Here is a 57,671-nt window from a genome sequence, read left to right on the forward strand (position 1 = left end):
CTGACCCGATCAATATCCCAATTGGGATGACAATCGAACCTGGCAATCTCAATGATCAGACCCACTTCAAGAAGACCTATCGCCAGTCAAGGAATCGGCTCAGAGAGGGATCTCTGGTGATATTTGATAAAGGAGCGAACAGTGTCGCCAATACCCAGATGATCCGGGCAGATAATCTCCAGTACATCACCGGAAAGAAGCTCAACAAGAGCGATGACAAGATAATCGCTGAGTTTGAAACCTATAACCCTCAGGAAATTGATGAGGAATCAGGGATTAGTGGAATTAAAATCGAGAAGCCGAACAGTACGAACTATCTCTATTTCTCAGAAAAGCTGCAGAAAGAGCAGCTGGAATCCAGAGCAAGAAAAGTCGTTCGAGAGATAAAAGAAGCAAAGGCCATTCAGGAGAGCATTGACAAGAATAAGGCTCTTCCAAAACGATTCCGGATAAACAATCTTCTTGTTGATGTGGATTACTCCATCCAGACAAAGCTGATTGAACTCTCAGAAGATGATGCTGTCAGGCTTCTTGAAGAGAAGTTCATCACCGGAAGAGAGGGATTCTTCTGCCTGAAATCGAGTAAGAATTTGACACTAACTGAAGCCCTTCTGACCTATCGAAAAAAGGACTCGATTGAGAAGATATTCAACTCACTCAAGAACGAGATCGAGATCAAACCATTGCGCGTATGGACTGATAACAGCATTTACGGTGCATTAATCATTGGGTTTATTGCACAATTATTTATCTCGCTGATCCGATTTGAGATCCCTGAACTGAAGCATACGTCAACGAAATTCATCAAAACGGCGCTATTGAATTTGACAGTAACCGTTGATTCGTGGATGAGGAAGACAAAAAGGTTCATTCACTCCAATTTTGATGCCATTAACACGATGGTTTTACGGCATAATTGGGCGATTACATGAATTTTTGATAGGAAAATCATCAACTGTCAAATACTGTTTCCTGATGAAATTCTGGAAAAAATAGATCACGGTAGTGAATGCTGTCACTGGGTGGCTGAACCCAAAGTGGCAAACTTAGGTTGGAGATCTCCTGTACTATCTCAAAGGACTCCACTTCGACAGAACGGGGAAGCGTTATGCACTCACCTTCGGATCCATGGGAGGGCGTGGGGGAGCTCCAGCCTTCGTTGCTGAGGAACTAAAGACTGCCGGATTTACGGTAGCCGGAACATTTGAGGTCCAGTTTGTACCTGATGAAGGTGAACTGGATTCTGCATTTGATGCAGGGCTCACAATGGCGAAGAGGATTTCTTCAGAATAAGGCCAAAGACACCATTTCTTTTTTCCGCCATACCAGCCGTATCATCAAATGGAAAAAACCGGATGAAGATTTCGCCACCTTCAAGTAACCAGAAGACAACCATTCCGCTATGCGTATCCTGCTTGTTACCGGCACCCAGACTGAAGCGATCGTCAAAGAGGCTGCCGAAGAATCCGGTCATGACTGTGATGTCGCCGTCATCGGCGAAGTGGCATCATTTATATCTCCGGAGCGGCTGATCGAACTGATCACTCAAGATCGGTATGACTTTGTAATCGTCTCTGGAATGTGTACGGCTGACTTTTCAACAGTCGAAAAAGAAACCGGAGTCTTCGTCTTCCTTGGTCCCCGGCATGCGTCAGATCTCGCAATGATCCTCCCTGGAGTCGGTCATATCCAGCTCTCCCGCACAATACCAGCAGACGACCTGATAGCTGGTTTGAAACGGGAACGAGCACTTGAAACACTTCAGGATATTGAAGATTCAGCTGAACCCGAATTTTTCATCAGGGGGGTGAAGATCGGCGGGGGGAGCAGGATGAAGGTCGTTGCCGAGATCATGGATGCCCATCGACACCCTGACATCAGATCAGCTGTTCTTCGTTTCTTCGCTTCAGGTGCCGACATTGTCGATCTCGGATTTGGATTCGATGCAACCCCCGATGATGTAACCAAAACCTTCTCTGCATTGAAAGGAGTAGAGGGGCCGCTGGCAGCAGACACCCAGAACCCTGATCTGATCAGAGCAGCACTCATAAGAGCGGATCTCATCCTCTCTCTTCAGGAGGAGAATATTCCCCTTGTGGGATCTGATATCGCAGAGGCAGGAATTGCAGCGGTGGTCGTGCCCGGTGAAGCAGGACTTGCAGCAAATAGTGCTGCTGCCGAGAACTGTGGGATTCAATGTATCATTGCAGATCCGCTCCTCCCGCCAGCCGGATCAGGGCTGGTGAAGTCTCTTGCAGAAATGTCGGGAGCAGAAACACCCTATCCGCTTTTCTTTGGCGCAGGGAACGTGGTTGAACTTTTAGATGCAGACTCTCCCGGTGCAAATGCACTCCTTGCCGCAATGGCAGCAGAAGTAGGAGCATCCCTGATCTTTACCAGTGAACATTCAGACAAAACAATCGGATCGGTCACAGAGATGAGAAAAGCGACGATGATGACGGGGCTCATGAACGATCGGCCCTATCCAAAAGATCTTGGGATAGATCTTTTTGTCATCAAGGAGAAACGGCGGAGGCGTGAGCCACCTGTCCGGTATGATGCCACACTCCAGACAATTCGATCAGAAAAAGCACTCATCTATGATCCATGCGGGAACTTCAGGATCGGAATAGAAGGATCAGAGATCATCGCAGAGAGAAAGGGTGTTGCAGTAAAAGGCGATGAATGGACCACGATTTTCTCACTCATTGAAGAGAAGGGCTGGGTATCTCTTCTCGATCATGCCGCATACCTTGGCAAGGAACTCTACAAAGCAGAACTCGCCATCCGTTTCAACAGGAGCTTTGAGCAGGATGGCGACTTCTGAATTGGCACGTGAGTATCCTAAAAGATCCCAAACCAGACGATAAACGAAGTTATGGCCATGATGACCAGAATGATGATTATAGCCTTATAGAGGCATCTGGTACAGATGCCAACTACGCCGCCTTCATGTCGCCTGAGACAAAGCCTGCATGGGTGGCCGATCTTTATATCCGGGTGGTCTTTTTCATAGAGAGCCCGTATCTTCTTTTCAAGATGTGGTGAATTGTGAATCTGGTGCCATTCCTCTTCAGAGAGGCCAATGAAAAGATCACAGGTACTACACTTGATCCAGATCTCATTATCCGATGGCTGCTCAACATTCAGTGTTTTCTCTCCACACTCAGGACAGTGCAGATGGTTAAAATCCATGGAGACTAGAAGGAAGATTAAGCATATAAAGGTGTTTATCGCTCTGGAATGCAAACATCACCCTATCCCAGGATAACCACACTCAAAATGATCGATCAAAAGGACTCTTTATGTTCTATGAAGGACATCCAGAAGATGAATAGTGATGAATCATGAGACATACATTGGCTGGTCCTCAGTCCCAAGAGGAGCGAATGTTCGACTTGCTGACTTTCATACCGGGTTGGCAAACAATCTGAGAAGTGACAAAAAGGGGAAGAAAGCAGTAAAAAAGTGGGCAATGGAGTCACTGAATGAGAACAGGGAGGCTCTATCAGCAGCACATGATCTCTTCTGGACCGATAAACGCTATTCTCTTCTGATCATCTTACAGGGAATGGATACAGCAGGAAAAGACGGAGCAATAAAACACGTAATGTCGGGCTTAAACCCGCAGGGCTGCCGGGTGGAGAGTTTTGGTATCCCGACAAGAAATGAGCAAAACTACCCATTCCTATGGAGATTCTGGAGATCACTACCCCGAAAAGGGGAGATCGGCATCTTTAACCGCTCATATTATGAAGATGTGCTTGTACCCAAAATACACCCGGAAATACTCAACACGCAACGGCTTCCTCCCGGATATGGCAGTAAATCCTTCTGGAATGCACGGTTTGAGGATATAAATTCATTTGAGAAGCAACTTGTCAATAATGGAGTTATCATTTTAAAATTTTTCCTTCACATCTCATTTGAAGAACAAAAAAAAAGGCTTATATCACGCCTTAAAACCGAAAGTAAACAGTGGAAATTCTCTTCATCAGACCTCTCAGAGCGTGACCACTGGAAACAGTACCAGGCAGCATACGAAGAGATCTTCTCAAGAACCAGCACTGACTATGCACCATGGTATATCATTCCCGCGGACTACAAATGGGTTGCCAGGATGATGATTGCAGATCTTATCGTGTTGAGCATCCGGCAGCTGGATCTCAGATACCCTGAGATTTCCGACATACAAAAAATGGAGATTGAAGCAGCACTTGAAAAGCTTCAGAATACATAGAAACCATCAAAGAATGGTAGACTGATCCCTCGGATCAACAGATCGAAAAAGTACTATTAACAGAGGATGATAAGAGACGTATTTATCATCGAGTAAACGAATCTGAATCATGATACCAGATGATTAAAGAAAAATACCTCGACAGGCTGATAGTCAAGCCTGGAAAAACACTCAGTCTCACAGATTTTAACACGGGATGGGCACAAAGTGAGGCACTTCGGGAAGCAGGGAAGAATGCTGTCAAACAGCGGGCTGCCGAGCTACTTGAAGAGAACCGGGCAGCCCTTGCAGAGGCGCAGGAACTTCTGTGGGCCGATAAACGGTACTCAATCCTGGTGATTCTCCAGGGAATGGATACAGCAGGCAAAGATGGTACAATAAAACATGTTATGTCGGGTGTGAACCCTCAAGGATGCCAGGTGATGAGTTTCGGCATCCCGACAAAATACGAGCTCGATCATACTTTCCTGTGGCGTTTCTGGAAACATATGCCCCGCAGAGGTGAGATCGGGATATTTAACCGCTCATATTACGAGGATGTGCTCGTCCCCAAAGTCCATCCGGTCATCCTGGAAGGCCAGCATTTACCGCCGGGATATGGAAGTGATGCATTCTGGGAGGCGCGATATGAAGACATACGGGCATTTGAGCGGCACCATCATCAAAACGGAACCATAATATTGAAATTCTTCCTCAATATATCAAAAAAAGAACAAAAGGAGCGGCTTTTATCACGGCTTAAGACAGAGAAGAAGCATTGGAAATTCTCCCTCTCGGATCTGACAGAGCGGCAGTACTGGAACCATTACCAGGCAGCATATGAAGAGGCGATGTTCCAGACAAGCCATGGTGATGCACCATGGCATGTGATCCCGGCAGATTACAAATGGGTCGCCAGAACGCTGGTAGCAGACATTATCGTCCGTGCCATCAGCCGCCTTGATCTCAGGTACCCTGAGACCTCAGTTGAACGGATGAAAGAAATTGAAAAAGCACGAATTCAACTTGAGAGTGAGTAGCACCCATTAGATTTCCGGATATGATTTTGGAGTGTGCTGACAGATGAGTCGGAAAGAATTAAAAAAGAAGATATGGGAAATTATCGAGCCTTCAGATACAGAAAGCCGTGAGAGTTACATCTTTGGGATCTTCATTACCGGCGTTATTCTCCTCAATATCACTGCAATGGTCCTATCGAGCATCTGGGAGATTCATACCGATTACCCGATTATATGGACCATTCTTCTCCTGATCTCTGCATCGACTCTCATCATCTTCATACTTGAGTACCTGCTCAGGCTCTGGACATGTACAGCAGACCCGGAATATGCAAAACCAATCATTGGGAGGCTTAAATGGGCAAAAACACCCTTTGCACTCATCGATCTGCTGGTAATACTCCCGTATATTCTCCTGATGTTCACCAGCATCAACCTCACCGGCCTTGTCGTCCTGAGGGTATTTAGGCTCTTTAAACTGGTACGCTATTCAGAATCCATCAATTTGATTATCAGGGTGATCAAAGCAGAGAAGAATACGCTCTTTACCACTTATCTCGTTCTCTTCATCGTCCTCATTGCAGCAGCCACACTTATGTATGAGGTCGAATACCCGGCACAGCCGGAAGCATTCTCAAGTATCCCCGCGGCGATGTGGTGGGGCGTCATCACCCTGACGACAACAGGTTATGGTGATATCGTCCCGATTACACCCCTTGGAAAGATGCTTGGGACTGTGATTGCCCTCATCGGAATTGCAATATTTGCCCTTCCGGCTGGCATCCTTGCTTCAGGATTTTCCAAAGCCCTGGAAACAGAGATTCGCGATGATGAAGTGTACCTCTGCCCCCATTGCAAAGAGGAGATAAAAGGCAGGGATCTCTGGAAAAAGTGATGAACGGGAATGTCAGATCTGACATAATGAGGGAGTCAGGCGGCTTTCTGCCTGCACCGCCGTATCTCCTCCATATACGCACGCTCGGGCTGTATTTCATAGGCTTTTTCAAATGAGTGGAGGGCCTCCTCGAATCGTTCAAGCGCTACAAGAGCCCTTCCCATTGCATACCAGAGCCTGTGACGATCAGGTGCTGCATCAAGTGCATGTTTTAGGGAAGAGAGCGCCTCTTCGTTCCTGCCCAGTCGCAGGAGGGCATTGGCATGTGACTGCCAGGCAGCATGAAATCCTCGATCCACCCGTAAAGCCTCCTCACTGGATTCCATAGCCTCATGATATCTGCCAAGCTGGTGGAGCAGTATGGCACGGGCGTTCCATACTTGTGCAGATACAGGATTGAACGCAATGGATCGATCAAATGAGAAGACGGCATCTTCAAACCTGCCAAGACTACCGAGAATGGTTCCCCGTATATACCATGCACCTCCGTCCTCGGGTATATAATTGAGGGCTTTGTCAATGGATCGCAATGCCTCCTGGTATTTTAATAGACGATGAAGCGCAGTGCCACGGAGCACCCAGGCATCCGCAAAGTTCTCATCAAGGGCAAGTGCCTTATCTGCCGAAGAAAGTGCGGCAGGGAACCTGCCAAGCCGCCCCTGGATAACGCCCCGGAGATACCATGCCTTAGCATGATCTTTCCGCCCGGAGAGAGACCGCTCAATTGAGAATGATGCATCGTCATATCTCCCCATCTTGACAAGCAGACGGGAATGCCCATACCACCCATCTGGATCATCAGGATGCTCCTCAAGCCATAAAGTACAATAGGTAAGCGCATCTGCAAACCTGCCAACATGGTACAATGCCGATGCATATCCACGGGCAAGCTCGAGCGTTTCAGGATGATCCCGGATTGCGTTATCAAAACAGGCTACTGCCTCTTCAAATCTGCCAAGATGAGAGAGCGCTGTTCCGCACATGCTGAGGAGCCGGGGATCATCCGGAGAGTGATGAAGTGCCCGCTTAAATGAGGGTAAGGCTTCATTATACCTGCCAAGACGGCAGAGGAGAAAACCCATCTCTGCCCATCCCCCGGCTCTTTCTGTTGAAACCGCCTTATCATAGGCAGCCAGGGCGTCTTCAAGCCGATCGGCTTGTACCAGAAGATCCGCATAGAGAAGCAAAATTTCAGGATCATGCGGCATTTCATTAATCAGCGGCTGGATAACATCAAGGGCTTCCATCTCCCTTCCAACTGCGATCAGCGAGGTTGAGAGAGTATACAGGGCTTCTGGATCAAGAGGTGAGTCCTCCTGTGCTGAGAGCAGAAGGGAAATGGCTTCGTCATACCGCTCGAGGCGGGAGAGGAGAAGGCCACGAGGAATGACAGTCTCTTCGGGTACCCGCTCATAGGCGAGAAGCGCCTCTTGTGGACGGGAGAGAGACTCGAGCACCAAACCGAGGATCTGCCAGACTGCCGGATCATTTGGGAGTTCAAGAGCAAGGTGTGAGACGACGGTATGTGCCTCTTCAAAACGGGAGAGAGCGATCAGCGCATGGGCACTCCCAAACAGTGAGATGGTATCAGATGAATCCTCCCGGAGTGCAGATTCAAAGGATAGGAGTGCATCCTCATACCGGCCAAGGGCAGAGAGAACCTCACCCCGTTTTCGCAGGAGGGAGGGCACGGGATCATCACCTGTGATGAGCCTGTTATAGAGAGAGAGAGCTTCATCATACCTCTTCAGGAGCAAGAGCGTATCTGCAACCTTGGCAAGAAGGATCTGATCATCCGGATATGCCTGAAGAGCACGCTCGTATACCCCATATGCCTCATCTGGTTTCCAAACCTCCAGAAGAGCGTCTCCATACAGTTCCAGAAGAGAGGGATCGTCGGGTGAGAGACGCAGAGCCTCTTCATATGCGGCTATTGCATCCTCATACCGGCGAGAGCGGAAGCGGCAGTCCCCGATCTTCTTCCAGATATCCAGGTTATCATCAGATTCCTCCATGGAGGCGAGATATAACCCTTCAGCCTCGTCAAATCGGCCTGTTCTGAAGAGGGCTTCGGCATGGAGCCGGTGTTGGAAGGAATCAGGCTCATGCACCTTATCAAACGCTGCCGCTGCTTCTTCATATCTCTCAAGAAGAGAGAGAGCTACGGCACGCTCACCTTTCAGGTTTTCATCATCCTGTTTTAACGCAAGACCCCGTTCAAATACAGCGAGAGCCTCATCATACCTCTTCAGTTGAGAGAAGACTCTCCCGCAGAGGTGAAGGAGATACGGATCATCCGGGAATAACTGAAGCGCATTTTGGGCATTTGACAGCGCCTCATCATGCCTGCCTAATTTGCAGAGAACCACACACATCGCTCCCCAGCCATCCGGATTCTCAGGCGATATCCCCCTCTGGTAAGCAGAGAGGGCATCATCCAGCTTATTCAGGTTCGCCAGTACATCTGCATAACGTAGGTGTATCGCGGGATCATCTGGCACCTGTTCGATCAGTAGTCTGAGAACAGGAAGGGCTTCAGTCTCCCTTCCATCTTCAATCAGGGATTTCGAAAGGGCAGAGAGTATGGCTGGATCGTTGGTTGGATCATTCATCGCAGAGAGCAGCAGGGGAATGGCTTCATCATGCCGACCGAGACGGGAGAGGAGAAGACCTCGCAAAATGACCGTCTCTTCAGGGATCCGCTCATAAGCCGAAAGCCCCTCTTCCAGCCGAAAGAGGTGCTCAAGCACCAAACCAAGCTGCTGCCAGATTGCCGGATCGTCCGGAATTTCAAGAGCAAGGTGCGAGAGAATTGCATGTGCCTCCTCAAACCGGGAGAGGGCGATCAAAGCATGGGCATTTCCTCTCAATGAAGGGATATCGGAAGGGTTCTCCCCAAGAGCAGATGCAAATGATAGCTGCGCATCTGAATAATGGCCGAGTGCTAAGAGTACCTCGCCCCGTTTTCGCAGGAGAGCAGGGTCATGAGTGCCGCCCTCCACCAGCCGATCATAGAAGGGGAGGGCATCCTGCTCTCTGTTCAGGAGCAGAAGCGTATCGGCGACTCTGGAAAGTGCGACCCGATCATCAGGGAAGAGCTCAAGCGCACGCTCATACATACCGCATGCCTCATCTGTTTTTTGAACCGCCAGCAGAGCATCCCCATATTGCACCAGAAGAGACGGATCCTTTGGAGAAAGAGGCATAGCCTCTTTATACGCGTTTATAGCATCCGCATACCTATGGGAACGGAGGCGGCAGTCCCCGATCTTCTTCCAGATATGAAAAGTATCATCATATCCTCCAAGGGAGGCAAGATAGGATGCTTCAGCCTCGTCATACCAGCCGGTTTCGAAGAGCGCTTCGGCATGGAGCAGATGCAGATCGGAATCAAACTCCAAAACGTGTTTAAACGCGGCCACAGCATCTTCATATCTCTTCAGAAGAGAGAGCATTCTGGCTCGCTCTCTCCTGAGGATCACATTATCCGGACTTACTTCAAGACCTTGCTCAATCGCAGAGAGAGCCTCCTCGTTCCGCCCGAGATGAGATAAGATCTCCCCCTGCCTGGAAAAGTGATCGACGTTTTCAGGTTCAAGCCATATCAGATGCTCAACCGAGATAAGAGCCTCTTCATTTTGTCCAAGAAAGAGAAGGGCCCCTGCATGATCTGACCAGACAGATGAATCATCCGGGTATGCAGGAAGTGAATGCCCTAATGATTCCACCGCCTCTTCATAGCGTTCGAGAGCAAGCAGAGCACGCCCGTGATCACGCCAGACTGAAGGATCGGCTGCATCCAGCGAGATCGCATGGGCAAATGATTCCACCGCCTCATCATACCGCTCAAGAGCAAGCAGAGCACGCCCGTTATCGCGCCAGACTGAAGGATCAGTGGCATCCGGAGAGATGGCACGAACAAATGATTCCACCGCCTCTTCATACCGCTCAAGAGCAAGCAGGGCTCTCCCATAATCCTGCCAGATAGAAGGATCATCGGCGTTATAAGAGAGCAGATGCTTAATTGATGAAACGGCATCTTCATATTGCTCAAAGGAGAGGAGGACATAACTTCGTATCTTCCAGTATGAGGGATCATCCGGGGGATCCTCCAGAAGGCGATCTAATGCATGGAGAGATTGTTCATATCTGCCAAGGCGGTGATTGAGAAGAGCTGACTCAAAGAGGGCATCTCTATTATCCGGGTCAAAGGCGAGCAGCTCATCAAGGGATTTCGCAGCTTCCTCATTAAGCAGCAGTTCTTTCTGGGCACGCACACGGTTCAGCCAGACATCAGGATTACTGCTCCCTGACCTGATGATCTCATCATAGGCAGAGAGCGCCTCCCGATATCGTTCAAGCTGAAGGAGGAGCGGAGCAAGCCGCAGAAGAGCAGATTGATCTGTGGGCCGTATGCTGTGGGCATGTTCATATGATTCAAGAGCCTCCGTCTGATGCCCGAGCATCTCCAATGCGGCCCCATAGTCGACCAGAACAGGATAGTTATCCGGATCTTCCTCCAGTATCCGTTTAAACGCATCCTTTGCCTCATCATATCGGCCGGATTCCATCAGGAGCCGACCCATGCCCAGATTTGCCCTTGGATCTGAGGGCCGTAGTGAAACAGTCTTCCGGAGAGATTCAAGCGACCCATCGGCACGTCCAAGCTGTATAAGGGCAAGCGCTCGAAGAGACCAGTAATCCGGGTCGTCATCACGGATTCTTACCGCCTGATCAAGATAGTGAAGGGAATCATGATGCCTTCCAATGGAAAGCGCCGCAGATCCGCTGTTCAGCCAGGCTTCATAATAATCGGGCTTAATGTCGATGACCTTCATATAGGCGGCTATAGCTTCCTCGTGACGTCCCTGTATCTGGAGAAGAGATGCCTTTGAAAACCAGCATTCAGCATCATCCGGATTAATCCCAAGCGAAAGATCAAGGGATCGGACTGCCTCATCGTATCTTCCAAGATTCCAGAGGCAGATACCATGCTTCTTCCAGATGGTTCCCGTTTGTGGATGTACAGTTTCATTTCGATCTCCCGCTTCATCCTGGAAGAGAGAGAGCGCATGCTCATAACATTCAATTGCATCATCATATTGCCAGAGTTTATCAAGAGCAATACCTTTCAGGAACCAGACAGCGGGATCATCAGGATTGATAAAGAGTGATTGCTCATAGGAGAGGAGTGCATCGTCATACCGGGTGAGCCTGCATAGGATGGCACCTTTCATCCCCCATATCTCTGCGAGGCTGAAGGCAGAACCTGATATATCGTCTCCATTCCGTCTGAGCGCTTCATCAAATGATTGAAGAGCCTCTTCAAGCCGGAAGAGCCGATAAAGGCATACGCCTTTTAAAAACCATATTTTCCGGGAGGCACCGTCCAGTGCAAGAGCTAAATCGAAGATGGTGATTGCTTCATCATACTGCCTCGTCGATAAAAGATGCTCTCCCATCGAGATCAGATCATCGAGGTCATCCTGGTGAGAGGACTGCTGTAAAATGCCGATTGCCCGTTTAGTTTGTCCAAGTCCAAGCAGGGCAAAGGCGTACCTGCGCCGGGTATCCCTGTCATCAGGGCGGATCCTGATGGCATGTTCAAAAGAGTTTGCAGCTTCCTGAAATTCCGAAATGTTGAGAGAAGCGGTTCCTTTGCCTTTCCATGCAAGGAAATTCTCCGGCTCGATCAATAGAGCTGTCTGGAACGAGCGGATGGCACCTCGCAGATACCACAAACCTGCATCATCAGATTGAAGCGAATGGATTGCACCCGGATTATACGTATTCCCGGATTCAGACAGATGGATGAGGATCATGCCACGCCGACACCATATTTCGGCATTACCGGAATCAAGTGCAGTCATTTTATCAACAAGATCAAGTGCTTCCTTATACCTCCCCGAGGAAAATAGCTCTTGTACAAGTTTTGTAAGATCCGGGAGAGCCGAAGGGCTGAATGTAAGATGAAGTACCTTCATTGCATCTGATGTTCTTCCAAGGGCAAGGAGCGCAGAGGCGCATGCCTTGCATGTATCCGGATCATGACCCCGGATACGAAGGGCTGCTTCAAAGGATAAGACGGACTGCTCGTACTCATCCAGATGGAAGAATGCCTCCCCTTTTCCTCTCCAGGCCTCATAATATCCAGAATCAAGTGCAAGGGCTTCATCAAACGATTGGATGGCATCCACATACTTCCCCTCCTGAAGCTGTGATACGCCAATACTGACATATCTGTCTGCTTCTTCCTGTTTTACTGACTCAGGTTCCCGTTTCCAGATGTCCATTGCACTTCAATCCATCAGTCCGGAAGATACCATGCTGTTAATTCCTCTATTCCATCTCCTATTGGTGCTGTCAAACGAAAAGATTGCGTTGATGATTTTTCCTTATATAGAGGAGGCAGGAAGAATATAAATAGAAGACGACCCGAATCAGAAAACGAAATAAAATACCATGCCATAAATTCTTTGTGTATTTTTTGAGCAAGTTTTATATAGTAGCATGAATAGGATTACTCATTAGGTGTATCTATGTCAATCAGCACATTTGCATCGGGATCCTTTACATATGCACAGGAGGCTGTGTGGGGGAAATGGAAGCAGTGGATACTGCTTGTGGTAGCGTACCTGATCACATCGTTTACACTGTTTTTGATTCCGGTCTTCAACGGGTATGTTGTTTCTGTCCTCTCAGGTAAAACACCAGCACCTGAAGTTGAGAACTGGGGCAAACTCTTTGTTGACGGGTGGAAACTGAACATTGTAGCACTCATTTACATGATCCCTGTGATCATTATCCTGATTATCTTTGGTGCTGCAACACTCCCGTTTGTGATCGCAGGAGCAGCAATGGGTGATATGACCGGGGTAGTGCCGGATCAGGCAATCATCGGCGCCATTGGCGAGCTGATGGCCGGACTCTTCATCGCATTCATCATAGGAATCATCATATCATTCATTGCTTACACAGGAGTGGTCAGATTCGCAAAAACCGGCAGCATCGGTGAAGCATTCAATTTCGGAGAGATATTTGGACATATCGGAAAGATCGGCTGGCTTAATTATATATTTGCCATCATTGCCCTCTGGGTGATCATCTTCGTCTTTGCATTCATCATCGGAATTCTCGGTGCAATACCGCTCATCGGATGGCTGATTTCCCTCTTCCTCGGACCACCGCTTTCCATCTTCACATGGAGATATGTGGCAATGCTGTACGAAAGTGTTCCGGCATAACCCCAGTCTCATTCTTATTTTTCCCATTGATTCTTTCTGTGAGCAGAGGAGAGATCTTTTCGCTCTTTAGCCCAAATAGACCGGCATGCAATTCTCCTTCTCCAGCAGATACAGAATTACCCCAACATCCTTTCTGGATGAGCTCTTCAGAGTTTCACGCGACCCTTCAATCATCTCATTTGCAGGCGGACTGCCTGATACGGATCTGATCGACCTTGATGGGATCAGGGATGCAACAGCTGCTGTACTTGAAGAAGAGGGGAGAGCCGCACTCCAGTATACAACCACCGACGGGTACCTGCCGCTCAGGGAATGTATTGCCAGGCGCTACCAGGAGCGGCTCGGCATTCCTGCTGTACCGGAGGAGATACAGATTGTGAATGGCTCCCAGCAATGCCTGGATATTATGGGGAAGATCTTCATTTCAAGAGGATCACATATCGGGATGGAAGCACCCGGATACCTTGGGGCAATAGATGCCTTCTCACTCTACGAACCGATTATCCATACAGTCCCCATAATCGAAGGGGGCCCCGATCCCGATCGTTTTGAAAAACTCATCCACAACCACCCCCTCTCCTTCTTCTATGGCATTCCTAACTGCCAGAACCCATCCGGAACAACCTATTCTGACGAGCGGAGGCGGCATCTGGCAGAGATACTGACAGGATCCGGATGCGCTTTCTTTGAGGATGACGCATTCGGCGAACTCTTCTTTGATGGAAAACCCCGCCTTCCGATGAAGCACTATCTATTGGATCAGACGATACTCTCGGGATCGTTCTCAAAGATCATCGCGCCGGGGCTTCGGATAGGCTGGATTTATGCGCCTGTGCCGGTACTTGAACGGTTCAATCATGCAAAACAGGCTGCCGATCTCCATTCGAACCTCCTCTCCCAGATGATATTGGTGCGGTACCTCCAAAGCAACAGCCTTGATCTTCATATCAAAAGGATAACAGCAGTCTATAAGGAGAAATGCAGGCTCATCTGCGACCATCTTGACGCACTTGGCCTAACCCACACAGAGCCTGAAGGCGGCATGTTCCTGATGGCAACACTCCCAGAAGGCACCTCCTCAATGCAGCTCTTTAAGGAGGGCGTGAAGGCCGGGGTTGCCATTCTGCCCGGGATCCCCTTCTACCCACACGGAGGTGGAGAAGACACAATCAGGATCAACTTCTCAAGCCCCTCTACTGAAGAGATCAATCTCGGTATGGAACGGCTTAAGAAGGCATTCAGGGCTCTCTGAAAGAGAACAGATGAGATTATAACTCATGGGAGATGCCGCCTGATCCCTGCAGACTGGAAGAGGATGATTGCCGATACACCAAGTACTACAAGGAAGATTACGGTGAATGCCTCCTCCGGTGCATAGAGCGTGAGGGCTGCCCCGGCAACAATTGGCCCGAGCGCCCCTCCGATGCTCTGGATGGTGTGCAGAAAGGCGCTTGCCGTTGCGGTGCTGCCCGGCGGTGCTGATGCAACAACGATCATGTTATCGATAGTGAGGAGGATCGACATGCCTGCAGAGAAGATCATCCAGATACAGACAACAAGAACCGGGGTCATGGGGAAAAGGAAGTAGATCCCACATCCAAAAAGGAGAAATAACGCACCAAGGATAAACGGGATCACAACACCCTTCCTGGATACCATGAACCCGGCAAGGGGACCCGAGATCATATCCGTCAGTGATCCAGGCATCAGGAGAATCCCTACATAGATGACCGAGAGGGCAAGTCCTGCAGGAGAAGCGATCAGGTACGGCATCACCTGAAGGAGGATGAAGAACGAGAAGACGACCAGAAAGGCATTGATAGTGATCTCCGGAAAAGGAGCTTCATGAATCATTCCGAGATCGAGGAGTGGATCCTCTGTCTGATTCTCATGCCTGAGAAAGAGGAATAAGGAGCAAATCGAGACGCCAATACAGATCCATACGAGGGGATCACTGATTCCTGCAAGACCAATCCAGGTTATCGCAATCATTCCCGATAAGATCGAAATAGCAAAGAGCATCATACCAATGAGATCGATCTTCCCCTTCTTCCGTATCCCATGATCCGGGATTATATGCCATGCGAAGACGATCAGAAGGAGAACTACCGGCACCATCACCAGAAAACAGGCACGCCATCCGATTTGCTCAATGATAAATGCGCCTGACATAATTCCGATAAAACTTCCAGCTCCATACGTTGCTGCGAGGACACCGATCGATGTTGCCACCCATTCAACAGGCGTCTCTTCTGCAACGAGCGCATATGCAAGTGGTGCAATCGCAAGCCCGAGTCCCTGGAGTGTACGGGAGATGAGAAGGGTTGGCATATCGGGTGCATATCCTGCAAGGGCAACACCTGCACCATAGACGATCAAACAGGCAAGCACAATCCGTCGCTTACCGAGGATATCGCCAAGTGATCCTATGGCAAGGAGGAGGACAGCACCGACAAGCATAACAGCAGGGAGTATCCAGGCGATTATAACAGAAGAAACACCAAACTCTTCTTCGATCCCCGGAAACGCAGCGATGATCATCGCTTCTGTTGCCATCACTGTTGCAATGATGAAACCAAGGAGAATTAAAAGATGGTGATACCGTTTCAGCCCGAACATGAGAGTGATCATATCAACCCGGAAAACCATGAATCTATATGGATCAACAGTCTTCCATATCCCTCCAGAATGCCTGGAACGCTGAGTACCGGGAACGTGGAAAACTCTATGGCGGAGCGCCGTTTCCACTCCCGAATATACCAAAGGGAAGCTGTATCCTCGATCTCGGGTGCGGCAATGGCAAACACCTTCACCCAATGGCGGCGAAGGGATGGATTGTTGTCGGAATAGATATCTCAGAAGAGGCAATCGCAATCTGCCGGGGAATAAGTCCCCTTATCATAGGAGATGCCTGTGCACTCCCATTCAAAGATGCATCATTTCATGCGATCATCGGGATCCACATTCTGGGACACCTACCGGAGCAGATGCGTCCACTGCTGATTAATGAAGCCTTTCGGATATTAAAATATGGGGGGGTTTTTCAATTGACAGTCTTTTCCCGCGGTGATATGCGGTGTGGAAAAGGAGAAGAGATACTCCCGTTTACATACCTGAGGCGTGGGATCACAACCCATTATTTCACAGAAGATGAACTCCGGGGAATGAAGGGGCCATTTCAGGAAGAGAAAGTATCACTTGACAGCCACACGGTGCGGTTTTCAGGAGAGCGGCATATAAGGGAGCATGTATTCTGCACCTTCAAAAAAGTATAAAAGAAGTGGAATAAAATTAGAGATTAATTGAATATATTTATCTATGATCCACATTCAGTATCCTTAATAAGGATGGATGAACCGATGGAGAATAGAAGAATATTCCTTGTAGTATTGTTGTTTTTCTGTGTCCTCATAGCTGCCGCAGGATGTACTGAAAGAGAAGGAAGGATGGGGGAGCCCGCTGACTCCGGGCTTCGGATCGTCACTGAAGAAAACCCGCCCTATAATTATCTTGACGCGGATGGTGAGGCGGCAGGGCAGTCAACGGATGTGGTACGTGAGATCCTCGCCAGACTACATGAAAAATCGCCAATTGAGTTGCTACCCTGGAGCGATGCCTACGGGCTTGCACTGGGCACCCGTAATGTCGCCCTCTACTCTGCGGCACGGACACCTGAGCGGGAGAGCCTCTTTTCATGGGTCGGCCCTATAGGAAAACAGGGTTTTGTCTTCTATGCACCAGCCGGTTTTGGGGGTGAAATCCCCGGAGTTGATGAGATCCAGAACCAGTATACTGTCGGGGTAGTACGGGATGACTGGAGGCACCAGTATCTTGTTAAGCAGGGATTTGAGAGACTGGTTCTATATTCTGATGATATCAAAGCAATACAGGGACTCAAAGCAGGTGAAGCCGATCTCTGGTTTGGGAGCAGTGATTCCATCACCCCGCTTTCACGTGCCGCAGGACTTGAACCAACGGCTCTTGTGCCGGTCTATACCCTTCGTGAGATTGAACTCTACATCGCCTTCAATAAAGATACAGATGAGGATGTAATCAGGAGATGGCAGGCGGCACTGGACGGGATGAAGAAGGATGGAACGTATGAGGAGATCACAACACGGGAACAGCTTATCCTCTATACCCAGTCCCAGGGTGTGAGCGGGGCAGGGAAGGAGGCGCTAGCCCTGCTCATATCAAAGGGTGATACAAGGCTCACCGGAACCGCCGATACGCTCCGCCTCCTTGCAGGAACATCTGATCTTATATCCGGCGAGATGGATCGTATCCAGCCGGTGCTTGCAAACCTGAAGTCAAATGATGAGACAACCACGTTTAGTTTCATATCCACAGATGGGAACTGGTATCTATCCAGCGATGCTATTCCAAGGCAGGATGCAGGGGTAAGACCATATCTCGCCACACTCCTGTCAGGAACTCCAGTCACAGGCGTGGTAATCACCGATCCGGTTACTGGTCGTGAGGCGGCTGTTGTTGCAGTTCCGGTCAGAAGCGGGGATACTGTCATTGGAGCAGTGGAAGCATTGATTGATCTAACATCACTATCGAGATCCTTAACCACAGATCTGTCGCTTACCGGGACTGCCTATTTCTCTGCATTGACAGGCGATGGTGTCGTCGCGCTGCATACGCATTCAGAGAAGATTGGAGTTGTCTCTCCTGCCGGTACAGACACCTTTTCAGAAGCGATACGAACAGTTATCTCTGAAGAAGAGGGAGAAGTGGGATTCTATGAGGACGGCATCTATCACCAGGCTGCATTTAAGGCATCTAAGATATCAGGATGGAGATATATCATCGCAGAACAGGGCACACCGCCTGTCCCGCCAAAGACACGGGCAGAAGAAGAACTCGAGAGCCTGCTTGAGTTGCACGACTGATTGTATCTACGGGAACGGGATTTCCTGATCTGATCTCTTTCTTTTGATTGATCAGACCGGGTGGCGGTAGATGACAGCAGTCGCATTATCCTTTGTGATCATCAGCACCCGCTGCATCAGCCGATGCAGAATGTCGGCAGGATCAAGACGGAGAGATTCACAGACGAGCGAATCTTCATCAAGATATTCGTAAAAGCCATCGGTTGCCAGGAGTATGACATCTCCGGGGTGGAGTATGTCAATCGTTGAGGTAACAATAAAATCGCCCCCGATACTACGGGTGATATATGACCTGAGTGGGTGGTGAATGATCTCGCAGGGATCAAGAAGCCCCCGTTCAACCATATCGGCAACAAGGGAGTGATCGCGGGTTACAGAAATAACCTGCCCTGAAAGGTGATATGCACGCGAATCCCCGGTATGTGCAATGATGGCAATTTTGCGTCGGATGAGGGCGGCAACCAGGGTGGTACCCATCCCTTTCGCATCACCGACCGCAGCGGCTTTTACTGCCTGATCAGCAGCCGAAAATCCTTCCCGAAGGATTTTGTGGCACTCCTCGTTGTTCAGTCCGACAGAAAAATGTTCAGAGATATAATCCCTGAGACTCGAGATAGCAAGTGAGGATGCACGATCCCCTGCCCGCTGGCCACCGATACCATCAGCCACTGCAATCAGATACCCCGATGGAAGCGGGAGTATCGTATATGAATCCTCATTTGCGGACCTGCCACCACGGCATGTGATACCGGCAATCTCGCTTCCGACAGTTACCATCTGTCCGATCATATCCCTCTCCCTGCCACCTGAAAAAGCATTGGAATCTTCGGTACAGTTTAATCGAAGGCGAGGTTACTTGAATCTTTCTTATCGGATGTGATTTTGGAGGCTTGAAGTACTGATTTCACAACATCCAGACCCAAATCCAGATAAAGGGCGCCGATCAGTGCCTCATAACATTCTGCCAATACACGCCCGGATCTCCAGATCTCCATCTGTCTCTCACCCTTGCCCCACCGGACATATGCGGTAAGATCAAGAGATTCAGCGGCATTCCTGAGCCTGAGCATATTCACAGAATTGATCTTTTGTTTCGTGATCGCGCCTTTATCGGACTCACCAGTATGAATTATCGCTTCAATTACCACTAGTTCGATGACAGCATCCCCAAGAACAGCCAGAGCATCCATATGGCCGTCTGCCAGGATGCCTGTTTCACTGGCATATGCCGATCTGGTGAGGGCACGGGTAAGAAGTGCTGGATTATGAAACGTGCAGCCGAGGACCTCTTCAAGAGGGGTCATGCAGCACCATAGAGATTGATCAGCCTGATCAGATCTGAGAATCCTGAGAATTCCATCTCAAGCACTCCTGTTCTGGTCATTCCCATGCTCGTCTCGGCATCTGCAGTGAGGCATTCCGGACCCCGGATAACACGCCTGTTTTTCCCGTCTGCCGATAGGATCGATTCGGCCTCGGGGAGATGGACAAATGAGCGTCCCGGTATGATCACGGTAGTTGAAAGTGAACGCAGATCCAGCGGCAGCAGATCGTCTGCTGTGATCAGGCAGGCGATCTCCTTTGTAACAGGTACCACATCGCCACCACCGCAGATCTGGAGAATCTCCCGGATAAAGGGTGCAGCAACACTCCCAGTAATGACGGTTGCAGAACCGGTCACCCTTGGGAGCCTGGCAAGGAGATCCGGCTCATTCCGGATAGCAAACGGGGAGCCAAACTCCGGATCAAAGAGCGGGGTGCCTGAGACCTTCATCGAACACTTCGATGCAACTGAACCGACCATAGCTGCAAACTCTTCAACCGTCTGCACCACCTGATCGGGTATTATAGGGGCATTGCCAAGAATAAGGCCCTGCTCAGTTGCATTTGCAAACCTCATCAGGATATGCCCTTTGACCCCCCGCTCTTCAAGCCATCTGCAGGTATTTTCGAGGATTACCCCATCATTGACCCCCGGAAGGATGACAGACGCCGCATAGACATCGATCTCCTGAGCAAGCCGCTCCAGGATCGCAAGCGATGCCTCCGGTGTCGGATCATGCATATACTTCCTCCTGAGCTCAGGATCAGATGAAAACACAGTGAAGGAGATCTCGGATAATCCCGATTCGATGAGGAGATCGGCAATCCCCGGATCATCAAAGCCCTTCCCGCTTGTGTAGCCGATGTGGAGAGGGGCCTCAAGGCTCGCCAGAAGTTCGATGAGGTCGACAAATTCAGGATAGCAGCTCGGATCCCCCCCACCGCTGATCGTTATGCGGGTTATATCGCCACGAATCGACTGGATATCCGCAAGTACCGCATCTGCCACATCACGGAGCGGTTTGAAGCCAGTATATTCTTCTTTAACGCCACGGCTGCAATAGTCGCATCCCTTGACAAAAGGAAGGCAATAACGGCATCCAAATGGTGGAATATCCCGCTTTGCCGTATGCCGGAAGTAACAGTACGAACAGTAGCCACGGCAGTCCAGTCCCGGCCGCCCACCGATATCAACCGTCAGCTGAACCATTCAATAACGTTTGGCTCAGGAGTTAATAACTACTGCCGCCTGCCGAGGATGATACAGGAAAGACTACCCTGCCTGAGCTGAATCGCAGCCACCTCACATGACTCATGGCAGCAGTAACACCGGATGCAGAGGGAGAGATCGATTACTGCCCGGTACTCCCGGATAGAAGCAGCGTGGACAGGGCAGATACGTACGCATGCGCCGCATCCGATACAGGCAGAGGCCATAACCGCCGGATAGGGGAGGAGAACACGGCTTCCCCTCTGGAATCGTGCTAGTACCTTCCTTGAGATCTTCATCATGAGGCCTGCAGAACGGGCAGTGTCAGGGAGTCGGAACGGGGGAATCGCCAGATGAGCTGGATCATCTCCGATAATACTGATTTCCCCTTCAATGAGCCCCCGATCCTCTGCGACGCTAAGTGTCGGAACGAGCGTCTCCGGAATCCCGGTTATTCTGCAGGCAACACGATCAAGTGCATGAGGATTCCGTGACGCAAGAATAAGCCCTACAGGCACCGGTGTTCCCGAGAGCGGACCGTTTCCCTCCATGCCCACCACCGCATCCATAAGGTGGAGAACCGGAACAATAGCTCCATGGAGATCGAGGAGCATCTCAGAGAAGCCTTCTGCTTCAGGAAACCGTGAATGAAAGGCAGACTTCTCATGGCCAGGAACGACGCCGAAGAGGTTCTTCACCGCACCGGTATACGTCGTCAGAAGATGGGTCTTTGGTTTTGAGAGCGATATGATCACATCCGCTGCAACTGCCGGGGAGATGACAAGAAAACGTTTCACCACCCGTCCTTCCGGTGAGGGGATTGTCGTATGGGAGACATCCTCATTCAAATGAACACCGGGGATCGCCGCCAGAGGAGTATAGCCGGATCGCTCGTATGCCTTTTTCAGGGAGGAGGGTGTATACCGGGTGCCGGCACCAGGGCTGTCTGCGATCACAACCCTGCATCCGGATGCGGTCAGCAGACGGGCAATGGATGCGACGACCATGGGATGGGTGGTGACTGCTTTTTGTGGATCGGCACCTGTGAGAAGATTAGGCTTCAGCAGAACGGTCATCCCCGGAGAGACAAACGAACCGATACCTCCAAGGAGATCAATTGCCTGCAGAACCGCCGCATCCACCTCTGCCTCATGATAATGGTGGCAGGTGGCTGATGAGACGATTGTAACCATAAAAAAAGGGTTTTTAAATATACCGCGGCTTCATCGAAAGGAGGCGCTGGGTATAGAGCGGCCTGAAGGGCATCCCTTTTGTCCCGGAACGGACAGCTTCGATTACGCCATCTACAGTCAGCTGCTCCTTATAGGGCTTTTTCGGATCCGACTTAGACCGGATTGTGACGGTCAGAACTCCCGACTCCTCCTCCTGATCCCCGACCACAACCACGAATGGAACCCAGTCCATGCCTGCCTCACGAATCTTCTTACCGACTGATTCTTCACGATCATCGAGATCGGCACGGATATCCTCAACAGTCAATGACTCAAGAACCTTCGTCGCATAGGGAATATTCCTGCTTGACACGGGGAGGACTCTCACCTGTGTCGGTGCAAGCCATACCGGGAATGACGGCACCTTCATCTTTGCAGTTCCCTCAAGCATAGCGCAGATCACCCGCTCGATGGATCCGGTTGGAGAGCAGTGCAGAATCGGTGGGAAGACAACATTTCCATCACGATCGATATAGGAGATATCGAACCTGTGCGCACTCTCGACATCAATCTGCACAGTCGGATTCTCAATTGGCCGATCCTGGCTGTCAATTGCCGCAAGATCGATCTTTGCCACCCAGTAATGGACACGATCAGAGAGGATCTCAATTAAAAGCGGCTTTCCGGAGAGACGGGCAACCTTCTTTACCCAGTCTGCATGGTCCAGATAGAAGTCACGCGTACACCTAAACGCGCCTTCGAGCGGGGTACCGAGATCCTCGCCGCTCTTCCAGCCCATGAGTAACTGTTCTTCAAAACAGGAAAGGGCATTCTCCATATCCTTTGTAAGGGTGTGCATATCCGGCATCGTAAAAGTCCGGAGGCGCTTTAAGCCTATCACCTCGCCTTTCTGTTCATGCCTGAATGAATAGGTAGAGAGCTCGTACATCTTCATGGGAAGATTGTTCGGGGATATATGCATATCATGCATAATGGAGAACATCCCAAAGCATGCAGCGAACCGAAGCATCATGTTCCGGTTATTTGACCTAAACCGGTACTGCCGCTCACCAAACTTCGCTGCATGCTCGTAGATTGCCGGATCCCCCAGATCATACATCACCGGGGTTTCAACCGGGGAGCCGCCGTACTCAAGGACGGTTCTGAGGCAGTAATCTGCAAGGAGATCACGGATCAGCTTGCCCCGTGGCATCCACCTCAGGTTCCCGACATCCGATCTCGCCTCGTAATCGACCAGCTCCTTTGCCCGCATCAGCTCGACATGAACGGGATCGCCGCCTGTTGGAATAGCTGATCCCGTTTCCTTCTCGATTAACCGGCAGAAGTTTGAACCATCCTTATAATAATCGACCTCCTTTCTCTCACCTTCAGGCGTGAGGACGAACCATTCACGGGTTACTTCCTTCTTTGCAGGAGTATCCTCCCCCCCTCCGGGAACAAGTGTGCGTGAGAGCTCGGAGAGCGGGTGGCCTTTACATGAAAGATTGAAGGATTTATACCATCCAAACGGAGCCCTTTTCACTTCAATGCTGCCGCTGAGTTTCTCCTCAAGGGCTCGCAGTGCCATTACCGCCTGTTTTGGCGAGGCAAGATCATTGGATAGATGGGCATAAGGATAGATCATCACCCTGGCCGATCCGACCTTTTCTGCGGTTTTAAGGATCTCATCTGCCGCCTGTATAACGACATCCATGAGATCCTCCTCGTCAACCGACTCAACTGCACAGAATGCAGCAATTGCTTCATCGAGGGAGTCTTTTTGGATGATATCCTCCTCTGCCATCGCTGTCTTTTTCTGTGCCTCATATTCAATGAAATCCGAATGTATCAGAAGAAGCCGCATTATTAACCTTCCCAAATCCAGTACGTATGCGTATCAATCAGTTATATAACAATTCAGTCAGGCCGCTTGTTCCCTGCGTACCGGGAGAGCGTAGCCTGGCGCTGGTCCATATATTTTGCATCGGGCTTTTTGTCATAGGGGGTTGCCGCGCGTTCTGTTGTGTAGAAGACAAGCTGTCCGACGGGCATTCCGGCGTACACCCTGACTGGCCGGACATTGACATTACACATCTCAAGCGTGATCGTGCCGCGGAACCCGGCATCTATCCATCCACCTGTCTGGTGCAATTCAACCCCGAACCGGGCGATACTGCTCTTACCCTCAATGGAAGCTACGATATTATCAGGAAGCCCTATTACTTCGAGGGTTTCAGCAAGAACAAACATGCCGGGCTGAATATCGAAATAATCTGCAAAGGTCTCTTCAGTCTCCAATTCGATGCTCTTTTTGTCATAGGGATCGATGACAGTATCGCCCGGACGGTACCATACAAAATGATTGCCAAGCCGGATATCAAGAGAGTTTGGTTGAACCAGTGCAGGGTTGTAGGGATCAATCAGTATATGCCCATGATTGATCCGATCGCTGATCTCCCAGTCAACAAGAATCATTACTCTTTTGTGGCACCTGATCAGACTTATCGCTTCCTTCTGGATTGTCCAGGTGCCACTCAGTCCTCCTTAGCAGGCCATGAAGGGTGCTCGCCTCGCGTGCTGTCAGCTGGGTTCTTCCCAGGATTCTCCTGACAAGGAGAAGTGTTGTTGCCCGTTTTTCCGGAGGATGTGAAATACGATCCAGAAAAGAGCTGACATGCGAAAAGAGATAGTCCATCTCCAGGCGTGAGGCAAGCTGGTACTCTCCGCGGGGGAGATGTGCCAGTTCATAACAGATGATCCCGACTGCATGGGAGATATTGATGATCGGATAGATCTCTGAAGTCGGGATCGTGCAGATGAGATCAGCCTGTGCGATCTCCTCGTTATTCAGCCCCCAGTTCTCTCTTCCAAACAATATTGAGACCCGCCCGTCAATTTTTCCAATTATATCACGGAGTTCGGCAGGAGAGTAAAATGGCATCCTCATCGGGTTTGTCACAGATTTACCGAGTGTGCCGGTGGTCGCTATCGTAACAGCACTCCGTCTGAATACCTCATCAAGGGTGATCCTCTCGGCAGACTCCAGAACATCACGGGCATGTGAAGATCGGGCTTTTGCCTCGTCACCAAGTTCACAGGGATTAATGAGGACAAGGTTTGTGAAACCGAAGTTCTTCATCACCCGTGCAGCAAACCCGACATTGCCTTCATAGAGGGGTTCAACAAGGACAATATCAACCTCGGGCATCCTTTACCGGACCGCCCTGACAGTTGCGGTCAATGCCTCGATCCCAGCCTCGTACACTGCATTTCCAACAATGATGGTATCTGCATACCCGCTCATCTCAGCAGCACGCTCGGCACTGTTGATCCCGCCACCATAGAAGAGGCGGGCATCGCTGACTACTTCAGAAACAGCCTGTACAACCGCCGGATCCCCATACGTGCCGGAATACTCGATATAGACAACAGGGAATCTGAAGTATCGCTCTGCAACAGATGCATATGCTGCCACATCGGCAGGCTGGAGCGTGCAGTCCGATCCTGTTACCCTGGCAACTGATGAGGCAGGGTTTAAAACAATATATGCCTCAGGTACGACACGGGACCAGTCAATCGGGTAGTCCCGGATCCAGCGCTGGTGCTGACCAACGATCCAGCGGGGATGGGAAGCATTCAGAACGCTCGGAACAAAGACGAGATCCATGCCATCAAACCGCGCACCACCGGGTTCTGCCGGTTCGACAACGATAGGAAGGTTATAATCACGCACACAATCGTACAGGACAGCCAGCTTCTCAGGAGTGACATCCAGTGTACCGGAGAGCATCAGTGCGTCGGTACCGCTCGTTGCCACCGTCTCGATTGCATCCCGATCCAGCTGACGATCGGGATCTAATTTTGTTATATGAACCCATTTCTTCCAGTTCATGCTTTTGCCGCCTCTTTTTTTAGTGTAGCCAGCACCTCTTCAGAGATACCAGGAACAGCATCTTCTGCCGCCAGAAGGGATTTCCGGTCATAGATACCAGAATCCGCAAGTTTTCTGAGTGTCGCCTCCCCCACGCCTGGCAATTCCAGAAGATCAGATCGTCCTTTCCGGAAAGCGGCATTGGTGATCTTACCAGGGCTTTTCAGAGAATAATAGTCAGTGATCAGTGACACATGTTTGATCACTGTTTCGATAGTAACGCCTGATGCAATGGAGATCCCGGCAGGATGCGTCCTTATAAAGTCCTCGGGGGCAGTAATCCCCGCTGCCAGGTACTTTTTCAGGGATGCTGCTGGAATACCCAGATCGCGCAGAATCCTCGAGTCGCTCTCTTTCTTTGCCTCACTGATGAGCGTCTCTGCCTCTTCACCTACAACACCTGCTTCTTTCAGAAGAGCACTATCAGCCTTTCCAAGAGCGGTGATATCGCCAACTCCCGCTTCAATAAGCGTATTTGCAACCTTCACCGGGCTCCTCCCCCTCCTCGGAGTGATATGGGTGCGGATGAACTTCTTCATCTCTGTCCTTCGCTTCAGGCAGGCAATAACCCCCTCTGCGCTCTGCTGGAGAGATTCTGCTTTCTTCCGGGATATTCCAAGAATCTTTGCGAGATCATCAGCATTTTCCCCAATGATGTCTGTTATCGAATACATGTGATGCGTATGGAGGGTTGAAATCAAATCCTCACTGCACTCAGGGATCATTCCAAGGGCCTCTTTATTTGAGGCGATATGAGAACAGAGAGGGCAACCAAGATCCCAGGGACGGGCACCTTTCCGGACGAGGCTTATATGATGGAGCGAGTGGACAGGGCAGACCTCCTTCGTCCTGACCGCACCACCCCAGGTGCCCGGAGGAAGACTGATATTAAAAGTACAGTCCGGGTAGTGCATACATCCGATGAACTGGGATGACCCCATCCTCCGTATCCGGAGGGAATGTCCGCAGACCGGGCAGGGTCCGACGATCGACTCCTCGACCGTCATCTCCATAATATCTGATCCAATATGCTGCTCGTTTGCCTCAAGCTGGTTGAAGACGCAGTTGAGCATATCCCGTGATTCTGCAAGGACATTCGCGGACTGCTTCTGACCATCCTTGATCTGGTTCATATGGTCTTCAAGCGATCTCGTCATCTCTGGCTTCGTGATCGTATCGGCATAGGTTGAGAGCGTATTTGTGACTGCTCGTCCGACAAGTGTCGGGCGGAGCGGGTTGCCCTCAATGTACTTCCTGCCGATAAGTTTCTGGATCACCTCATGCCGGGTGCTTTTTGTCCCAAGCCCAAGCTCTTCCATCCTCTGAATTAAGCGACTCTGGGTATAGCGGGCAGGTGGTTTTGTCTCTTTCTCATCAAGGTGCACAGCATTGATTGGAAGGATCATGCCAACAGACAACTCCGGGAGGTTGAGCTCTTTTGCATCAGAATACGGGTATATGCTCCTGTATCCTGGAACTATCAGCGTACTGCCTGTTGTAGTATAAGGTTCTGTGCCAGCGCTCAGGTTCACCTTCATCGTCTTCCATTTCGCATCAGGCGAGAGGGTAGCAAAGAACCGCCTGACGATGAATTCATAGAGCTTCCATGCTCCTTCACCAATCTTTTCCGGGCTGCCATAACTTGTGGGGTGGATCGGAGGGTGATCGGTAGTTTCTTTCTTCCCTCTGGTGGGTTTTGCCCTCATATTGCCAAGCACCCATTTCCCGTCTTCGGCAAAGACCCCATGTGAGAGATCCTGGACGATACCTTTCAGGTTGAGGCTCTTTGAATAGACGGTGTTGTCTGTCCTCGGATATGAGATGTATCCGTTCATATAGAGATCTTCAGCAATCCGCATCGCGTTTGCAGCAGAGTATCCAAGCCTGCCGGCTGCAACGATCAGAGTCGTCGTATCAAGGGGTGAAGGTGCACGATCATTCTTCTCCCCTTCAATCACCTCAGTGACGGTGAGGGGTGGGATCGATGCAGCAACAGATGCCTGTGCATCAGCCTTCTCTTTGAACCTTCCATGGGTATGGCGAGCCTCGATCTCACATCCTCCCTTCTCAGTGTCGAGCCTTATCATCCAGTATGGTTCAGGGATAAACGCCTCGATTTCGCGTTCCCGATCAACAATCATCGCCAGTGTCGGGCTCTGCACACGACCGACCGAGAGGATATTGCCGCCACCGCGTTTCGCTGCAATCGAAATAAAACGGGTGAGTGAAGCGCCCCAGACAAGATCCACAATCTGGCGGGTCTCTCCGGCTGCGGCAAGATTAAAATCAAGGGGTTTTGTCTCTGCAAAGGCCCTGTTGATCTCTTCAGGCGTGATCGCCGAGAAGTGGGCGCGATCTATGGGAACGGTTTTGTTTACAGCGCGTACAAGCTCATAGGCTTCTTTTCCAATGAGTTCTCCCTCAGTATCATAGTCAGTGGCAATTGTTACTTTATCTGATCTCCGTGCAGCTTTCTGAAGGAGAGAGACCAGTTTCGCCTCAGTAGCCCTCTTGATGATTCCAGCTTCAATGAGTGAGCGGGGAGGGTGGGTTACACTCCGCCAGTTATCATATCCAGGCTCAAAATCAACCTCAACAACATGGCCCCGCAGTCCCATGACCCTGGTATCCCCAAACTCATAGACAAAGACAGAGCCATCCTTTTTTGTTGAGAGCTTCTCTTTACCCCCGAGTATCTCAGCAATCCGCCTGGCAGCGATATTCTTCTCAGCTATTATCAGATGCACAGAAAACACGCCCTCATTTAATCCTTGAGAAGATCACCGATAATTCTGGCAATCTCCTTTGGATCTGCCCGGCCTCGTGTCGCCTTCATAACCTGACCGACAAGGAAGTTGATTGCACCAGCCTTTCCAGACCGGTGATCGGCAACTGCGGCTTCGTTTTCTTTGAGAACAGAGGCAACAACCTCAACAAATGATTCGCCTTCCTCTTTTGAAAGTCCCAGACGGGCGATGATCACGCCGGGCATCTCTGGAGCCTGACCCTCCATAACCTGGTTCAGTATGAGCCTGAGAACCTCCACTGCAGAAGTATCGGTGACTGAACCCTTTTTCACTTCTTCAAGGAGAGCCCTGTAGTGGAGATTGGGCACCTTTGTCACAGGCATATCACGGTAATTCAACTCTCCGAGAAGAATATCGGCTGTCCATGGGGCTGCGATCTCCGGCATGCCGGAGGTGACCTCCTCAAAGAACTCGGCAAGCTTCAGATCCCCGGTCAGGGTTCGCGCATGATTTTGGGAGATCCCGTACTGCTGCATGAACCGGTCCCGCCGTGCATCGGGCAGTTCAGGAAGTGCTATCTCTTCAACCCATGAGCTGACCTCAAGCGGAGCGAGATCGGGCTCCGGGAAGTACCGGTAATCATGCTCCATCTCCTTTGAACGGGCAGAGGTAGTGACACCGCGTGCCTCCTGGTAATGCCGTGTTTCACGGACGATTTGAGCATTTCTCCGGATCATCCCTTTCTGGCGGGTGATCTCAAAGGTGAGGGCCTTCTCAACACCTTTGTAGCTGGTGATATTCTTCACTTCAACCCGTTCATATCCCTTGATGGAGATGTTAGCGTCAACCCGGAGAGAACCCTCCCGCTCGGAGTCGTAAATACCAAGATATTCGAGTGTTGCCCGAAGCTTATTCAAAAATCTCCGTGCCTCCTTTGGTGAGGAGAGCTGTGGCTCAGTCACAATCTCGATTAAAGGGACTCCGGATCTGTTGTAATCTACCAGTGTGTAGCGGCCGCGATCGCCGCTGCCTTTATGAACGAGTCTGCCGGGATCCTCCTCCATGTGGATCCTGGTGAGCTCGATCCGCTTCTCGCCACCCCCCTCCGCTTCGATCTCGATATAACCGCCGAGTGCAAGAGGCTTATCATACTGGGTGATCTGGAATGCTTTTGGGAGATCGGGATAGAAGTAGTTCTTCCTGGCAAACTCAGAGAATGCAGGAACCTCACAGTGAAGGGCCTTTGCCACCCTGAGTGCATAGATTACCGCCTGCTTGTTTGTCACCGGCAGCGTTCCTGGCAGGCCGAGGCAGACCGGACATACGTGGGTGTTTGGCCCGTCATCCCGGTAATCGGTTGAGCAACCGCAGAAGAGTTTCGTCTTCGTATTGAGCTGGCAGTGGATCTCAAGGCCGATGATGACGGTCATGCAGAGCCCTCCTCAAAGGCAAGAGCGGCTGAAAGAATCTCATCTTCTGCATAGTGCTTTCCAATCAGCTGGAGGCCGACAGGAAGATTATGCGCAGTTCCACAGGGAACCGAGAGTGCTGGGACACCGGCGAGGTTTGCCGGGACTGTCAGAATATCAGCCAGGTACATGGAGAGCGGATCGCTCGTCTCGCCAAGGCGGAAGGCGACACAGGGCATCGTCGGGCCTGCGAGCATATCGACCGTCCGGAAGAGGCGGGCAAAATCATCACGCACCATCCGGCGTGCTGCCTGGGCTTTGGCATAGTACTTCCCCTGATACCCTGCCGAGAGTGCAAAACTACCGAGGAGGATTCTCCTACGTACCTCCTCGCCAAAACCGCTTTTTCGGATCTGTGAATATGCATCATGCCAGGAGCGGAAGGAATCAGGTGCAGTGCCATACCGTACCCCGTCATATCTGCCAAGGTTTGAACTCGCCTCGCTCATTGAGGTGACATAGTACGCAGCGAGTGCATACCGCATGCTCGGCATGGAGCAGGGGATAATTTCAGCTCCCAGGTCTTCCAGCCGGCTAATCCCTGATCGCACGACAGATGCCACATCCAAATCGACACCCTCACCAAAGAATTCCGTAGGAACCCCGATCCGTTTCCCGGCAATCTCCGGTTTCAGTGGGGCTGGCGGAGGCAATTCAAGGCTTGTTCCATCGCGAGGATCATAACCTGCAATCACTGAATAGAGCAGAGCGCAGTCCCTGACATTTTGAGCCAGCGGCCCGATCTGCTCAAGAGAGTTTGCATACGCAATCAGCCCGTACCGGGAGACGCGGCCATAGCTTGGTTTCAGGCCGACGATTCCGCAGAAGGAAGCGGGACAGCGGATCGAGCCGCCGGTATCGGTGCCAAGTGCCATCCGCACAAGCCCGGATGCAACAGCAGCGGCCGATCCCCCGGATGAGCCTCCTGGCGCCCGTGTTGGATCAGCGGGATTTCTTGTTGGTCCATATGCAGAGTTTTCGGTGGTGGTACCCATACCGAACTCATCCATATTGGTTTTCCCAATGATAGCTGCACCTGCAGACCGAAGCAGGGTGATGGCGTGGCCATCATATGGCGGGATATATCCTTTGAGAATCTTTGAGCCGCAGGTAGTCTCTATTCCTGCTGTCGAGATATTGTCCTTGACTGCAACCGGGATGCCGGAGAGGGGGCCGTCGCCATAGTCAGCCTGACGGCATATGGTAATGAAGGCATTATTTGGGTCATCGTGATCGAACGTGAATGTCGATCCCATCTCAGATCACCCGTGGAGCGCGTATAAACCCATCTTCCGGATCTTGTGCATTCATCAGTACTTCATCATTTAAAAGTGAAGGTTTAACCAGATCTTCGCGGAACACATTCGTCCGGCTATGGACTGCATCGGCTCCTCCCTCAACAGAATCGAGTACGCCAAAATATTCAAGTATTGCATTGAACTGGCCGGTAAAAAGTTCCAGTTCTGAATCATCGACGCCGATATCAGCGATTGTGGCGATATGCGCAACATCCTCTTTAGTAACCATGCTCTACCTTACCATCCTGCAGATAATTTATGTACCCTTGTACTGCCCTTTTAAAACCTCTTTCCCGAGCACGATCCCGGATCACCTTCCAGACACCACTGCCGTACTGCATCGCCTTCTTCTCGTACCATGCGATATCCTCAGGCAGATATGCAGAAGCTACCTGACGGAAGGGGAATTTTCTGGTACCTGACCTGATCATCTCCTCAACCGGAATCTTATCGGCGGCGCGCACCACCCTGGTGTCAAGATATGGGAGCGAAAGGTGGACATGAAAAAGCCCGGCTACCGCCTGATCCCGTGCAAGCTGCCTTGGAAGGTCGGCGATATCTGCGGTTCTGTCTGCTTTGAGATCGCAGCTGTCAAGGTACCGCGTATAGCCGCAGAAGAGCTCATCAGCACCCTGCCCGGAGATGATCCGATCATATCCGTGATCGGCTGCTGCCCGGCAGAGGAAGAAGGCTGTTGCGGCGATGGAGACATCAACCGGATGTGCCGATGGGAGCAGAGGGATTATCCGCCGGAGTACTGACTCCACCTCGGAAGGATCGATGACTACTGTTGTCAGTTCACAGCCGATTGCGTCTGCAACCTCCACAGCCCGTTTCAGATCATGTGATCCGGGGATACCAACCACGATACAGGGGAGTTCTGCAATTGCTGCGATGAGGGAGGAGTCGACGCCCCCGGAGAGGGCTACTACACTCCGCCTGCCTTTTCTGAGGAGGACTGCTTTTTGGAGTGCATCTTCAAGCGGTATCTCCGGTGGATCGGGAATGATATGGCAGATTGTCTCTTTGTTTTTCTGCAGCGTACCGGGAGGGATAGTCCCGGATACCACACCGAGGTGATCCCGGAGCCGGTATGCTCCGTACTCGATGGCAAACTCTCCTCCAAAACGGCACGCCCTTTTTGGCTCATCGTCAAGGATAGATTGGATCTCGCCATCTGTCAGGACTACTCCATCCTCTTCCACCCATCCTCGGATCGATAGTGCTGCATTCATCGTGGTCACTCCGGTATCATGCTCCTCATCATCATACCGGAATGATTATAGCTCTTATCCACGGTAGACTGCCGCCTCGATCTCATCCCGGACCGCAGATCTGATCATACGCTCGATTGCCTTTTGATCAAATACTGTATCGCCCTTCAGTCGCAGTTCATGAATGAGTGCATCCATCACCCGGATCCCCTCGCTCAGGGATGAACCATATCTGATTGCACAATCATAGGCATCATCTGCAATCCTGACCACACGTGACATGAATCTTATATTTGGGCTCATAAGAGAAATAAGTTACATATTGTAACAGACAGATTAAAATGTGTTACATTATGTAACAGACTGGCGATTCAAACGTTACATAATGTAACAAAGCCGCTACCGCTTCAGTATCTATTATTAGAAGGATGATCTCAACTACATGAAGGATGAATCAGATCGTTTCAAAAGCAGCAGTGGCATTCTGTGCTATCCTGCTGGCAGGAGGCATCTGGATAGCTGCCTCATCAGGCAACATCGAACTGCTTATTTTTATTCTCCTTACTCTTGCGCTCTTCCTCTTCTGGATATGGAAGCGCCTGAATATCATCATCGATGAGCGCCTGGTGGCAATCTATGAGAAGACCTCTGTCAGGACACTTGAGACATCAGTCCTGATCCTTCTCCTCTTCTCATTATTTATCCTCAGTATCGGGTACTATGCCGGTGCATCGAACCTTCTTGTCTGGGGGTACGCACTCATGCAGAATATAGTACTTATCATGGCGATCTATATTCTATTCTGGCTGTATTATTCCCGGAAATATGGAGTAACCGGAGATGAATAATAGCATCAGGCAGTATCGGATCGCCCATAATCTGACACAGGAAGAGTTAGCCACTGCACTTGGGGTCACCAGGCAGACGATACTCGCTATCGAGAAGGGAAAATATGATCCTTCGCTGGAACTGGCTTTCAAGATCAGCCGATATTTCGGGGTATTGGTCGATGAGATCTTTTTATATGACAAATAGGGCGCAGGCAAGGTAGAGCCACATAATCATATATAACAAAATGTACAATATATTTTACATCACTCAGGCATCCTGCATGAGATCTGGAGAAGATAATGGAGAAATGTATCCGGCTTGAAGATGTCAAACGAATCTACCAAATGGAAGCGGGAGATGTATATGCCCTCAACGGAGTCACCCTCGATATTGGAGTCGGTGATTTCGTAGCTATCATGGGTGCATCCGGATCAGGGAAGACAACCCTCTTAAACCAGATCGGGTGCCTTGACCAGCCGACAAGCGGAAACCTGTTCATTGAAGGAAAAAACACCCGTGAGCTCCCGGATAGTGAGATGACAGACCTGAGGCGGGATGCAATCGGTTTCATCTTCCAGAAATTCAACTTAATCCCGCTTCTGACAGCATTTGAGAATGTCGAGTATCCACTCATCCTTAAGACAGGTGCACGGGATTCAACCGGAAGGCCTGCCGAGCTCCTTCGGCTTGTCGGCCTTGACGGCGGGCATATTCATCACACACCCAATCAGCTTTCGGGGGGGCAGCAGCAACGGGTGGCGATAGCCCGTGCTCTTGCAAACGATCCACGAATCCTCCTCTGTGACGAACCAACCGGCAATCTCGACTCAAAGACCGGTCAGCAGATCATGGATATCCTGACCGATCTAAACGGCCAGGGGAAGACGATTGTAATGGTCACGCACTCTGATGAGATTGCATCCTTTGCAGACCGCATCATAACCATCAGGGACGGGGTGATCCAGTGATCCGCCCGGGAATGACATTTGAGCTGGCAAAAAGAAATGTCAGGCTTCATCTCTTCAGATCAATTCTGGCAGCAATTGGTATTATCATCGGGGTTGTCGCGATCACCTCGATGGGGATGCTTGGCGGTGCTCTTGAACAATCGGTTTCTGATGAGCTTATGAATATGGGCAACTCGATCATCATCACCCCTGCTGGCCCCTCGACAGGAGAGCAGAAAGCCGGGATTGAGGAGAAGGATATCAGGCAGATCAAGTTAATTACAGGGAGACACCCGACAATCGCCTTCTACAACACCTATGACCAGATCAAGGTGGGCGATAACCGCAGGTATGTCTCGATGTACGGTGTTGATCCGGCAGAACTTCCTTCGATAACAACCCTTGTATCCGGAAGGTATGTCTCGGGAACAGAAGGTGTGATGATCGGCCAGAGTCTTGCCCGCCAGTATAATCTTAAAGAAGGGAACTTCATCACCATCGGCATCGGAAGCCGTGAGCAGCGGTTACGGGTTGTCGGCATCCTCGAAAATACCGGATTCTCCGGAGGAATCCAGACTGATAACGCTGTCATAGGGTCAGAACGGTGGTATGAGTCCAAGTATGGGGGAAGAGGGAAATACGATCAGGTTGTCATCACTGTCGAAGACTTAGACGAGATCGACCGCATCAAGGATCAGATAGAGGCGAGGCTGAACCGAAGGGAAGATGTCGTAAATATCATGGACTTCAGAGCTATGATCTCATCCATCCAGGATGCAATCGGACAGATATCCCTCTTTGTAATAGCAATAGGAGGCATCTCCCTCCTTGTCGCAGCAGTCAGCATCCTGAATGTGATGCTCATTTCGGTGAATGAACGTATCAAGGAGATAGGGATTTTACGGAGTATTGGTACCCAGAAAGGCGATATCAGCAAGATGTTCCTCTACGAAGCAACGATCCTTGGCCTGATTGGTTCTATCTGCGGAGGGGTAATGAGCCTGATCGGAGGGGGACTCCTCATCCTGCTCATCATGCAGGATATCAAATATCTGATGACCCTGAATACTGTCTTCACGATCATATATGGGATGTGCATCGGAATCGCCATCTGCATCGCTGCAGGGGTATACCCGGCACACCGTGCAGCCCAGATGAACCCGATTGATGCGCTTTCGAATGATTAGGTGAGAGGGACGGGGTGATCCCAATCCTATTTTTTATTCCACACCAGACCACCATCCTACCTTATCAACCCATCTCACCAATGTTCTTCAATGCTCAGCAGACAGACTGAAGACCAGATACAGGGGTTGCTGGACACCTTTGTCGACATGTACTCACAGAAGGATTGTGAGGGGATCCTCTCCATAACTGCCGTTGATATGATGGGATTTGGAACAGGTGCTGATGAAATTGTCAGAAACAGAGAGGAGATGGAGAGACAGCTTCAACGTGATTTTGAAGAAGTGGAGAGCCTCTTTGTCCGGATAACAGACTACACCATAAAAGCGGAAGGCACAATCGCCTGGGTGATAGGAGATATAACCTTCACAGCAGATGGAAGAGAGATCCCCTCCCGCCTTACGATGGTGCTGAGGGGAACCGGCCATCGTTGGGAGATTGTGCAGATACATATCTCAGAGCCGGCCGCGGGTCAGGCTGCAGGGAAGTCGTTTTCAGCCTGATCACTGAGTCGGATGATGAGGAAATTATGAGGTAAGGGGGGCGAGTTTCTTTATCACCCGTTCCACCTGTTGTACCGAAGTGCCGATATAGCGTTTCGGCAGGAGTGCATCTTCGATCTCAGCAGAGGAGATCAAACCGGTCACCTCAGGGATCTCCGAGAGGATCTCAGCAAGAGACCTCTTCTCTTCAAGCGCCTTCATGCTGTTTGCCCTGATCACCTCGTGTGCTGCCTGCCGATCCATCCCGCGTCTCGTTAGTTCAATCATCACAGACTCGGCAAGGTTGATGCCATGAAGCAGATCAAGGTTCTTTGCCACATTCTCTTCCTTAATGATCAGTCCTTCAAGGGCCTGCGCCATCACCTTCAGGCAGTGATCGCAGAGGATCGTTGCTTCTGGAAAGATTACCCGTTCACACGAAGAATTTGTAAGATCGCGTTCATCCCACAGTGTGTTATTTAAGAGGGCCGGCTCAACAGCTGACCTGATCACTCTGGCAAGACCCCCGACCTGTTCGCTCTTGATAGGGTTTCTCTTATGCGGCATCGTGCTTGATCCAACCTGCTTCTTTGCAAATGCCTCTTCAACCTCGGCAATCTCTGTCCGCTGGAGGGAGCGGATTTCAATACCAATCTTATCGAGGGTGGTTGCGATGTTGGCAAGCAAAAAGAAGTATTCAGCAAACCGATCCCGGGAAACCACCTGGTTCGATACATCGACAGAGCCGATCCCGAGGTGCCGCATCATCGCCGCCTGTACCTCCATCCCGTCCTCGCCAAAGGCAGCCTGTGTCCCGACAGCGCCTGTCATCTGTCCCACAACGACACGTGGGCGGATCTCGCGGAGCCTGATGATATGGCGGCCGATCTCGCTTGCCCATATGGCAAAGCGGAGCCCGTAGGTTGTCGGAACACCGATCTGGCCATGTGTCCTGCCTGCACAGACAAGTGTCTTGGTGGCAGTGCTCCTCTCAATGAGAACCCGGAGTAGTATCTTCAGCTTCTCTTCGATGCAGTCGAGGGCATCTTTGATCTGAAGAGCGGTTGCCGTATCCAGTATATCATTGGAGGTTGCCCCATAATGCACCCAGCGCCCGGCAGGGCCGGAAACCTCAGCCAGCGCTTTGACAACAGCCATCATATCGTGGTTGATCTCAGCTTCAATCTCATTTGCCCGGCGGAGCGATGCCTTCGGTGCCGCGGCGGCGATCGCCTCTGCCGATTCCATCGGGATAAGGCCGATCTCAGCCTCTGCTGCTGCAAGCGCCACTTCGGCCCTGATTATTGCATTAAATCTTGCCTCTTCACTCCAGATGCGGCGCATCTCGGTCGTGCCGTACCTGAAGTCTATCGGGTGGATCGCCATAGATCTATGTTGGATCTTTGGCAGGATTAAACCGATCCATGCCTGTTATTTTAAAGAAGAACAGGAGGAGAAGAAAAGGAGATACGATCAGAAGCCGATCGGCACCTCATCCCCTTTCACAACTCGGCTGCTTTGAACACCCGCCATCAGAACCATTCCAATAAGCAGGAGTACCATGCAGCAGAAGAACGTCACCTGAAAAGCCCCGACAAGCGCAGCAGGCGGGAGTTCCTTTGCCGACACCTCAGCGATCTTCGGTCCTGCAGCCAGTGTGGCAACCAGCATAACCCCGGCAACCCCGAGCGAATTGCCGAGGTTCGTCATCATCTTGATAAGGCCTGAGGAGGCGCTCCTATCCTTATCGGGGACAACACTCATGATGGCGCTATTCAATGGAGCATATGCGGAGCCTGTCCCGATACCGAGGATGAAGAGTGAGATCCAGATATCGGGAAGACCGGTCTCTGCTCCTATTCTGGTAAGGAGGAAGAGAGAAAGGAGTGATACTGCAAATCCACCAATGATTGGCCGCCGTGTTCCAATCGCATCTGCTATCTTCCCGGCAATCGGGGCAGATACTATCATACCCAGAGGAAGAGCAATGATGATCAAACCTGCATTATCTGTTGAAATTCCCCTGACAAGCTCAAGGTAGAATGGCATAATGACAAGGACCCCTGCCATTACCATCTGGAGCAGGAGTATGCAGACATTCTGAAGTGAGAATGATCTGTTCCTGAATATGGAGAGATCGATGAGAGGTTCAGAGGATTTTCTCTCATGAATAATGAATAGGAGCCAACTAAACGCAGATATAAGAAGGAGGAGAAAACCGGCAACACTCCGTGCATCCTGGATAGAGGTAAGTGCGCCGATAAGCGTGGAGAGGGCCAGAAAGATCAGGAGGACACCGAAAAGATCGAGCCGGCCTTCAGGTGAAGGAGGGTGAACCGCAGGAATAATTTTTATTCCAAGAAGCACCGCTACGATTCCGATGGGTATGTTTACAAAGAAGATCGCGTTCCATGAGAAGAGAGAGGTGAGGTATCCACCGGCAACCGGCCCCAATGCAGCTCCCATCATCGTGAACATCGCAACAATACCAAGTGCTGCCCCCCTTGCAGATGCCGGTACAGAGGTAATGACCATCACCGATCCGAGTGCGGCGATGGTCGCACCACCGGCTGCCTGAAGCAGACGGGAGAGGATCAACAGTTCAATAGAAGGAGAAAGGGCACAGCATGCCGATCCGATCGTAAAGATACAGAACCCTGAGATGAAGACCTTCTTATAACCTGCAATGTCCCCAAGACGCGAGGCGGCAAGAAGCAGTGAAACGAGGACGATTAGATAAGCGGTAAGAACCCATGAGGCAGCAACAGCTGAAGCATCGAATGCCCCGGCAATTGAGGGAAGGGCAATATTGACGATCGTGCCATCAAGACCTGCCATGAATGATCCAAGCGCAATAACAAAGACAATCAGGAGATCACGACGACTGAGTCTGGAGGATCTTCGCATAATAAGAGAGATAACCATAGTACCTGATAATTATTCGTATCTGTAATCGGACAATTCAGTACCCGAATCACAGAAAAGTAAAGGAGAGAAAGGAAAGCATTCACTCACACTATTCAGAAAATACAACTGCACAATCATCAGGACTTAATAATCTGCAGACAGACACATTCATACAGAAGAGTCAAACACAATTCCCCCGGAAATAACGTATATGAGCTCCATAAACGACTGGTTCCCCTACACACATTACCGCCCTCACCAGGAGAAGATGCTGAATGCCGCGGCAGATACAGCCAGAAACGGCGGGACACTCCTGATCGATGCACCGACAGGCAGTGGGAAATCAAGTGTCATCTCCGCACTCCTTGCAGAGTCAAAGGGAAGAACCATTCTTGTTGCTGTCAGGACGATCAGCCAGCTGAACACCTTCATCAGGGAACTTGATCTGATCAGGAGAAAGAAGCCGGGTCTGAAGTTCACGTACCTGATCGGCAAGCGGAGCATGTGCCCGCTCGGCGGGGTTGGGGATGTGTACCGGCAATGTGAAGGGGTGAAGAACTTCTCGAGCGCCCTGATGCGTGAACGGGCAATGAAGGGATCGCTTGTGCCTGCAAAGGATCCCGAAATCCTCCGGCAGATCAAGCGGCAGGACCGTGATCACCCGCTCATATGTCCATATTTCGTGAACAGCAGGATCTTTTTGGAAGGAGATGAAGGGTTCAGGCTGGTGCCATCACAGGAGATCCGGAGAAAAGCAGAGAAGGCTTCGCTGAATGTTGTGAACCCCGATAATCTCCATGCATATGCCGGTAGCCTCTGCCCCTATGACCTGATGATGACCTCGGCAAAACATGCAGATGTCGTCATTGTCAACTACCACCACCTCTTTCACGACGATATCAGGGAGCAACTGCTCGTCTCGCTGAATGTCGAACCGCAGGATATCATACTGCTCGTGGACGAAGGACACAATGTGGGAGATGTGGTGCAGGGAATCCAGAGTGTCTCCCTTCAGGAGCGCGATATCCAGCAGGCATCCCATGAACTCTCTTCGCTTAAGTCGAAGGTAAAGGGGGCCGAAGCTGTCAGGCATGTGCTGCCGAGGATTCGTGACTTCATGGACGGCCTCCGCCGATCAAACGAGACTGAAGACTGGTTCGACCCTGCAATCTTCGACCGTATATTAACGAAAGGTTCCCTCTACCCCACAATGGCGGCAATAGTAGAGGATATAATCGCGATCAGTGATACCGAACGTGAAAAGAGTCTCCAGACAGGGGAGTTCAAGGAGACATCCATTGAACGGCTCTGTGAGTTCCTCTACCGGATACACTGCTCGGCAACCGATCCTGCATACCTGACCGTCTTCCGGAAAGAGGAGGACTCGGTGATCCTTGAGGTCAGGAATATAGACCCCGCAGGAAAACTCAGGAATATCGCACAATCTCATCATGCATGCATCTTCATCAGCGGTACGCTCTCCCCTATAAACAGCTTCAGGCAATACTATTTTGAGGATATGGATGTATCCACCCTCTCAATACCAAATGCATTTCCACAAAAGAACCGCCTGCTCCTCACATCAGGGGATATCACGACCGCCTTTCGTATGAGGCAGGATGCAGGCAATATCGAGCGGACAGTAAAAACGATCACTGCATTTGCAGAGGTTGCCGGTAACCTCGCAGTGTACTTCCCTTCGTACCAGATCATGAGTGAGTATGCAGGCCGGTGCAAAATCAGAAAGAAGAAGGTCTTTGTGGAGCCGCGTGATGCGGGTGAGGCGACCGAGCTGCTCACCGAGTTCCTCGGCCTTCCCGCAAAGAAACGGTCAGGCATCCTGTTTGCTGTCTGCGGCGGCAAATGGAGCGAGGGGCTCGATTATCGGGGCGAACTCCTCTCAGGAGCAATGGTTGTCGGCCTCCCGCTTGCCCCGTATACCCAGGTGAGGGCAATGAGCATCCAGTATTTTAAACGGAAGTTTGGGAAAGATGGGGAATTCATCGCCTATACACTCCCCGCCATCAATAAGGCAGCCCAGGCGCTTGGCCGCGTGCTCAGGACACCGGATGATCGCGGGGTGCTCATCCTTGGTGACAGCAGGTTTCTCGAACCAGAGGTGAAAAGCGGCCTCCCGCCCTGGATGCAGGAGGAGATGACAGCCATCACCGCAGATATGATACCCGGGGTGCTCTCAAAATGGCAATAAAGGAAGGAACAGGCAGGTTCGGACTCTGGCCGGTATCAGCTGCCTGGGACGAGCAGTATGTCTATCGGGTCTGGTTTGGACATTCTGATGGAGATGACGGGCTTCATCCGATGATCACCGAATACCTCGCCGGCAGACGATATGATCTCCTGGATCTTTTGTCCCCGGCAGATGAAGGGGAGTCGACATCTGCTGTAATCTACCGGGTTGTGAGAGGTATTCCTTATGGGGAGATGATGACATATGGGGAGGTAGCAGCAGCAGCAGGTACCCACCCGCGGGTTGTCGGCGGGGCGCTCAGGAGGAACCCGACACCGCTTGTGATCCCATGCCATCGTGTCGTTGGTGAGAAGGATATCGGGGGCTTTACACCGGACATCAGGATCAAGGAAGACCTGCTTGGGCTTGAAAGACGGATAAAAAAGAACAGGCTTAAGGCTTAGGGAAGCATATAAAATCAGTTATTCGACATGAATGAGAAGAGAACCGCATTGATCCTTGTTGGTGGAGAGGCACGGCGATCAGGTGGGATGGAGAAATATTTCTTTACATATGGAGGAAAATCATTTCTTTCGCATCTGATCTCAGCTCTCTCACACGTTACCGACGAGATTATTATTATCGCCCGTGACGAGGAGCAATGCAACAGGTTTCAGGATATTCAGGGCATCAAAATCTGTAGCGATAAGATACGCGGAATCGGCCCCCTTGGCGGGATCATTGCAGGTGTCGAAGAGGCTGAAGGTGATCTCATTTTTATTACTGCATGTGACATGCCCTGTATTAAATCCGGTGTTGTAGACTTACTCTTCAACTCAATCAATGATGCAGATGCCGCAGTTCCCTACTGGAATGATGAGATGTACGAACCCCTGCATGCCGTCTATCGAAGGGAAGCACTAAAAAGGTATATTGCCACCCACTCCTCGTACTCTCTCCGGGAGATGATCCGGAGTATCACGACCAGATTTGTTACAATTCAGGAGATTAAAAAGATCGACCCGAATCTCAAATCCTTTACCAATATCAATGATCTCTCAGATTTAAAAGCAATAAACGGATCCAATTGATATCAGACCCGTTTTCTCTGCCCGCTTGCATCTCGTGCATATGATCCGAATTCTGAATTGATGATCTGATCTCCGGTGAAGACCGGACCATCCCGACAGACACATAGTCCATCCGGATCCATTGCACAGGATCCGCATACCCCGACACCGCATTTCATATACCGGTGAAGCGAGAACTGCCCGCGATCTGCAATCCCGGCATCTGAAAGCCGATTCAGAATCCCTTTCATCATCATCTCAGGGCCGCAGACGCAGATGGTATCATAGGAGAGGAGATCGATCTGTTCGTCCAGCACCCCGGTGACAAAGCCATGGTGCCCGGCGGTTCCGTCATCGGTTGCAATCTTCAGATCGGTTAGATCCATAAGCGAATCTGCAAAAATGAGCTCTGCTTCTGTTCTTGCACCCAGAATGAAGGTATCAACTGATCCATTCACAGCAAGCGGATAGAGCGGTGCGACACCGACACCTCCTGCAATCGCAAGAACCCGCCCCTGCGGTGAGAAGCCATTTCCAAGGGGGCCCCGGATGCCAATTTTCGATCCTATTGAAAGCGAAATGAGAGCCTGTGTTGCCTCCCCCACCCTCTGGACAGTGATCATATCCGGCGAAGAGAAGCCCATCGGTACTTCATCAATCCCCGGCACCCAGACCATGCAGAACTGTCCGGGCAGAATCGTAAATTTCCGATCAAATCTGAGCGTTTTCACAGTCGGAGTCTCATCCATGACTTCAACCACCGTCACCACAACCGGCATCCCGTCACTCATGCGCACACCCCACTATCCCGGAGGCAGAAACCCCGTCTGTCGAGTACAGTACATCTGCGATGCTGCCAAAGACTGAGCTGTCATCATAGACGGCAGATCCGATCTGAACAGCCGAGGCACCTGCCATCATCATCTCGATAACATCCGCAGCAGAGGAGACGCCGCCACATCCGATGATCGGGATCGAACACGCCTCATAGAGATCATATACGCATCTAAGCGCAATCGGGAAGATCATCGCCCCGGATAAGCCGCCAAACCGGTTCCCAAGCACCGGACGCCTGAGATCGATTGCGATCCGCATCGCCCGGACGGTATTGATCGCAACAAGCGCTGTTGCACCCCCTTCTTCCGCAGCCCGCCCGATAGTACCGATATCCGTGACATTCGGTGTCAGTTTCACCCACGTCGGCATCCCAAATGCCGCCACCTCCTCGGTGCAGGCACGGACCATTGCGGGATCGGATCCGATGGCAGCGCCATACCCTTCCGCATGCGGACAGGAGAGGTTCAGTTCATACCCGGCTGCAACCCCTTCAAACCAGGAGGCAACAGTCCGGAATTCGTCAGGCTTCCCACCGAAGATACTGACAACAACCGGTTTTCCAGCAAGGGGCTCTAGTTCCTGCAGGAAATTTTTTGAGGGATTTGGGAGACCCATTGCATTCAGCAGCCCCCTTTCAAGAGGAACCAGACAGGGGCCTGCATGACCCTCTTTTGGGTTTGGACCTATTGATTTGGTAACCACACCCCCGGCACCCTGGCGAAGCATCCGAAAGAGCGATGCTCCGGTTGTTCCAAGGACACCGGCTGCAAGGATAAGATGGTTATCGAGTGTTACCCCCCCGACATGAACCAGCTCCTTCTGTAATGTAATCATCCAGAGGGAATTGGTGCTGTTTAATAATGAGCATACCCCATAGTACCAGTATTATGACGAGCCTAGCAGTGCTTGGCGTCGGGCGGATCGGGGGGGAATGTGCCTTTGCAGCCGCCACCCTCGGTATCATCGATGAACTCATTCTGGCAGATATCTACAAGCCACTTCTCCGCGCCCAGGCCCTCGATCTCCTCCATACAAACATAGAGATCCCGATCTCTACAGAAACGGCCAGGATCCGTGATGCAGATATCTGCATCTTTGCAGCAGGATCACCGAGAAATCCCTCTATTAAGACAAGAGCCGATCTCTTTGATGCAAATCTTCCGGTTGCACAGGAATGTATACAGCACCTAAAAAGTTTTGAAGGAAAGCTGATTGTTGTATCAAACCCAATGGATATCTTCTGCTATTATTTCCAGAAGAAGCTCGGGATGCCGCGTGAAGACTGCATCGGTTTCGGCGGACAGCTTGATTCCCGTCGGTTTGAGGTTGCGCTGGAAGGGCGCGGGATTGAGGAGGCTGCCTATGTCCTTGGCGAGCATGGGGAGCACCAGGTTCCTCTCTTCTCACATCTGGGTAGAGATATATTGCCTTCAGAGCGTGAGGAGATCCTCTCAGAACTCCGTGGCTCGAGCATGGAGATCATCTCGGGAAAAGGTGGAACCGCCTTTGGACCCGCATCACATATCATCGATCTCATCAGGATGCTGAAAGGTGAGAAGAGAGAGACGATCACCGCTTCGCTCTCCCTTGATGGTGAGTACGGATTCCAAAACTGTGCAATGGGAGTCCCGGTTTCTGTATCATCAGATGGTGCAAAGATGATTGGTGAGTGGCCGCTTGATGCATGGGAGAGAGAGCATCTGGATGAGGCGGGAGCGTTTCTGCAATCACTGTGCCGGAGGCTTGATGTCTGATCTTGAGATAGCAGTCATACAGGTTGAATATAGCAATGCCCCCGGCGGCCCCCTGATCCATATCTTCGGGAGGAAAAGGGATGGTGAGGCGGTCTCAATCGATGTGACCGGCTTCCGCCCCTATTTCTATGTGCCAGCAGCAGAGGCATCCCGTGAGCATCATCCTGATACCATCGAAGTCTCTTCAATCCACTCGAAGACGATCAAGGGTGAAGAGGTTGTCCGGCTCTATACCAGGCGGCCGGGTGATGTCAGGGATGTTCGTGAACGCTATCACCACTTCGAGGCAGATATCCCCTTTGCCACGCGGTTCATGATCGACTGCGGGGTGACTGGCGGAGTGAGTGTAGGCGGGACTACTGTTGAATATACGAAGGTGCGTCCCGCCGAAGTGGATGCACCTGCCCGTGTCTGTTTCCTCGATATTGAATGTGATGATTCTGATGGTTTTCCTGAGCCGGAAAAGCAGCCGATCTTCTGTATCACCTGCTATGATTCCTTTGAATCCCGGTACACAACGTTCCTCCTGACATCACCGGATGCCAAAACATCACCTGAGGGGGAAGTACAGCATGGCGGGTATGCAAACGGCTGTTTCTCCGAGGATATGCATACGATCTGCTCGTATGATAACGAGAGATCAATGCTTGCGGCCTTTATGGCATATATCAGGGAGACGAACCCGGATATCCTCAGCGGGTGGAATATCCTCGATTTCGATATCCCGTATATCACAAAGAGGATGACAACACTCGGGCTGAACCCGGCTGATCTCTCCCGCCTGCCGGGCCAGACCGACAGGAATGCGATCCGTGGGAGGGTAGTCTTCGATCTTTTGACTGCCTACAAGAAGATGCAGGGATCGCAGAAGGAATCGTACCGGCTTGATGCGATTGCAGAAGATGAGCTCGGTGAGCGGAAGGTCAGGTACACCGGGACTGTCTTTGATCTCTGGAAGATGGACCCGGTCAAGCTGATCGAATATAATTACAAGGATGTAGAGCTCTGTGTCGGGATTGATGCAAAAAATACAATTGTCAGGTTCTACCAGGAGATTGCACGCTATGTCGGATGTCCACTCGATCGAACCCTGAACTCATCAAACGTTATAGATATCTATATCCTGAGAAAAGCCTCAGGCACATTTGTCCTGCCATCGAAGGGCAATGCTACCGGTGATGAGTTCGAAGGGGCAACGGTCTTTGAACCGGCAACCGGAGTCCGGGAGAATGTTGTAGTACTGGATCTGAAATCCCTCTACCCGATGGCGATGATGACCCTGAATGCCTCTCCCGAGACAAAAGATCCAACTGGTGAGATCACAGCTCCAAACGGGATCCGGTTCAGTCGTTCACCAGACGGGCTTACCAGGAGTATCATCTCGGAGCTGCTCACCGAGCGGGATGAGAAGAAACGGATCAGGAATACCTACGAATATGGATCGGATGAGTACATCCTCTATGATCTCCAGCAGAATGTGCTGAAGGTGATCATGAACACCTACTACGGTGTCTCCGGATATGCCCGGTTCCGGCTCTATGACAGGGAGATCGGATCTGCTGTTACCTCGGTCGGGAGGGCGATCATCCAGCATACACGGGATATTATCGACAGAAAAGGATACTTTGTACTATATGGGGATACCGACTCCTGTTTCGTGGAGCTTCCGGTCACAGATCTGGATAAAACTATAGAGGTCGCCCGGCAGATTGAAAAAGAGCTGAATGAGAGTTTTTCTGCCTTTGCTCATGAAGTGTTAAACGCCGATACCCATTACTTCTCGATAAAATTCGAGAAAGTCTATCGCCGGTTTTTTCAGGCAGGCAGGAAGAAACGATATGCAGGCCACCTTGTGTGGAAAGAGGGATCAATTGTTGACCAGATCGATATCGTCGGTTTTGAGATGCGGAGATCGGATTCCCCGCAGATCACTAAGATCGTCCAGAAGACAGTAATGGAGATGATCCTCCAGGGAGCCGGGTTCGATTCTGTGAAAGAATATCTCGGCGAGGTGATCAGGCATTACCGTGCAGGTCGATGCTCGCTTGAGGATGCAGGAATCCCCGGCGGTATCGGCAAGCATCTCGAAGATTATGATACAAAAGATGCCCATATACGGGGTGCAATCTACTCGAATACCTACCTGAAGACCGATTTTAAGAAGGGCAGCAAACCAAAGCGGGTGTATATCAGGAATGTAACAAGGACCTACCCAAAGACCGATGTACTCTGTTTTGAATATCCTGATCAGGTGCCGGCTGAGTTCGTCATCGACTGGGAGACGATGCTTGAGAAGACTGTAAAAGGCCCGATATCAAGAATCATTGAAGGCCTTGGATGGAATTGGTCGGATATCGATCCACAGAACACAACGCTTGCCATGTTTGGGATCTCATAGCCTCCGCCTCCGCAGCGCCCGGTATGAGAGGTAGGCAAAGAAGGCAGAGAAGAGAGAGATAAGGAGTATTGTAATCCCTGTTGCGATATTTCCAATCAAAAATATCCTGAGCGTATCCGCTCCCAGTGCCATCCCACATGATCCGATTGCTGATCCGGCAACCATGATCCAGAAAACTTTCCAGGAATCCATGCCTATCAGCCTGCCGATCACTGAACCCATCAGGGTACCGGCACCCTGTATCGGGAGAGTCACATAGAGGAGAAGGGTGGCTGAAGTAAACCGCCTCATCCAGGGATTCTCTTTGATTAAATACTCCACATCTACAATGAGCTGTCGCATATATGGCCCTATCTTCGGGATGGCAAAGAGATATTCAAAATTCCAGGCCATGAAGAGGGCCCCGGCGAGATCAAGCAGAAAAATGGTGACGCCCGCATACCACCAGGGAAGCCCGGCTACAATTGCAACCGGGATGATCCACCTGCCTATCGGAGTTGCAAGATAGGCAGCAATCACCGAAAGGAGGGCGACAATGAGGATCGGGGGGAGAAATACTGACGAGATTGCAATATAGATTAGAATCAGAAGAAATGGTACTACAATCCCGATCAGGGGATAGTCATCCTGGATATCCACAATCAGAATTGGGAGGGGGTGAAAATAAAGGTGTTTAAGGAATCAGATGGAACGGAAGAAGACCGTTGTCCTGATCTCGTCTGCACCAAAGAATTTTTTACAGAATTCAGCTGTGATCTGTGGCGGGTATTCCTTACAGCTGAAGATATCAAGGTATGCACTGTTTGTGTCGTTGGCAAAATGCCCACTAATACATGAGGTTTCGATCAGCTGGACTAATGAATATCCGGCAACACGCTCATTTGGACCGAAGTTTACGATAACTGGTTCACCAAAGCGCTTCATATCAATGAGATCGCAGACTTCCACAATGAACTGGTGGATTTTCTGCGGGTCACGGATCGTCTCCGGGTTACAATTCTTCAGATCAATTGCCGTACAGAGGCCCCACATGTTCTCCTCCTTGTAACGGTTCATGATCTCTCTGTCGGACAGTTCTTTTGGTATCTGCATAGTCTGGGTCATGGTCTTACAATCTCCCTCTTTGGATACATATAGGTTTCAAAATTCAGTATATAAATGTTTCTCATACTAAAAACGATTATAATCATCCAATTATGGAACCAGAGAGTTTATTTTGGTCAAAATCGATTAATTTGAGTTTTATGATATCTATTCTCAAAATAGGCATTCATAATCGAATAAATTTGAAAAAGCTCAATTTTGCCATCGATAAAAAAAAGAGAAAATTCTAGGTGATGCGCTTTCTGAAAAAGGATGAAGTATATAAAGGAAGGAGGTGACGACCCTCCACTGATAAATGCCAACCGGGCTTTTATTCACTCAAGCTCAGGAATATGACCCTTCGCCGATTCATAGGTTCTGAGTGCAACAGGATTTCCAAGTACTATTCTCTTTAATGTCAGCTGGATTGCAGCAGAAGATGCCTTTCTCAGGAGATTGATAAGTATACCCATCAATGGAATATGAGTTGCAGGATCCATCCGGTCAACATGAGAAAAGGCGATAAGGAGCCCGGTTGTTGTATATTCGTTGACATCCATCAGGCGGAACAGGGCATCTTCAAAAAACGATCTCCCGTCTTCAGTCTCAAGGGATTTTTTCCTGTTTCTTGCAAAACGCCCAAAAAGCGCCCTCTGATCGTTAGCCTGTTCAATCCTGAGATAACCTGAGGATTCAATCTCCCTGAGAAGAGAGACCAGATCCTCTGCATCTGAGCTGGCAGTTGCTGCAAGGAACTGCTCCCAGACAACTGGATCCTTTCTTGCCCAATTCATCATATCCCGGAACAGCTCCAGTCGATCCGAATCAGATGAGGCGATCAGGAGAGAGAATGCATGCATACGATCCGTTGCAATAGACGTATTCAGATACTGGTTTTTGATCATCTCGTGGATGTCCGGGGTGTCGAGCCGGGCAAGAAGGCGGAGACAGAGGTTCTTCACCTGGCGATTTCTGACAAATACGGCAAGCCCCCCGATCGATTCCCAGGTATGATCCGTCTGGTGGTATGCCTTATATAATGCCTGAAGTGTTGGAGCCTGCGATGTAGCGATAGCCAGCTCCATCCTGCGCCGTGCCTCATATGCAGCCCGGTAATGGTGGGCAACGGCAGGGTCCCCTGCATCCTCAAAGAGGGTCAGAACCTGTGCACCAGCCCCTTCCATCAGTTCTGGATCTGAGAGGAGATCAATAAACAGGGTGATGAACGCACCCGAGGGACCAGCATCCGGGTTCTTCATCAACCTGTTAAGCTCCATTGAAGCAATCGAATGAAATGCAAGGTATCTACCTGCAATATCCGGATCGGTTCGTGCCTGAAGATACAGGAGATCTTCACCCGGATGATAATTTAGGAGGCCGTAACATGAGAAGCCACGGTTCAGTGAATAGTAGGCAGGGCAGTCGACATCCTCAAAGATGATCTGCTCCTCTGCCTGTTGCACAAGGTGGCAGCGGGAGGCGATTTCAGTGCCATCTTCTTTCATCAGAGCAAGGTCAAACGGGAATATCCATGGGGGATTGCCCCCGGACTGAAGGAGATGAACGGTGCATAGCCGCTCTTCCGGATTATAATAAGGATTTACAGTAATAGTCGGGAATCCCGGTCGCTTCAGCCAGCCTTCTGCCATTGGGCCAAGATCCACTCCTGCAACCGATCCCATCAGGTGCACCCAGTCATCCCTGCTGGCATTTGAGTGTGCAAATTTCCTGTGATACAGTGAGAGCGCCCAGACAAAAGGCTCTTTTCCGAGAATTTTTTCAACCATCCTGACAAATTCCGGTGCCTTGACATAGGTGACAGACGTGATCAGATCATTTGGATCATTGAAACCATCCGGCTCAATCGGCATTGCGGCTGCCCCGGTATCCCGGGCAAATGTTCCGTCCGCAGGGTCGAGGAGGGAGAGGATCGTCTGGAGGCGGCTGTAGTCCTCGCCAAAGTGAAATGCATGGTACTGCTGTTCAACATGGACGGTAACAGCTTCGTTCAGCCAGATCTCAAAAGGAGTCTCCCCGGTTACTTCTGATCCATTCAGGTTATGGTAGTACTCATGTAACTTGACCCGCATAAGATACTCAAAGCCCGCGTCAGTCATCCCTGCAAACGGCATCAGCCGGTTTGTCGAGATGGTCGTATTTCCGACATTCTCCATCCCGCCGAAATCGGAGTTCTGCATTCCGATCTCACGGTACACCGATCCGGTATAGATGTACCCGCCGACAATCTCCTTGTCTAGAAGCTCCATCTGGCGGGTGATCCGCAGGAGATCGGCTGCATCTGCCCCACGTTTCCTGAGCTTTGCACGCTTGTTATAAAGCCGGTAGATCTCGTGCCTGACTTCAACCTGCTCATAACAATGAGGGCCGGTGAAAAGGTACACCCAGAGGATGCCATCCTCAAGGATATCAAGTGCCTGTTCTGCACGGATAGGATCAGATCCCGGAGGGCAGAGGAGTTCGAGCAGAAAAGTCCTGCCAGAGGGGTATTCAAAGGTCCGCCGGAAGGAGGCATAGGTGCCGACACCAAGGAAGAAGAGGTAGGGTGCCATCGGTGTCGTGATGTTCTCATAGGTGATCAAGTCCCTTTCAAAAGATGCAGGGTGCTGATGCAGGAACCGTGAAGTCTGCGATAATGGATGCCCTTTTGTCAGCCTGTGCCGGGGGGTTGCGATATCGCCGTTTGAGATCATATGGGTATACGCTGAGTCGGCGATGATGGTTGTCCTGTACGTGCATTTGGCAGTCATCTCATCGATACAGGGCACAAGCCGCTCAAATCCCCATTGTTGGCACTGGGTGATCTGGGTGGGCGGTGAACCCTCCGGAGTCTCATCATAATAGAGTCCTTCAAGGAGGGTGTGTGAGGGTCGGCAGATCGTCTCGCTCTGAATAATAAACTCGGTTTGGGGCGGGATGTCATCTCCGAATGAAATACGGAGAGTATCTTCCTCCTGGGTATATTCGCACCAGCGGCCCCTGCATGAGATGGAGTGGATCTCAAGATCCTTTGCATTCAGGTAGAGGGATCGGATGGGAGTGGACTGTGTCCTGAAGAGGGTTTCTGCAAGGACGCGGGTCTCGGTATCAGAGATGGCAAAGGTAAGATCCATATGAATGACATCAACGGGGGAAGGTGAGAAGTCCGAGCGGTAGTACCGGAATCGCGGAGGCATGAGGATGTATTCGATCTGGAAGGGGTAAAAGGTGATGGTGAGGGGGCGGAGAACGATCTATTGGCCTCCTCGCTATTTTATGTGAGTAGTTTGAAGCAGGTGCGGCGCGGGTATCGGGGGGCGGGCTGGCGAGAGATCAGGCGGAAAGAGGTGATATACCCTTGCTTATCAGAGCAACCTGAAAGGCGATTCGTAGAATCGGAGTATATCTCCTCTGGCAGACCAAAGGAGCATTCCCGCCCCCTCCCCGCGCTAGCATCTGCGACCGCCCAGTACAACCTCCCTGCGAAGCATGTGAGGACGGGGACGGGGCGGTGGGGAAACGCCTTAGTGAACAGATCCTGATGATGATACAAACACCTGACAACCAGATGATGACTCGTTCCCTATGTAAAACCCATACGAATCAGCGACGAGCCATCTATTGAGTGTTGTGAAACCCTCCTGGTACATAACGTGCCTCAAACAACCGGCAGACCAAAATACTCCATCATTTCATTATCCTCTTATGAAATATTACCCTGATGCGAGCAGGAGCCTCACCTACCCGGAAGTCAACTCTGCAATTGAAGAAGTCTTTGCAGAACATGGGCGGGGCACTGTCCAGATGCCGCCGAAGATCTATATCACATTCCCTGAGGGTGATTTCAGGACGATGCCTGCGTCAATTCCGGCGATGAATCTTGCCGGTGTGAAGATCGTAAACGTCCACCCCGGTAATCCTGCACATGGCCTTCCAACGGTGATGGCAACCATCATCCTTATCGATCCGGATACAGGGGTGCAGACAGCCTTAATCGATGCAACCGCCCTCACTGATATGAGAACAGGGGCAGCCGGGGCGGTGGCTGCGAAATATCTGGCGGCGAAGAAACCGCTGACAGTAGGGCTTGTCGGGAGCGGGCGGCAGGCAGAGGCACAGCTCAATGCAGTCGCAGCAGAATGCGATGTCGAAGAGGTGATCGTATGGAGCAGGAGGAGAAAGAATGCCGAACGGTTTGCCGTTGCATATCCACAGTTGAATACATCACCTGCCGGATCGATTGAGGAAGCCTGCAACTGCGATCTCCTCATCACCACAACGCCTTCCAGGGAGCCGCTTATCAGATCTGAGTGGATTGCTGCCGGAACACATATCAATGCAATCGGAGCCGATGCCCCCGGCAAACAGGAGCTTGATCCAGCACTGCTTGCCCGTGCCAGGGTTTTTGTGGATGACTATGAGCAGGCGATCCATTCCGGGGAAGTTAATGTGCCGATCAGATCAGGTGTGTATTCAGCAGACAGGATTATTGGCACACTCGGGGAGGTAGTGATTGGAGAGAAGCGGAGAATTTCAGCAGATGCTGTCACGATATTTGATTCGACAGGGCTAGCAGTGCAGGATCTGGCAATTGCACGGCTTGTTGTTGAAAAGATGGAAGGAAAAGAGATCGAACTATAAAGGGTTTTACTCCACCGGCACCTTGATCTCGATCTCATAGGAGTCAATAAGCCTTCTCTCAACGATGAGATAGTAGCTCCGTCCCCCTTCGAGGATTTTTTTACTCCATGGGCGGGGGTCAAATTTTTCATCCTCCCAGAGCCGGTTGTCAATGATTCCTCCTTCTGTCGGGCTGATCGTGGCAACCACCCTGCTTGGATCACTTGCATCCATCACTGTGATAGTAAACCGGGGATACGCCGCCATCCCAATAAGTCTTTCATCAGAACCTGCTATCTTTTCACCGGGGTTTGTCGAAGTCTCAAGGGTATACCAGATCTCCCAGCGAGGGAAAGGTATGGCGAATACCTCGGTTGTCAAAGGTGTTCCGGATGTGAGCCCGTCACCGGTTCCGGCGCTGAATGTTGCATAGGTTGCCAGCCGCGGGGTTGTTGGCCCTTCATCAATTGGAGTACGAGCCTGGAGACGGTCATCTTCCAGCCTGAGACCATATGTTGCAGGATCACCAATCCCAAGCTGGATTGGCGATCCATCCCATACCTGCGAGGGGGCAGCGCCGATCCCTGCCCCTTCAACCGTTGATGGATGGGGGATTCTGATCTGGCCAAGCGGCACCGGAGTTGGAGGCTGTATCTGGTATGTACCCGGCTCACTCCCGATTCCCGGAATTGACGGGATATCCGGGAGACTCAGATCCGGGCTCTCTCCGGTTGCCATCGGCTTGATGACGACTGCCACAACGATGATGAATACAAGCCCGATAAGAAATATTATCCCGTCTTTTTTATCCATTGCTCACCTCCGGAACGGTTGCTTTGTCAAGGAGCACTATATTCTTCTTCTGTTTCTCTACATCTCGTATGGTATGCAGATTCATTGGTACAGGAGATTAACCCGCAGGATATTCGTTTTACTACTGACCTCGCTTGTATTATTATTTCCTGAATATAGTTGGCAATATCTGGCAATAACAATAACTCACCATATGTATGATACATACTTATTTATATCATTGGATACACTAGGGAACTATGAATATTGGTTCGCTCCCATAGGAATGAATCCGGTATTCTGGTAAGGAAAAGAAGGTGATTTTAACATGAGTCTTAAGAGAAAAGAGGACGGCTTCACCGGCCTTGAGGCTGCGATTGTCTTAATCGCATTCATCGTGGTCGCTGCAGTCTTCTCATATGTGATGCTCGGAGCCGGGTTCTTCACAACCCAGAAGAGCCAGGAGACGGTCTACCATGCTGTCGGCCAGTCTGCCACCAACCTTGAGGTATCGGGACCTGTGGTTCTGTTATCGAACTCAGCTGGAACAGCCTATGATTGGGCCAACTTTACTCTCATCATGGCAGCCGGGGGAAGCCCGGTCGACATGTCGAAAGTAGTGTACTCTATTTCGACGAAAGACCAGCTCAAAGAACTTGCGTACAGTGATGTTTCATCTGCAATGCGATGGCATAATGCCAATGGTAACAATCTTCTCGAGCGTGGTGAGATCCTTGAGATAGGCATAAGCAATGCGAATGGAGCAAGCTTTATAAATCCAAATCAGCAGTTTACCATTGAGGTGAAACCAGCAGTTGGCTCAGCACTTCCGATCACACGCACCGCTCCACTCTCGATTGGAGTCAGCACATACTATGAGGTCTACTGAAGGTGATCATGATGAAAAAACAGAATGAAAACGGATTTACCGGTCTTGAAGCCGCAATTGTCCTGATCGCGTTCGTCGTCGTCGCCGCGGTATTCTCGTATGTGATGCTCGGTGCAGGCTTCTTCACGTCACAGAAGGCACAGGAAGTTGTCCATACCGGCATGGGACAGGCCGCCTCAAGCATCGAAGTACATGGTATCGTCTATGGATATGGAAATGGAACCGGAGACAATCAGGCTGGCATCGATACAGTTACTGCCACGATTGCATTAACCTCTGGTATGCAAGCGATGAACATCTCCGCGATGCAGGTCACCTATACCGACCCGACGAACAGGGAGTTCCTGACATATACAAGTGGTAATGCAGCAGGCGGAGGTTGGAACATAAGTAAATTCTTTAACAACATAACGGCAGACACTGTGCTTGAACCAAACGAGAAGTTTACACTGACATTCATGCCAACAACTGCCCCTGGAAACAACACGAGGTTCACCCTTGCGCTGCAGCCGGAACAGGGAGCCCTGACAACCATTGTCAGAAGTACTCCGGCAGCGATCTACCCGGTGAATGCACTGGTGTAAAACCTTCCATCAATCCCTTTTTTAACACAACTGAGTAATTAATCCCATTATTCCACCCCTTTATCGTTTTTGCATCCAAAACCATTATATATCACACAAATAATATACATACCATATGGCAGTAAACCAATCTCAGGTCGATAACATTCTGGCGACCGCCTCCGCCGACGATCCCGAGGTTAAACTGCAGAACCTGGAACAGGAAGTTGACCTCATGAAGAAATCGATCAAGAAGCTTTTGATCGATATACGTGAGCGTCTGAACGAAGCTGATAATCCACTGACAGTCATTGCACAGGGAGGCGAAATAGTTGCAGGACTCACTCCTGCCGATGCCGCACGAATCCAGGAGATTGAACAGAAAACCCAGGAGGATGCTGCCCGTATCCAGGAGCTCGAAGAGAAGGTGGAAGAACTCCTCTCCCGCCCTGCCCAGGAGATTGAGAAGCCTCGTTCTGGCAGGCAGCAGAAGTATCCCATTGAGGAGGAAGAGGAGCCGATTCCTGAGATGCCGCCTCAGTATGCACTCCCACAGGTACCGACAGTCGATCCCACTACCCGGTTTCCTGCAAATCTCCCGATGAAGAAGGAAGAAGATGGAAAACTCTGCCTTCACAAGGTGTACCAGCTCTTTAACTGGACCAAAGCCGCTATCACCAAGTACGGCCATGACCGGCTGGATATCATGCTCGATTCATACCAGTCCATCGGGTATATCAAAAAAGAGGCAGCAGACGAGGTAAAAGAGATCGCCCGCATCATGCCAGCCTCACTTGGGGAAGAGCATGAAGTGGGTGCGGACGAGTTTGTATCAGAACTCTATGTACTAAACCAGATACTGGATCCCGAGGACACCTCTCTTGACCGGGACATGATCACTGTCATGATGGAGCGGGACACGAAGAAAGGATTTTCAAAGCGGCCAAAATTACCAAAGGAGGAACCTGGCGAAGAGTGGGCACATCTGATCGATAAGATATAACACTATACAAACCATACTATACCAGTGAAGAGATCATATGGATGAGACATCATGAGTTCAGAAACCTTCGTCACAGCCATATTTTTAATCACTGCCATTATAGCAGCAGGTGTCCTCGTCAACGCAGTTTTTCCCTCTATTTACCGTGCATCCGAGACCTTTGTCTCAAGCTCACAGGAGATGGACGATCGGATGCGAACGGACGTAGCGATTGTGAATACGGTCATGAACGAAGATGACGATATTGCATATATCTGGATAAAAAATACCGGAGTAAACCCGATAGGCGAAGGTCTGATCCCCCGGTTTGATATTTATCTTGGAAAGACAGGTGAGATCAGACGGATGGAATATGAAGGGGAAGGAGACAATCCCAGTCAGGGTATGTGGAAATACCATCTCTATGACGATAATTCAAACGATCTCTGGGATCGGGGAGAGACTCTTGAGATCGTAGCACAGAGTAGCATCAGCGTTAGTGAAGGGGACAGAATAACCTTCCAGATCGTCCTCCCGAACGGGGTGCGGAGAAATATTGACTTCTCGGTCGTCTAGGAGAGATGCGACATGGGATTTGCAACCATAATAGGAGCGATTGTAGGGGTGTTCCTTCTTCTTGTTGTCGCATACCTTCTGATCGGAGCCACTCTGATCACAGCTGAACTCGTGATGACAGCACAACGGGATATGACCGAAGTACAGACGGACAGGACGGGAACCTCGATTGCAATCGAAGGGCATCAGATAGTGGACAATACAACTCTCTATATCCTCGTAAAAAATGACGGGAACACGGTGATCAGGAACCCAAAACAGATGGATCTATTCATCGCAACAGAAGATGGATCCCAGGAAAGAAAAAGCTGGGAACCGACCGATCCGGTTCTACTATCCCCGGATCTCATCAATCCGGGTTTCTTCGACCCAGGCGAGACTCTGAATATGAGCGTGAGTATTGATGCCCTCTCTCCTCCAACCTGGGTGAAGGTGGCAACACCAGCTGGCACCGCCGCATCCGCATATCTCTGAGGGACTATCATGGCAAAGTATGATGATGATGATTCCGGTAACTCATACCTGACCGATTTAATCGGAGGTTCAGACAAGGAGATCCTCTCGACAGGCAACCCCGAGATTGACAGGAAGATCGCAGACGGACTCCCCCTCTACTCGATGACCTTAATCGAAGGCGAGAACGACACCGGCAAGAGCGTCATCACCCAGCAGATCATGTGGGGTGCTATGAAGAACTCCTTTACTGTCGATCTCTTCACAACAGAGAATACTGTGAAGAGTTTTCTGGCACAGATGGAATCGATGAGCCTTGATATCTCAGATTACTTTGCCTGGGGATATATACGGGTATTCCCCCTCCATGTAGTTGGTTTTGACTGGGATGAAAGCGACATGCAGGGAATCCTTGGAAGACTGGTGAACCATATCAGAAAAAGTAAAGCTGATGTAATCATCATCGATTCACTGACAC

General features: G+C 50.6%; 52 protein-coding genes (1 of these 52 running past the window's edge). 27 read left to right on the plus strand and 25 right to left on the minus strand.

What is annotated here, in order from left to right:
• The 3 genes from FTO68_RS02615 to FTO68_RS02625 all read left to right on the plus strand — a co-directional run.
• Positions 1-932, plus strand: a 932-nt coding sequence (locus FTO68_RS02615) for an IS1634 family transposase (RefSeq protein WP_255331811.1), incomplete at its 5' end; no start/stop codon positions are given.
• 196 nt (positions 933-1,128) lie between these two features.
• Positions 1,129-1,293 carry a hypothetical protein gene (locus FTO68_RS02620; RefSeq protein ID WP_255331812.1) on the plus strand — a complete coding sequence of 55 codons (165 nt, stop codon included), beginning with the start codon at positions 1,129-1,131 and terminating at the stop codon, positions 1,291-1,293.
• Positions 1,294-1,402: 109 nt separating this feature from the next.
• A complete protein-coding gene (locus FTO68_RS02625; protein ID WP_255331813.1) occupies positions 1,403-2,827 on the plus strand; it encodes a dihydropteroate synthase-like protein in 1,425 nt (474 codons plus the stop codon).
• Between the two features lie 17 nt (positions 2,828-2,844).
• Here the strand turns inward: FTO68_RS02625 and FTO68_RS02630 are convergent, their stop codons facing one another.
• Positions 2,845-3,195, minus strand: coding sequence for a hypothetical protein (locus tag FTO68_RS02630; protein WP_255331814.1), 351 nt, complete (start codon positions 3,193-3,195; stop codon positions 2,845-2,847).
• Between the two features lie 145 nt (positions 3,196-3,340).
• Between FTO68_RS02630 and FTO68_RS02635 the strand changes: the two genes are divergently transcribed.
• From FTO68_RS02635 to FTO68_RS02645, 3 genes are all read left to right on the plus strand, one after another.
• Positions 3,341-4,240, plus strand: coding sequence for a PPK2 family polyphosphate kinase (locus tag FTO68_RS02635; protein WP_255331815.1), 900 nt, complete (start codon positions 3,341-3,343; stop codon positions 4,238-4,240).
• Between the two features lie 119 nt (positions 4,241-4,359).
• Positions 4,360-5,259, plus strand: coding sequence for a PPK2 family polyphosphate kinase (locus FTO68_RS02640; RefSeq protein ID WP_255331816.1), 900 nt, complete (start codon positions 4,360-4,362; stop codon positions 5,257-5,259).
• Positions 5,260-5,302: 43 nt separating this feature from the next.
• Complete coding sequence (locus tag FTO68_RS02645; RefSeq protein WP_255331817.1) at positions 5,303-6,133, plus strand: ion transporter; 831 nt, start codon at positions 5,303-5,305, stop codon at positions 6,131-6,133.
• Positions 6,134-6,168: 35 nt separating this feature from the next.
• Here FTO68_RS02645 and FTO68_RS02650 read toward each other — a convergent pair whose 3' ends face one another.
• Positions 6,169-12,426 (minus strand): tetratricopeptide repeat protein, encoded by a 6,258-nt coding sequence (locus FTO68_RS02650; RefSeq protein WP_255331818.1) that lies wholly within the window; start codon positions 12,424-12,426, stop codon positions 6,169-6,171.
• A 246-nt stretch (positions 12,427-12,672) separates the two neighbouring features.
• Between FTO68_RS02650 and FTO68_RS02655 the strand changes: the two genes are divergently transcribed.
• The gene (locus tag FTO68_RS02655) at positions 12,673-13,377 is read left to right on the plus strand and encodes a DUF4013 domain-containing protein (protein ID WP_255331819.1); all 705 of its coding nucleotides are present in this window, start codon (positions 12,673-12,675) and stop codon (positions 13,375-13,377) included.
• Positions 13,378-13,462: 85 nt separating this feature from the next.
• Positions 13,463-14,629 (plus strand): aminotransferase-like domain-containing protein, encoded by a 1,167-nt coding sequence (locus tag FTO68_RS02660; protein WP_255331820.1) that lies wholly within the window; start codon positions 13,463-13,465, stop codon positions 14,627-14,629.
• Positions 14,630-14,652: 23 nt separating this feature from the next.
• Here the strand turns inward: FTO68_RS02660 and FTO68_RS02665 are convergent, their stop codons facing one another.
• Entirely contained in the window at positions 14,653-16,008 is a 1,356-nt protein-coding gene (locus FTO68_RS02665; protein ID WP_255331821.1) for an MFS transporter, read from the minus strand.
• Positions 16,009-16,034: 26 nt separating this feature from the next.
• Between FTO68_RS02665 and FTO68_RS02670 the strand changes: the two genes are divergently transcribed.
• Together FTO68_RS02670 and FTO68_RS02675 are read left to right on the plus strand one after the other, a co-directional pair.
• Positions 16,035-16,652, plus strand: coding sequence for a class I SAM-dependent methyltransferase (locus FTO68_RS02670; RefSeq protein ID WP_255331822.1), 618 nt, complete (start codon positions 16,035-16,037; stop codon positions 16,650-16,652).
• A gap of 72 nt (positions 16,653-16,724) precedes the next feature.
• The gene (locus FTO68_RS02675) at positions 16,725-18,275 is read left to right on the plus strand and encodes a transporter substrate-binding domain-containing protein (protein WP_255331823.1); all 1,551 of its coding nucleotides are present in this window, start codon (positions 16,725-16,727) and stop codon (positions 18,273-18,275) included.
• Between the two features lie 51 nt (positions 18,276-18,326).
• On the opposite strand, the gene FTO68_RS02680 is transcribed toward FTO68_RS02675, so the two are convergent.
• From FTO68_RS02680 to FTO68_RS02745, 14 genes are read right to left on the minus strand one after another with little or no spacing between them, the layout of a single operon-like run.
• Positions 18,327-19,064, minus strand: coding sequence for a PP2C family protein-serine/threonine phosphatase (locus FTO68_RS02680; RefSeq protein ID WP_255331824.1), 738 nt, complete (start codon positions 19,062-19,064; stop codon positions 18,327-18,329).
• A gap of 47 nt (positions 19,065-19,111) precedes the next feature.
• Entirely contained in the window at positions 19,112-19,579 is a 468-nt protein-coding gene (locus tag FTO68_RS02685; RefSeq protein ID WP_255331825.1) for a ribonuclease III domain-containing protein, read from the minus strand.
• Positions 19,576-20,808 carry a methyl coenzyme M reductase-arginine methyltransferase Mmp10 gene (gene mmp10 / locus FTO68_RS02690; RefSeq protein ID WP_255331826.1) on the minus strand — a complete coding sequence of 411 codons (1,233 nt, stop codon included), beginning with the start codon at positions 20,806-20,808 and terminating at the stop codon, positions 19,576-19,578. The genes FTO68_RS02685 and mmp10 overlap by 4 nt, the downstream gene beginning before the upstream one ends.
• A gap of 29 nt (positions 20,809-20,837) precedes the next feature.
• On the minus strand, positions 20,838-22,001 hold the full coding sequence (locus tag FTO68_RS02695) for a DUF362 domain-containing protein (protein ID WP_255331827.1): 1,164 nt from the start codon (positions 21,999-22,001) through the stop codon (positions 20,838-20,840).
• 13 nt (positions 22,002-22,014) lie between these two features.
• Complete coding sequence (locus tag FTO68_RS02700) at positions 22,015-23,844, minus strand: threonine--tRNA ligase (RefSeq protein WP_255331828.1); 1,830 nt, start codon at positions 23,842-23,844, stop codon at positions 22,015-22,017.
• 53 nt (positions 23,845-23,897) lie between these two features.
• Positions 23,898-24,455, minus strand: coding sequence for a dCTP deaminase (dcd, locus tag FTO68_RS02705; protein WP_255331829.1), 558 nt, complete (start codon positions 24,453-24,455; stop codon positions 23,898-23,900).
• Entirely contained in the window at positions 24,442-25,188 is a 747-nt protein-coding gene (locus FTO68_RS02710; protein WP_255331830.1) for an RNA methyltransferase, read from the minus strand. The genes dcd and FTO68_RS02710 overlap by 14 nt, the downstream gene beginning before the upstream one ends.
• Before the next feature lie 3 nt (positions 25,189-25,191).
• Positions 25,192-25,872 carry a phosphoglycerol geranylgeranyltransferase gene (locus tag FTO68_RS02715; RefSeq protein ID WP_255331831.1) on the minus strand — a complete coding sequence of 227 codons (681 nt, stop codon included), beginning with the start codon at positions 25,870-25,872 and terminating at the stop codon, positions 25,192-25,194.
• Positions 25,869-28,658, minus strand: a complete 2,790-nt coding sequence (locus FTO68_RS02720) for a DNA topoisomerase I (RefSeq protein ID WP_255331832.1) — start codon at positions 28,656-28,658, stop codon at positions 25,869-25,871. The genes FTO68_RS02715 and FTO68_RS02720 overlap by 4 nt, the downstream gene beginning before the upstream one ends.
• A gap of 17 nt (positions 28,659-28,675) precedes the next feature.
• The gene (gatB, locus tag FTO68_RS02725) at positions 28,676-30,088 is read right to left on the minus strand and encodes an Asp-tRNA(Asn)/Glu-tRNA(Gln) amidotransferase subunit GatB (RefSeq protein ID WP_255331833.1); all 1,413 of its coding nucleotides are present in this window, start codon (positions 30,086-30,088) and stop codon (positions 28,676-28,678) included.
• On the minus strand, positions 30,085-31,383 hold the full coding sequence (gene gatA / locus FTO68_RS02730; RefSeq protein ID WP_255331834.1) for an Asp-tRNA(Asn)/Glu-tRNA(Gln) amidotransferase subunit GatA: 1,299 nt from the start codon (positions 31,381-31,383) through the stop codon (positions 30,085-30,087). The genes gatB and gatA overlap by 4 nt, the downstream gene beginning before the upstream one ends.
• A gap of 1 nt (position 31,384) precedes the next feature.
• The gene (gene gatC / locus FTO68_RS02735; RefSeq protein WP_255331835.1) at positions 31,385-31,654 is read right to left on the minus strand and encodes an Asp-tRNA(Asn)/Glu-tRNA(Gln) amidotransferase subunit GatC; all 270 of its coding nucleotides are present in this window, start codon (positions 31,652-31,654) and stop codon (positions 31,385-31,387) included.
• Complete coding sequence (locus tag FTO68_RS02740) at positions 31,644-32,660, minus strand: asparagine synthase C-terminal domain-containing protein (protein ID WP_255331836.1); 1,017 nt, start codon at positions 32,658-32,660, stop codon at positions 31,644-31,646. Before FTO68_RS02740 ends, gatC begins: the two co-directional genes overlap by 11 nt.
• 54 nt (positions 32,661-32,714) lie before the next feature.
• Entirely contained in the window at positions 32,715-32,921 is a 207-nt protein-coding gene (locus FTO68_RS02745) for a hypothetical protein (protein ID WP_255331837.1), read from the minus strand.
• A 167-nt stretch (positions 32,922-33,088) separates the two neighbouring features.
• Between FTO68_RS02745 and FTO68_RS02750 the strand changes: the two genes are divergently transcribed.
• The 5 genes from FTO68_RS02750 to FTO68_RS02770 all read left to right on the plus strand — a co-directional run bounded on the left by FTO68_RS02750 (position 33,089) and on the right by FTO68_RS02770 (position 36,105).
• Positions 33,089-33,487 (plus strand): DUF2178 domain-containing protein, encoded by a 399-nt coding sequence (locus tag FTO68_RS02750; protein ID WP_255331838.1) that lies wholly within the window; start codon positions 33,089-33,091, stop codon positions 33,485-33,487.
• Positions 33,480-33,674: a helix-turn-helix transcriptional regulator gene (locus FTO68_RS02755; protein ID WP_255331839.1), complete on the plus strand. Its 195-nt coding sequence runs from the start codon at positions 33,480-33,482 to the stop codon at positions 33,672-33,674. Before FTO68_RS02750 ends, FTO68_RS02755 begins: the two co-directional genes overlap by 8 nt.
• Before the next feature lie 95 nt (positions 33,675-33,769).
• Positions 33,770-34,438 carry an ABC transporter ATP-binding protein gene (locus FTO68_RS02760; protein WP_255331840.1) on the plus strand — a complete coding sequence of 223 codons (669 nt, stop codon included), beginning with the start codon at positions 33,770-33,772 and terminating at the stop codon, positions 34,436-34,438.
• A gap of 11 nt (positions 34,439-34,449) precedes the next feature.
• Positions 34,450-35,604 (plus strand): ABC transporter permease, encoded by a 1,155-nt coding sequence (locus FTO68_RS02765; RefSeq protein WP_255331841.1) that lies wholly within the window; start codon positions 34,450-34,452, stop codon positions 35,602-35,604.
• A gap of 90 nt (positions 35,605-35,694) precedes the next feature.
• Positions 35,695-36,105 carry a nuclear transport factor 2 family protein gene (locus FTO68_RS02770; RefSeq protein ID WP_255331842.1) on the plus strand — a complete coding sequence of 137 codons (411 nt, stop codon included), beginning with the start codon at positions 35,695-35,697 and terminating at the stop codon, positions 36,103-36,105.
• A 24-nt stretch (positions 36,106-36,129) separates the two neighbouring features.
• Here FTO68_RS02770 and purB read toward each other — a convergent pair whose 3' ends face one another.
• Both purB and FTO68_RS02780 read right to left on the minus strand, forming a co-directional pair.
• Positions 36,130-37,470 carry an adenylosuccinate lyase gene (purB, locus tag FTO68_RS02775; protein WP_255331843.1) on the minus strand — a complete coding sequence of 447 codons (1,341 nt, stop codon included), beginning with the start codon at positions 37,468-37,470 and terminating at the stop codon, positions 36,130-36,132.
• Between the two features lie 87 nt (positions 37,471-37,557).
• The gene (locus tag FTO68_RS02780; protein ID WP_255331844.1) at positions 37,558-38,991 is read right to left on the minus strand and encodes a DHA2 family efflux MFS transporter permease subunit; all 1,434 of its coding nucleotides are present in this window, start codon (positions 38,989-38,991) and stop codon (positions 37,558-37,560) included.
• Positions 38,992-39,202: 211 nt separating this feature from the next.
• Between FTO68_RS02780 and FTO68_RS02785 the strand changes: the two genes are divergently transcribed.
• Genes FTO68_RS02785 through mobA form a run of 3 tightly spaced genes read left to right on the plus strand, consistent with a single transcriptional unit; the run spans position 39,203 to position 42,270 of the window.
• Entirely contained in the window at positions 39,203-41,200 is a 1,998-nt protein-coding gene (locus FTO68_RS02785; protein ID WP_255331845.1) for an ATP-dependent DNA helicase, read from the plus strand.
• The gene (locus tag FTO68_RS02790; RefSeq protein ID WP_255331846.1) at positions 41,191-41,643 is read left to right on the plus strand and encodes a methylated-DNA--[protein]-cysteine S-methyltransferase; all 453 of its coding nucleotides are present in this window, start codon (positions 41,191-41,193) and stop codon (positions 41,641-41,643) included. The genes FTO68_RS02785 and FTO68_RS02790 overlap by 10 nt, the downstream gene beginning before the upstream one ends.
• Before the next feature lie 27 nt (positions 41,644-41,670).
• Complete coding sequence (gene mobA / locus FTO68_RS02795) at positions 41,671-42,270, plus strand: molybdenum cofactor guanylyltransferase (RefSeq protein WP_255331847.1); 600 nt, start codon at positions 41,671-41,673, stop codon at positions 42,268-42,270.
• Positions 42,271-42,272: 2 nt separating this feature from the next.
• On the opposite strand, the gene FTO68_RS02800 is transcribed toward mobA, so the two are convergent.
• Together FTO68_RS02800 and FTO68_RS02805 are read right to left on the minus strand one after the other, a co-directional pair.
• Positions 42,273-43,040, minus strand: a complete 768-nt coding sequence (locus FTO68_RS02800) for a dihydroorotate dehydrogenase electron transfer subunit (protein WP_255331848.1) — start codon at positions 43,038-43,040, stop codon at positions 42,273-42,275.
• Positions 43,033-43,920 carry a dihydroorotate dehydrogenase gene (locus tag FTO68_RS02805; RefSeq protein ID WP_255331849.1) on the minus strand — a complete coding sequence of 296 codons (888 nt, stop codon included), beginning with the start codon at positions 43,918-43,920 and terminating at the stop codon, positions 43,033-43,035. The genes FTO68_RS02800 and FTO68_RS02805 overlap by 8 nt, the downstream gene beginning before the upstream one ends.
• 53 nt (positions 43,921-43,973) lie before the next feature.
• Here FTO68_RS02805 and FTO68_RS02810 point away from each other — a divergent pair, with 53 nt between their 5' ends.
• Positions 43,974-44,840, plus strand: coding sequence for a malate dehydrogenase (locus FTO68_RS02810; protein WP_255331850.1), 867 nt, complete (start codon positions 43,974-43,976; stop codon positions 44,838-44,840).
• The gene (locus tag FTO68_RS02815) at positions 44,833-47,238 is read left to right on the plus strand and encodes a DNA-directed DNA polymerase (RefSeq protein ID WP_255331851.1); all 2,406 of its coding nucleotides are present in this window, start codon (positions 44,833-44,835) and stop codon (positions 47,236-47,238) included. Before FTO68_RS02810 ends, FTO68_RS02815 begins: the two co-directional genes overlap by 8 nt.
• Here FTO68_RS02815 and FTO68_RS02820 read toward each other — a convergent pair.
• From FTO68_RS02820 to FTO68_RS02830, 3 genes are all read right to left on the minus strand, one after another.
• Entirely contained in the window at positions 47,233-47,877 is a 645-nt protein-coding gene (locus tag FTO68_RS02820; RefSeq protein WP_255331852.1) for a small multi-drug export protein, read from the minus strand. The two genes, FTO68_RS02815 and FTO68_RS02820, sit on opposite strands and share 6 nt — an antisense overlap.
• A gap of 42 nt (positions 47,878-47,919) precedes the next feature.
• A complete protein-coding gene (gene speD, locus FTO68_RS02825; RefSeq protein WP_255331853.1) occupies positions 47,920-48,342 on the minus strand; it encodes an S-adenosylmethionine decarboxylase in 423 nt (140 codons plus the stop codon).
• A gap of 314 nt (positions 48,343-48,656) precedes the next feature.
• The gene (locus FTO68_RS02830; RefSeq protein WP_255331854.1) at positions 48,657-51,515 is read right to left on the minus strand and encodes a M1 family metallopeptidase; all 2,859 of its coding nucleotides are present in this window, start codon (positions 51,513-51,515) and stop codon (positions 48,657-48,659) included.
• 508 nt (positions 51,516-52,023) lie between these two features.
• On the opposite strand from FTO68_RS02830, the gene FTO68_RS02835 reads away from it, so the two are divergent.
• The gene (locus FTO68_RS02835) at positions 52,024-52,959 is read left to right on the plus strand and encodes an ornithine cyclodeaminase family protein (protein WP_255331855.1); all 936 of its coding nucleotides are present in this window, start codon (positions 52,024-52,026) and stop codon (positions 52,957-52,959) included.
• 6 nt (positions 52,960-52,965) lie between these two features.
• Here FTO68_RS02835 and FTO68_RS02840 read toward each other — a convergent pair whose 3' ends face one another.
• Complete coding sequence (locus FTO68_RS02840) at positions 52,966-53,751, minus strand: hypothetical protein (protein ID WP_255331856.1); 786 nt, start codon at positions 53,749-53,751, stop codon at positions 52,966-52,968.
• A 307-nt stretch (positions 53,752-54,058) separates the two neighbouring features.
• On the opposite strand from FTO68_RS02840, the gene FTO68_RS02845 reads away from it, so the two are divergent.
• The 6 genes from FTO68_RS02845 to arlH form a co-directional block, all read left to right on the plus strand.
• On the plus strand, positions 54,059-54,619 hold the full coding sequence (locus FTO68_RS02845) for a flagellin (RefSeq protein WP_255331857.1): 561 nt from the start codon (positions 54,059-54,061) through the stop codon (positions 54,617-54,619).
• 11 nt (positions 54,620-54,630) lie between these two features.
• Positions 54,631-55,203: a flagellin gene (locus FTO68_RS02850; RefSeq protein WP_438362294.1), complete on the plus strand. Its 573-nt coding sequence runs from the start codon at positions 54,631-54,633 to the stop codon at positions 55,201-55,203.
• A gap of 115 nt (positions 55,204-55,318) precedes the next feature.
• Entirely contained in the window at positions 55,319-56,185 is an 867-nt protein-coding gene (locus tag FTO68_RS02855; RefSeq protein ID WP_255331859.1) for a hypothetical protein, read from the plus strand.
• A 51-nt stretch (positions 56,186-56,236) separates the two neighbouring features.
• On the plus strand, positions 56,237-56,740 hold the full coding sequence (locus FTO68_RS02860; protein WP_255331860.1) for a flagellin: 504 nt from the start codon (positions 56,237-56,239) through the stop codon (positions 56,738-56,740).
• 12 nt (positions 56,741-56,752) lie between these two features.
• Positions 56,753-57,214: a hypothetical protein gene (locus FTO68_RS02865; RefSeq protein ID WP_255331861.1), complete on the plus strand. Its 462-nt coding sequence runs from the start codon at positions 56,753-56,755 to the stop codon at positions 57,212-57,214.
• Positions 57,215-57,223: 9 nt separating this feature from the next.
• On the plus strand, positions 57,224-57,671 hold the 5' portion of the coding sequence (gene arlH / locus FTO68_RS02870; RefSeq protein WP_255331862.1) for an archaellum protein ArlH. 314 nt of this gene lie beyond the right edge of the window; the window shows 448 of its 762 coding nt (coding positions 1-448); its start codon is at positions 57,224-57,226; its stop codon lies off the right edge, out of view.

It is taken from the genome of Methanocalculus taiwanensis (genome assembly GCF_024372745.1).
Classification (GTDB): Archaea; Halobacteriota; Methanomicrobia; order Methanomicrobiales; family Methanocorpusculaceae; genus Methanocalculus; species Methanocalculus taiwanensis.

What these genes read in the sequence shown, in the direction of transcription:
- FTO68_RS02765 (WP_255331841.1), top strand. Translation starts at nt 34,450, where the DNA reads ATGACATTTGAGCTGGCAAAAAGAAATGTCAGGCTTCATCTCTTCAGA.
- gatB (WP_255331833.1), bottom strand. Translation starts at nt 30,088, where the DNA reads ATGACCGTCATCATCGGCCTTGAGATCCACTGCCAGCTCAATACGAAG.
- FTO68_RS02840 (WP_255331856.1), bottom strand. Translation starts at nt 53,751, where the DNA reads ATGGATAAAAAAGACGGGATAATATTTCTTATCGGGCTTGTATTCATC.
- FTO68_RS02850 (WP_438362294.1), top strand. Translation starts at nt 54,631, where the DNA reads ATGAAAAAACAGAATGAAAACGGATTTACCGGTCTTGAAGCCGCAATT.
- FTO68_RS02715 (WP_255331831.1), bottom strand. Translation starts at nt 25,872, where the DNA reads ATGAACTGGAAGAAATGGGTTCATATAACAAAATTAGATCCCGATCGT.
- FTO68_RS02695 (WP_255331827.1), bottom strand. Translation starts at nt 22,001, where the DNA reads ATGGTTACAATCGTCTCATCAGCCACCTGCCACCATTATCATGAGGCA.
- FTO68_RS02845 (WP_255331857.1), top strand. Translation starts at nt 54,059, where the DNA reads ATGAGTCTTAAGAGAAAAGAGGACGGCTTCACCGGCCTTGAGGCTGCG.
- FTO68_RS02700 (WP_255331828.1), bottom strand. Translation starts at nt 23,844, where the DNA reads ATGCGGCTTCTTCTGATACATTCGGATTTCATTGAATATGAGGCACAG.
- FTO68_RS02770 (WP_255331842.1), top strand. Translation starts at nt 35,695, where the DNA reads ATGCTCAGCAGACAGACTGAAGACCAGATACAGGGGTTGCTGGACACC.
- FTO68_RS02830 (WP_255331854.1), bottom strand. Translation starts at nt 51,515, where the DNA reads ATGCCTCCGCGATTCCGGTACTACCGCTCGGACTTCTCACCTTCCCCC.
- FTO68_RS02815 (WP_255331851.1), top strand. Translation starts at nt 44,833, where the DNA reads ATGTCTGATCTTGAGATAGCAGTCATACAGGTTGAATATAGCAATGCC.
- FTO68_RS02655 (WP_255331819.1), top strand. Translation starts at nt 12,673, where the DNA reads ATGTCAATCAGCACATTTGCATCGGGATCCTTTACATATGCACAGGAG.
- FTO68_RS02780 (WP_255331844.1), bottom strand. Translation starts at nt 38,991, where the DNA reads ATGCGAAGATCCTCCAGACTCAGTCGTCGTGATCTCCTGATTGTCTTT.
- gatC (WP_255331835.1), bottom strand. Translation starts at nt 31,654, where the DNA reads ATGGTTACTAAAGAGGATGTTGCGCATATCGCCACAATCGCTGATATC.
- purB (WP_255331843.1), bottom strand. Translation starts at nt 37,470, where the DNA reads ATGGCGATCCACCCGATAGACTTCAGGTACGGCACGACCGAGATGCGC.
- FTO68_RS02675 (WP_255331823.1), top strand. Translation starts at nt 16,725, where the DNA reads ATGGATGAACCGATGGAGAATAGAAGAATATTCCTTGTAGTATTGTTG.
- dcd (WP_255331829.1), bottom strand. Translation starts at nt 24,455, where the DNA reads ATGATTCTTGTTGACTGGGAGATCAGCGATCGGATCAATCATGGGCAT.
- FTO68_RS02650 (WP_255331818.1), bottom strand. Translation starts at nt 12,426, where the DNA reads ATGGACATCTGGAAACGGGAACCTGAGTCAGTAAAACAGGAAGAAGCA.
- FTO68_RS02800 (WP_255331848.1), bottom strand. Translation starts at nt 43,040, where the DNA reads ATGAGTGACGGGATGCCGGTTGTGGTGACGGTGGTTGAAGTCATGGAT.
- FTO68_RS02640 (WP_255331816.1), top strand. Translation starts at nt 4,360, where the DNA reads ATGATTAAAGAAAAATACCTCGACAGGCTGATAGTCAAGCCTGGAAAA.
- FTO68_RS02860 (WP_255331860.1), top strand. Translation starts at nt 56,237, where the DNA reads ATGAGTTCAGAAACCTTCGTCACAGCCATATTTTTAATCACTGCCATT.
- FTO68_RS02805 (WP_255331849.1), bottom strand. Translation starts at nt 43,920, where the DNA reads ATGATTACATTACAGAAGGAGCTGGTTCATGTCGGGGGGGTAACACTC.
- FTO68_RS02755 (WP_255331839.1), top strand. Translation starts at nt 33,480, where the DNA reads ATGAATAATAGCATCAGGCAGTATCGGATCGCCCATAATCTGACACAG.
- FTO68_RS02645 (WP_255331817.1), top strand. Translation starts at nt 5,303, where the DNA reads ATGAGTCGGAAAGAATTAAAAAAGAAGATATGGGAAATTATCGAGCCT.
- FTO68_RS02685 (WP_255331825.1), bottom strand. Translation starts at nt 19,579, where the DNA reads ATGACCCCTCTTGAAGAGGTCCTCGGCTGCACGTTTCATAATCCAGCA.
- FTO68_RS02750 (WP_255331838.1), top strand. Translation starts at nt 33,089, where the DNA reads ATGAATCAGATCGTTTCAAAAGCAGCAGTGGCATTCTGTGCTATCCTG.
- FTO68_RS02630 (WP_255331814.1), bottom strand. Translation starts at nt 3,195, where the DNA reads ATGGATTTTAACCATCTGCACTGTCCTGAGTGTGGAGAGAAAACACTG.
- FTO68_RS02745 (WP_255331837.1), bottom strand. Translation starts at nt 32,921, where the DNA reads ATGTCACGTGTGGTCAGGATTGCAGATGATGCCTATGATTGTGCAATC.
- FTO68_RS02740 (WP_255331836.1), bottom strand. Translation starts at nt 32,660, where the DNA reads ATGAATGCAGCACTATCGATCCGAGGATGGGTGGAAGAGGATGGAGTA.
- gatA (WP_255331834.1), bottom strand. Translation starts at nt 31,383, where the DNA reads ATGGGATCGACATTCACGTTCGATCACGATGACCCAAATAATGCCTTC.
- FTO68_RS02660 (WP_255331820.1), top strand. Translation starts at nt 13,463, where the DNA reads ATGCAATTCTCCTTCTCCAGCAGATACAGAATTACCCCAACATCCTTT.
- FTO68_RS02790 (WP_255331846.1), top strand. Translation starts at nt 41,191, where the DNA reads ATGGCAATAAAGGAAGGAACAGGCAGGTTCGGACTCTGGCCGGTATCA.
- FTO68_RS02865 (WP_255331861.1), top strand. Translation starts at nt 56,753, where the DNA reads ATGGGATTTGCAACCATAATAGGAGCGATTGTAGGGGTGTTCCTTCTT.
- FTO68_RS02635 (WP_255331815.1), top strand. Translation starts at nt 3,341, where the DNA reads ATGAATCATGAGACATACATTGGCTGGTCCTCAGTCCCAAGAGGAGCG.
- FTO68_RS02760 (WP_255331840.1), top strand. Translation starts at nt 33,770, where the DNA reads ATGGAGAAATGTATCCGGCTTGAAGATGTCAAACGAATCTACCAAATG.
- FTO68_RS02665 (WP_255331821.1), bottom strand. Translation starts at nt 16,008, where the DNA reads ATGATCACTCTCATGTTCGGGCTGAAACGGTATCACCATCTTTTAATT.
- FTO68_RS02810 (WP_255331850.1), top strand. Translation starts at nt 43,974, where the DNA reads ATGACGAGCCTAGCAGTGCTTGGCGTCGGGCGGATCGGGGGGGAATGT.
- FTO68_RS02620 (WP_255331812.1), top strand. Translation starts at nt 1,129, where the DNA reads ATGGGAGGGCGTGGGGGAGCTCCAGCCTTCGTTGCTGAGGAACTAAAG.
- FTO68_RS02855 (WP_255331859.1), top strand. Translation starts at nt 55,319, where the DNA reads ATGGCAGTAAACCAATCTCAGGTCGATAACATTCTGGCGACCGCCTCC.
- FTO68_RS02680 (WP_255331824.1), bottom strand. Translation starts at nt 19,064, where the DNA reads ATGATCGGACAGATGGTAACTGTCGGAAGCGAGATTGCCGGTATCACA.
- FTO68_RS02670 (WP_255331822.1), top strand. Translation starts at nt 16,035, where the DNA reads ATGGATCAACAGTCTTCCATATCCCTCCAGAATGCCTGGAACGCTGAG.
- FTO68_RS02710 (WP_255331830.1), bottom strand. Translation starts at nt 25,188, where the DNA reads ATGCCCGAGGTTGATATTGTCCTTGTTGAACCCCTCTATGAAGGCAAT.
- mobA (WP_255331847.1), top strand. Translation starts at nt 41,671, where the DNA reads ATGAATGAGAAGAGAACCGCATTGATCCTTGTTGGTGGAGAGGCACGG.
- FTO68_RS02835 (WP_255331855.1), top strand. Translation starts at nt 52,024, where the DNA reads ATGAAATATTACCCTGATGCGAGCAGGAGCCTCACCTACCCGGAAGTC.
- speD (WP_255331853.1), bottom strand. Translation starts at nt 48,342, where the DNA reads ATGACCCAGACTATGCAGATACCAAAAGAACTGTCCGACAGAGAGATC.
- FTO68_RS02625 (WP_255331813.1), top strand. Translation starts at nt 1,403, where the DNA reads ATGCGTATCCTGCTTGTTACCGGCACCCAGACTGAAGCGATCGTCAAA.
- FTO68_RS02785 (WP_255331845.1), top strand. Translation starts at nt 39,203, where the DNA reads ATGAGCTCCATAAACGACTGGTTCCCCTACACACATTACCGCCCTCAC.
- mmp10 (WP_255331826.1), bottom strand. Translation starts at nt 20,808, where the DNA reads ATGGTTCAGCTGACGGTTGATATCGGTGGGCGGCCGGGACTGGACTGC.